At 69.4% G+C, this 53,905-nt stretch carries 64 protein-coding genes (2 of these 64 running past the window's edge); 55 read left to right on the forward strand and 9 right to left on the reverse strand.

The genetic code is table 11. The features are described 5' to 3' along the window. From rplW to AB5J55_RS25540, 33 genes are all read left to right on the forward strand, one after another. A protein-coding gene (rplW, locus tag AB5J55_RS25380) for a 50S ribosomal protein L23 (protein WP_369272858.1) crosses the window boundary here: on the forward strand, positions 1–220 show its 3' portion. The gene continues 200 nt to the left of window position 1, outside the view; only the last 220 of its 420 coding nucleotides appear in the window; its start codon lies beyond the left edge, outside the window; its stop codon occupies positions 218–220. Between the two features lie 40 nt (positions 221–260). Continuing rightward, positions 261–1,097 (forward strand): 50S ribosomal protein L2, encoded by an 837-nt coding sequence (gene rplB / locus AB5J55_RS25385; RefSeq protein WP_062706768.1) that lies wholly within the window; start codon positions 261–263, stop codon positions 1,095–1,097. Between the two features lie 12 nt (positions 1,098–1,109). After that, positions 1,110–1,391, forward strand: a complete 282-nt coding sequence (gene rpsS, locus AB5J55_RS25390; protein ID WP_147995160.1) for a 30S ribosomal protein S19 — start codon at positions 1,110–1,112, stop codon at positions 1,389–1,391. 44 nt (positions 1,392–1,435) lie between these two features. Beyond that, positions 1,436–1,783, forward strand: a complete 348-nt coding sequence (gene rplV, locus AB5J55_RS25395) for a 50S ribosomal protein L22 (protein ID WP_062706767.1) — start codon at positions 1,436–1,438, stop codon at positions 1,781–1,783. Then, positions 1,783–2,607: a 30S ribosomal protein S3 gene (rpsC, locus tag AB5J55_RS25400; RefSeq protein WP_369272859.1), complete on the forward strand. Its 825-nt coding sequence runs from the start codon at positions 1,783–1,785 to the stop codon at positions 2,605–2,607. The genes rplV and rpsC overlap by 1 nt, the downstream gene beginning before the upstream one ends. 5 nt (positions 2,608–2,612) lie before the next feature. Continuing rightward, the gene (gene rplP, locus AB5J55_RS25405) at positions 2,613–3,032 is read left to right on the forward strand and encodes a 50S ribosomal protein L16 (RefSeq protein ID WP_009190136.1); all 420 of its coding nucleotides are present in this window, start codon (positions 2,613–2,615) and stop codon (positions 3,030–3,032) included. Further along, the gene (gene rpmC / locus AB5J55_RS25410; protein ID WP_003998824.1) at positions 3,032–3,256 is read left to right on the forward strand and encodes a 50S ribosomal protein L29; all 225 of its coding nucleotides are present in this window, start codon (positions 3,032–3,034) and stop codon (positions 3,254–3,256) included. The genes rplP and rpmC overlap by 1 nt, the downstream gene beginning before the upstream one ends. Continuing rightward, positions 3,256–3,543, forward strand: coding sequence for a 30S ribosomal protein S17 (rpsQ, locus tag AB5J55_RS25415; RefSeq protein WP_003992363.1), 288 nt, complete (start codon positions 3,256–3,258; stop codon positions 3,541–3,543). Before rpmC ends, rpsQ begins: the two co-directional genes overlap by 1 nt. 105 nt (positions 3,544–3,648) lie before the next feature. Further along, a complete protein-coding gene (gene rplN / locus AB5J55_RS25420; protein ID WP_003998823.1) occupies positions 3,649–4,017 on the forward strand; it encodes a 50S ribosomal protein L14 in 369 nt (122 codons plus the stop codon). Positions 4,018–4,019: 2 nt separating this feature from the next. After that, the gene (gene rplX, locus AB5J55_RS25425) at positions 4,020–4,343 is read left to right on the forward strand and encodes a 50S ribosomal protein L24 (RefSeq protein ID WP_369272860.1); all 324 of its coding nucleotides are present in this window, start codon (positions 4,020–4,022) and stop codon (positions 4,341–4,343) included. Further along, the gene (gene rplE, locus AB5J55_RS25430; RefSeq protein WP_020135807.1) at positions 4,343–4,900 is read left to right on the forward strand and encodes a 50S ribosomal protein L5; all 558 of its coding nucleotides are present in this window, start codon (positions 4,343–4,345) and stop codon (positions 4,898–4,900) included. Before rplX ends, rplE begins: the two co-directional genes overlap by 1 nt. A 5-nt stretch (positions 4,901–4,905) precedes the next feature. After that, a complete protein-coding gene (locus AB5J55_RS25435) occupies positions 4,906–5,091 on the forward strand; it encodes a type Z 30S ribosomal protein S14 (protein ID WP_003948630.1) in 186 nt (61 codons plus the stop codon). A 213-nt stretch (positions 5,092–5,304) separates the two neighbouring features. Further along, entirely contained in the window at positions 5,305–5,703 is a 399-nt protein-coding gene (gene rpsH / locus AB5J55_RS25440; protein ID WP_007384075.1) for a 30S ribosomal protein S8, read from the forward strand. Positions 5,704–5,727: 24 nt separating this feature from the next. Further along, a complete protein-coding gene (rplF, locus tag AB5J55_RS25445) occupies positions 5,728–6,267 on the forward strand; it encodes a 50S ribosomal protein L6 (RefSeq protein WP_328879904.1) in 540 nt (179 codons plus the stop codon). A gap of 3 nt (positions 6,268–6,270) precedes the next feature. Continuing rightward, the gene (rplR, locus tag AB5J55_RS25450) at positions 6,271–6,654 is read left to right on the forward strand and encodes a 50S ribosomal protein L18 (RefSeq protein WP_055622533.1); all 384 of its coding nucleotides are present in this window, start codon (positions 6,271–6,273) and stop codon (positions 6,652–6,654) included. A 41-nt stretch (positions 6,655–6,695) separates the two neighbouring features. After that, entirely contained in the window at positions 6,696–7,301 is a 606-nt protein-coding gene (gene rpsE, locus AB5J55_RS25455; protein ID WP_015658456.1) for a 30S ribosomal protein S5, read from the forward strand. Positions 7,302–7,303: 2 nt separating this feature from the next. After that, complete coding sequence (gene rpmD, locus AB5J55_RS25460) at positions 7,304–7,486, forward strand: 50S ribosomal protein L30 (protein ID WP_003974250.1); 183 nt, start codon at positions 7,304–7,306, stop codon at positions 7,484–7,486. A 2-nt stretch (positions 7,487–7,488) separates the two neighbouring features. After that, positions 7,489–7,944 (forward strand): 50S ribosomal protein L15, encoded by a 456-nt coding sequence (gene rplO / locus AB5J55_RS25465; protein WP_031141307.1) that lies wholly within the window; start codon positions 7,489–7,491, stop codon positions 7,942–7,944. Positions 7,945–8,189: 245 nt separating this feature from the next. Then, the gene (gene secY / locus AB5J55_RS25470; protein ID WP_369272861.1) at positions 8,190–9,503 is read left to right on the forward strand and encodes a preprotein translocase subunit SecY; all 1,314 of its coding nucleotides are present in this window, start codon (positions 8,190–8,192) and stop codon (positions 9,501–9,503) included. Continuing rightward, positions 9,503–10,165, forward strand: coding sequence for an adenylate kinase (locus AB5J55_RS25475; RefSeq protein WP_369272862.1), 663 nt, complete (start codon positions 9,503–9,505; stop codon positions 10,163–10,165). Before secY ends, AB5J55_RS25475 begins: the two co-directional genes overlap by 1 nt. 143 nt (positions 10,166–10,308) lie before the next feature. Further along, positions 10,309–11,145, forward strand: a complete 837-nt coding sequence (gene map / locus AB5J55_RS25480) for a type I methionyl aminopeptidase (protein ID WP_369272863.1) — start codon at positions 10,309–10,311, stop codon at positions 11,143–11,145. Positions 11,146–11,326: 181 nt separating this feature from the next. Then, on the forward strand, positions 11,327–11,548 hold the full coding sequence (gene infA, locus AB5J55_RS25485) for a translation initiation factor IF-1 (protein ID WP_003948620.1): 222 nt from the start codon (positions 11,327–11,329) through the stop codon (positions 11,546–11,548). Between the two features lie 58 nt (positions 11,549–11,606). Continuing rightward, complete coding sequence (rpmJ, locus tag AB5J55_RS25490) at positions 11,607–11,720, forward strand: 50S ribosomal protein L36 (RefSeq protein ID WP_003998809.1); 114 nt, start codon at positions 11,607–11,609, stop codon at positions 11,718–11,720. A gap of 196 nt (positions 11,721–11,916) precedes the next feature. Beyond that, positions 11,917–12,297 (forward strand): 30S ribosomal protein S13, encoded by a 381-nt coding sequence (gene rpsM, locus AB5J55_RS25495; protein ID WP_037680379.1) that lies wholly within the window; start codon positions 11,917–11,919, stop codon positions 12,295–12,297. Between the two features lie 70 nt (positions 12,298–12,367). Continuing rightward, a complete protein-coding gene (gene rpsK, locus AB5J55_RS25500; protein WP_017949643.1) occupies positions 12,368–12,772 on the forward strand; it encodes a 30S ribosomal protein S11 in 405 nt (134 codons plus the stop codon). Positions 12,773–12,918: 146 nt separating this feature from the next. Next, positions 12,919–13,941 carry a DNA-directed RNA polymerase subunit alpha gene (locus AB5J55_RS25505; RefSeq protein ID WP_003966937.1) on the forward strand — a complete coding sequence of 341 codons (1,023 nt, stop codon included), beginning with the start codon at positions 12,919–12,921 and terminating at the stop codon, positions 13,939–13,941. Between the two features lie 180 nt (positions 13,942–14,121). Beyond that, positions 14,122–14,604: a 50S ribosomal protein L17 gene (gene rplQ, locus AB5J55_RS25510; protein WP_369272864.1), complete on the forward strand. Its 483-nt coding sequence runs from the start codon at positions 14,122–14,124 to the stop codon at positions 14,602–14,604. Between the two features lie 140 nt (positions 14,605–14,744). Next, positions 14,745–15,611 (forward strand): tRNA pseudouridine(38-40) synthase TruA, encoded by an 867-nt coding sequence (gene truA / locus AB5J55_RS25515; RefSeq protein WP_369272865.1) that lies wholly within the window; start codon positions 14,745–14,747, stop codon positions 15,609–15,611. A gap of 424 nt (positions 15,612–16,035) precedes the next feature. Further along, positions 16,036–17,451, forward strand: coding sequence for a glycosyltransferase family 2 protein (locus AB5J55_RS25520; RefSeq protein WP_369276287.1), 1,416 nt, complete (start codon positions 16,036–16,038; stop codon positions 17,449–17,451). After that, positions 17,451–18,473, forward strand: a complete 1,023-nt coding sequence (locus tag AB5J55_RS25525; RefSeq protein ID WP_369272866.1) for a glycoside hydrolase family 26 protein — start codon at positions 17,451–17,453, stop codon at positions 18,471–18,473. Before AB5J55_RS25520 ends, AB5J55_RS25525 begins: the two co-directional genes overlap by 1 nt. After that, positions 18,473–20,284: an ArnT family glycosyltransferase gene (locus tag AB5J55_RS25530; protein WP_369272867.1), complete on the forward strand. Its 1,812-nt coding sequence runs from the start codon at positions 18,473–18,475 to the stop codon at positions 20,282–20,284. Before AB5J55_RS25525 ends, AB5J55_RS25530 begins: the two co-directional genes overlap by 1 nt. 52 nt (positions 20,285–20,336) lie before the next feature. Beyond that, positions 20,337–21,644: a UDP-glucose/GDP-mannose dehydrogenase family protein gene (locus AB5J55_RS25535; protein ID WP_369272868.1), complete on the forward strand. Its 1,308-nt coding sequence runs from the start codon at positions 20,337–20,339 to the stop codon at positions 21,642–21,644. Between the two features lie 28 nt (positions 21,645–21,672). Then, entirely contained in the window at positions 21,673–22,437 is a 765-nt protein-coding gene (locus AB5J55_RS25540; protein WP_369272869.1) for a polyprenol monophosphomannose synthase, read from the forward strand. A 43-nt stretch (positions 22,438–22,480) separates the two neighbouring features. Here the strand turns inward: AB5J55_RS25540 and AB5J55_RS25545 are convergent, their stop codons facing one another. Beyond that, positions 22,481–23,365 carry a hypothetical protein gene (locus tag AB5J55_RS25545; protein WP_369272870.1) on the reverse strand — a complete coding sequence of 295 codons (885 nt, stop codon included), beginning with the start codon at positions 23,363–23,365 and terminating at the stop codon, positions 22,481–22,483. 109 nt (positions 23,366–23,474) lie between these two features. Here AB5J55_RS25545 and AB5J55_RS25550 point away from each other — a divergent pair, with 109 nt between their 5' ends. From AB5J55_RS25550 to glmM, 4 genes are all read left to right on the forward strand, one after another. Next, positions 23,475–24,731, forward strand: coding sequence for a glycosyltransferase family 87 protein (locus tag AB5J55_RS25550; protein ID WP_369276288.1), 1,257 nt, complete (start codon positions 23,475–23,477; stop codon positions 24,729–24,731). 509 nt (positions 24,732–25,240) lie between these two features. Continuing rightward, positions 25,241–25,684: a 50S ribosomal protein L13 gene (gene rplM, locus AB5J55_RS25555; RefSeq protein WP_010036634.1), complete on the forward strand. Its 444-nt coding sequence runs from the start codon at positions 25,241–25,243 to the stop codon at positions 25,682–25,684. 42 nt (positions 25,685–25,726) lie between these two features. Beyond that, a complete protein-coding gene (rpsI, locus tag AB5J55_RS25560) occupies positions 25,727–26,239 on the forward strand; it encodes a 30S ribosomal protein S9 (RefSeq protein WP_103812805.1) in 513 nt (170 codons plus the stop codon). 237 nt (positions 26,240–26,476) lie between these two features. After that, positions 26,477–27,835: a phosphoglucosamine mutase gene (glmM, locus tag AB5J55_RS25565; RefSeq protein WP_369272871.1), complete on the forward strand. Its 1,359-nt coding sequence runs from the start codon at positions 26,477–26,479 to the stop codon at positions 27,833–27,835. A gap of 94 nt (positions 27,836–27,929) precedes the next feature. Here the strand turns inward: glmM and AB5J55_RS25570 are convergent, their stop codons facing one another. Beyond that, positions 27,930–28,868, reverse strand: a complete 939-nt coding sequence (locus AB5J55_RS25570; RefSeq protein ID WP_369272872.1) for a DUF389 domain-containing protein — start codon at positions 28,866–28,868, stop codon at positions 27,930–27,932. 31 nt (positions 28,869–28,899) lie between these two features. Continuing rightward, positions 28,900–29,868: a type I pantothenate kinase gene (gene coaA / locus AB5J55_RS25575; RefSeq protein WP_369272873.1), complete on the reverse strand. Its 969-nt coding sequence runs from the start codon at positions 29,866–29,868 to the stop codon at positions 28,900–28,902. 204 nt (positions 29,869–30,072) lie between these two features. Here coaA and AB5J55_RS25580 point away from each other — a divergent pair, with 204 nt between their 5' ends. The 3 genes from AB5J55_RS25580 to glmS all read left to right on the forward strand — a co-directional run bounded on the left by AB5J55_RS25580 (position 30,073) and on the right by glmS (position 33,879). Then, positions 30,073–31,086, forward strand: coding sequence for an ATP-binding cassette domain-containing protein (locus AB5J55_RS25580; RefSeq protein WP_369272874.1), 1,014 nt, complete (start codon positions 30,073–30,075; stop codon positions 31,084–31,086). Further along, positions 31,083–31,898 (forward strand): ABC transporter permease, encoded by an 816-nt coding sequence (locus AB5J55_RS25585; RefSeq protein WP_369272875.1) that lies wholly within the window; start codon positions 31,083–31,085, stop codon positions 31,896–31,898. Before AB5J55_RS25580 ends, AB5J55_RS25585 begins: the two co-directional genes overlap by 4 nt. Positions 31,899–32,031: 133 nt before the next feature. Then, on the forward strand, positions 32,032–33,879 hold the full coding sequence (gene glmS, locus AB5J55_RS25590) for a glutamine--fructose-6-phosphate transaminase (isomerizing) (protein WP_369272876.1): 1,848 nt from the start codon (positions 32,032–32,034) through the stop codon (positions 33,877–33,879). 27 nt (positions 33,880–33,906) lie between these two features. Here glmS and AB5J55_RS25595 read toward each other — a convergent pair whose 3' ends face one another. The 3 genes from AB5J55_RS25595 to AB5J55_RS25605 all read right to left on the reverse strand — a co-directional run bounded on the left by AB5J55_RS25595 (position 33,907) and on the right by AB5J55_RS25605 (position 37,052). Beyond that, positions 33,907–35,088, reverse strand: coding sequence for an FAD-dependent monooxygenase (locus AB5J55_RS25595; protein ID WP_369272877.1), 1,182 nt, complete (start codon positions 35,086–35,088; stop codon positions 33,907–33,909). A gap of 63 nt (positions 35,089–35,151) precedes the next feature. Then, a complete protein-coding gene (locus AB5J55_RS25600; protein WP_369272878.1) occupies positions 35,152–36,588 on the reverse strand; it encodes an NAD(P)H-hydrate dehydratase in 1,437 nt (478 codons plus the stop codon). A 92-nt stretch (positions 36,589–36,680) separates the two neighbouring features. Then, positions 36,681–37,052 carry a holo-ACP synthase gene (locus AB5J55_RS25605; protein ID WP_369272879.1) on the reverse strand — a complete coding sequence of 124 codons (372 nt, stop codon included), beginning with the start codon at positions 37,050–37,052 and terminating at the stop codon, positions 36,681–36,683. Between the two features lie 115 nt (positions 37,053–37,167). On the opposite strand from AB5J55_RS25605, the gene AB5J55_RS25610 reads away from it, so the two are divergent. The 5 genes from AB5J55_RS25610 (at position 37,168) to AB5J55_RS25630 (ending at position 41,557) form a co-directional block, all read left to right on the forward strand. Continuing rightward, positions 37,168–38,052, forward strand: a complete 885-nt coding sequence (locus tag AB5J55_RS25610; protein ID WP_369272880.1) for a L,D-transpeptidase family protein — start codon at positions 37,168–37,170, stop codon at positions 38,050–38,052. Positions 38,053–38,135: 83 nt separating this feature from the next. After that, positions 38,136–39,302 (forward strand): alanine racemase, encoded by a 1,167-nt coding sequence (gene alr, locus AB5J55_RS25615; RefSeq protein WP_369272881.1) that lies wholly within the window; start codon positions 38,136–38,138, stop codon positions 39,300–39,302. A 167-nt stretch (positions 39,303–39,469) separates the two neighbouring features. Next, positions 39,470–40,711 (forward strand): alpha/beta fold hydrolase, encoded by a 1,242-nt coding sequence (locus AB5J55_RS25620; protein WP_369272882.1) that lies wholly within the window; start codon positions 39,470–39,472, stop codon positions 40,709–40,711. Further along, positions 40,677–41,189, forward strand: coding sequence for a tRNA (adenosine(37)-N6)-threonylcarbamoyltransferase complex ATPase subunit type 1 TsaE (gene tsaE / locus AB5J55_RS25625; RefSeq protein WP_328424547.1), 513 nt, complete (start codon positions 40,677–40,679; stop codon positions 41,187–41,189). The genes AB5J55_RS25620 and tsaE overlap by 35 nt, the downstream gene beginning before the upstream one ends. A gap of 179 nt (positions 41,190–41,368) precedes the next feature. Beyond that, positions 41,369–41,557 (forward strand): hypothetical protein, encoded by a 189-nt coding sequence (locus AB5J55_RS25630; RefSeq protein WP_369272883.1) that lies wholly within the window; start codon positions 41,369–41,371, stop codon positions 41,555–41,557. On the opposite strand, the gene AB5J55_RS25635 is transcribed toward AB5J55_RS25630, so the two are convergent. Next, positions 41,554–42,108, reverse strand: a complete 555-nt coding sequence (locus AB5J55_RS25635) for a hypothetical protein (RefSeq protein WP_369272884.1) — start codon at positions 42,106–42,108, stop codon at positions 41,554–41,556. The genes AB5J55_RS25630 and AB5J55_RS25635 overlap by 4 nt on opposite strands. Positions 42,109–42,219: 111 nt before the next feature. On the opposite strand from AB5J55_RS25635, the gene tsaB reads away from it, so the two are divergent. From tsaB to AB5J55_RS25655, 4 genes are read left to right on the forward strand one after another with little or no spacing between them, the layout of a single operon-like run. Next, on the forward strand, positions 42,220–42,876 hold the full coding sequence (gene tsaB / locus AB5J55_RS25640) for a tRNA (adenosine(37)-N6)-threonylcarbamoyltransferase complex dimerization subunit type 1 TsaB (protein WP_369272885.1): 657 nt from the start codon (positions 42,220–42,222) through the stop codon (positions 42,874–42,876). A 53-nt stretch (positions 42,877–42,929) separates the two neighbouring features. Beyond that, positions 42,930–43,403, forward strand: a complete 474-nt coding sequence (rimI, locus tag AB5J55_RS25645; protein WP_369276289.1) for a ribosomal protein S18-alanine N-acetyltransferase — start codon at positions 42,930–42,932, stop codon at positions 43,401–43,403. Then, entirely contained in the window at positions 43,396–44,514 is a 1,119-nt protein-coding gene (gene tsaD / locus AB5J55_RS25650) for a tRNA (adenosine(37)-N6)-threonylcarbamoyltransferase complex transferase subunit TsaD (RefSeq protein ID WP_369272886.1), read from the forward strand. The genes rimI and tsaD overlap by 8 nt, the downstream gene beginning before the upstream one ends. Further along, positions 44,511–44,792 carry a hypothetical protein gene (locus AB5J55_RS25655; RefSeq protein ID WP_369272887.1) on the forward strand — a complete coding sequence of 94 codons (282 nt, stop codon included), beginning with the start codon at positions 44,511–44,513 and terminating at the stop codon, positions 44,790–44,792. The genes tsaD and AB5J55_RS25655 overlap by 4 nt, the downstream gene beginning before the upstream one ends. A 59-nt stretch (positions 44,793–44,851) precedes the next feature. Here AB5J55_RS25655 and AB5J55_RS25660 read toward each other — a convergent pair whose 3' ends face one another. Continuing rightward, positions 44,852–47,179 (reverse strand): glycoside hydrolase family 3 N-terminal domain-containing protein, encoded by a 2,328-nt coding sequence (locus tag AB5J55_RS25660; protein WP_369272888.1) that lies wholly within the window; start codon positions 47,177–47,179, stop codon positions 44,852–44,854. 167 nt (positions 47,180–47,346) lie between these two features. Between AB5J55_RS25660 and AB5J55_RS25665 the strand changes: the two genes are divergently transcribed. From AB5J55_RS25665 to AB5J55_RS25680, 4 genes are all read left to right on the forward strand, one after another. Then, positions 47,347–48,432: a LacI family DNA-binding transcriptional regulator gene (locus tag AB5J55_RS25665; protein ID WP_369272889.1), complete on the forward strand. Its 1,086-nt coding sequence runs from the start codon at positions 47,347–47,349 to the stop codon at positions 48,430–48,432. A 145-nt stretch (positions 48,433–48,577) separates the two neighbouring features. Then, positions 48,578–49,642, forward strand: a complete 1,065-nt coding sequence (locus AB5J55_RS25670) for an LCP family protein (protein WP_369272890.1) — start codon at positions 48,578–48,580, stop codon at positions 49,640–49,642. Between the two features lie 110 nt (positions 49,643–49,752). Next, the gene (locus AB5J55_RS25675) at positions 49,753–50,109 is read left to right on the forward strand and encodes a YciI family protein (RefSeq protein WP_362384894.1); all 357 of its coding nucleotides are present in this window, start codon (positions 49,753–49,755) and stop codon (positions 50,107–50,109) included. 47 nt (positions 50,110–50,156) lie between these two features. Continuing rightward, positions 50,157–51,428, forward strand: coding sequence for an RNA polymerase sigma factor (locus tag AB5J55_RS25680; RefSeq protein WP_369272891.1), 1,272 nt, complete (start codon positions 50,157–50,159; stop codon positions 51,426–51,428). Here AB5J55_RS25680 and AB5J55_RS25685 read toward each other — a convergent pair whose 3' ends face one another. Next, entirely contained in the window at positions 51,429–52,598 is a 1,170-nt protein-coding gene (locus tag AB5J55_RS25685) for a methyltransferase domain-containing protein (RefSeq protein ID WP_369276290.1), read from the reverse strand. A gap of 223 nt (positions 52,599–52,821) precedes the next feature. Here AB5J55_RS25685 and AB5J55_RS25690 point away from each other — a divergent pair, with 223 nt between their 5' ends. Both AB5J55_RS25690 and AB5J55_RS25695 read left to right on the forward strand, forming a co-directional pair. After that, positions 52,822–53,724 (forward strand): polysaccharide deacetylase family protein, encoded by a 903-nt coding sequence (locus AB5J55_RS25690; protein ID WP_369272892.1) that lies wholly within the window; start codon positions 52,822–52,824, stop codon positions 53,722–53,724. Continuing rightward, a protein-coding gene (locus AB5J55_RS25695) for a polysaccharide deacetylase family protein (protein WP_369272893.1) crosses the window boundary here: on the forward strand, positions 53,721–53,905 show its 5' portion. It continues 658 nt past the right edge of the window; 185 of the gene's 843 nt are visible here — the first part of the coding sequence; the start codon lies at positions 53,721–53,723; the stop codon falls past the right edge of the window. The genes AB5J55_RS25690 and AB5J55_RS25695 overlap by 4 nt, the downstream gene beginning before the upstream one ends.

Genomic DNA, 53,905 nt, shown 5'->3' on the forward strand with positions numbered 1-53,905 from the left:
GTACACGTTCGTCGTCGCCCCGGGCAGCAACAAGACCCAGATCAAGCAGGCCGTCGAGACGGTCTTCGAGGTCAAGGTCACCGGAGTCAACACGATCAACCGCCAGGGCAAGCGCAAGCGGACCCGCACGGGCTTCGGCCAGCGCGCGTCCACCAAGCGCGCGATCGTGACCCTCGCTGAGGGCGACCGTATCGACATCTTCGGCGGTCCGACCGCCTGAGGGCGGTCCGGATCGTCCGATATCGGACGAGGACTGAGAAATGGGAATCCGCAAGTACAAGCCGACTACGCCGGGCCGTCGTGGCTCCAGCGTCGCCGACTTCGTCGAGGTCACGCGGTCCACGCCGGAGAAGTCGTTGGTCCGCCCCCTGCACAGCAAGGGTGGCCGTAACAACTCCGGTCGTGTGACCGTCCGCCACCAGGGTGGTGGCCACAAGCGCGCCTACCGTGTGATCGACTTCCGTCGTCACGACAAGGACGGCGTGCCGGCGAAGGTCGCGCACATCGAGTACGACCCCAACCGCACCGCGCGCATCGCGCTGCTGCACTACGCCGACGGCGAGAAGCGCTACATCCTCGCCCCGCGCAACCTGCAGCAGGGTGACCGCGTGGAGAACGGTCCCGGGGCCGACATCAAGCCGGGCAACAACCTGGCGCTCCGCAACATCCCGGTCGGTACCACGATCCACGCGATCGAGCTCCGTCCCGGTGGCGGCGCCAAGTTCGCCCGCTCCGCCGGTGCCTCCGTGCAGCTGCTCGCGAAGGAGGGCTCGATGGCCCACCTCCGCATGCCCTCCGGTGAGATCCGCCTGGTCGACGTGCGCTGCCGCGCCACCGTCGGCGAGGTCGGCAACGCCGAGCAGAGCAACATCAACTGGGGCAAGGCCGGCCGTAAGCGCTGGCTGGGCGTTCGCCCGACCGTTCGCGGTGTGGCGATGAACCCGGTTGACCACCCCCACGGTGGTGGTGAGGGCAAGACCTCCGGTGGTCGCCACCCGGTTAGCCCCTGGGGTCAGAAGGAGGGTCGTACTCGTGCTCCCAAGAAGGCGAGCAACAAGTACATCGTCCGCCGCCGCAAGACGAACAAGAAGCGCTAGGAGCGGGTTTAGATGCCGCGCAGTCTCAAGAAGGGGCCCTTCGTCGACGACCACCTGATCAAGAAGGTGGAAACGCAGAACGAAGCAGGCACCAAGAACGTCATCAAGACCTGGTCCCGTCGCTCCATGATCGTGCCGGCCATGCTCGGCCACACGCTCGCGGTGCACAACGGCAAGACCCACATCCCGGTGTTCGTCACCGAGTCGATGGTCGGCCACAAGCTCGGCGAGTTCTCGCCGACGCGCACCTTCCGGGGTCACGTCAAGGACGACCGGAAGTCGAAGCGCCGCTAGTAGCGGATCGCATTCAGACACGTAAGTAACTGAGAGGGACAACCATGGAAGCCAGGGCCCAGGCGCGGTACATCCGCGTTACGCCCATGAAGGCCCGCCGCGTGGTGGACCTTATCCGTGGCATGGATGCCACGGAGGCTCAGGCTGTTCTGCGATTCGCTCCGCAGGCAGCCTCCGTGCCGGTCGGCAAGGTGCTCGACAGCGCCATTGCCAACGCCGCGCACAACTACGACCACCCGGACGCCACCTCGCTGTTCATCAGCGAGGCGTACGTCGACGAGGGCCCGACCCTGAAGCGGTTCCGTCCGCGTGCCCAGGGCCGTGCCTACCGGATCCGCAAGCGGACCAGCCACATCACCGTGGTCGTCGCCAGCAAGGAAGGAACCCGGTAATGGGCCAGAAGGTAAACCCGCACGGGTTCCGGCTCGGTGTCACCACGGACTTCAAGTCCCGGTGGTACGCCGACAAGCTGTACAAGGACTACGTCAAGGAAGACGTCGCCATCCGTCGGATGATGACGTCCGGCATGGAGCGCGCCGGTATCTCGAAGGTTGAGATCGAGCGCACCCGTGACCGCGTGCGTGTGGACATCCACACCGCTCGTCCGGGCATCGTCATCGGCCGCCGTGGCGCCGAGGCCGACCGCATCCGCGGTGACCTCGAGAAGCTCACGGGCAAGCAGGTCCAGCTGAACATCCTCGAGGTCAAGAACCCCGAGACCGACGCTCAGCTGGTTGCCCAGGCCGTTGCCGAGCAGCTCTCCTCCCGCGTCTCCTTCCGCCGCGCCATGCGTAAGAGCATGCAGTCGGCGATGAAGGCGGGCGCCAAGGGCATCAAGATCCAGTGCGGTGGCCGCCTCGGTGGCGCCGAGATGTCCCGCTCGGAGTTCTACCGCGAGGGCCGTGTGCCCCTGCACACGCTCCGTGCGAACGTGGACTACGGCTTCTTCGAGGCCAAGACGACCTTCGGCCGCATCGGTGTGAAGGTCTGGATCTACAAGGGCGACGTCAAGAACATCGCCGAGGTCCGCGCCGAGAACGCTGCCGCCCGTGCGGGTAACCGCCCGGCTCGCGGTGGCGGCTCCGACCGCCCGGCCCGTGGTGGCCGCGGTGGCGAGCGGCGCGGTCGTAAGCCGCAGCAGGCTGCCGGCGCCGAGGCCCCCAAGGCCGAGGCCCAGGCGTCCGCTCCGGCTGAGAGCACCGGAACGGAGGCCTGACCGAAATGCTGATCCCCCGTAGGGTCAAGCACCGCAAGCAGCACCACCCGAAGCGCAACGGTATGTCCAAGGGTGGAACGCAGGTTGCGTTCGGCGAGTACGGCATCCAGGCGCTCACCCCGGCCTACGTGACGAACCGTCAGATCGAGGCCGCTCGTATCGCCATGACGCGTCACATCAAGCGTGGTGGCAAGGTCTGGATCAACATCTACCCGGACCGTCCGCTCACCAAGAAGCCTGCCGAGACCCGCATGGGTTCCGGTAAGGGTTCTCCGGAGTGGTGGATCGCCAACGTCAAGCCCGGACGCGTGATGTTCGAGCTGTCGTACCCCAACGAGAAGATCGCCCGTGAGGCCCTGACTCGCGCCGCCCACAAGCTGCCGATGAAGTGCCGGATCGTCAAGCGCGAGGCAGGTGAAGCGTGATGTCGGCCGGTACCAAGGCGTCCGAGCTGCGCGAACTGGGTGACGAGGAGCTTCTCGCGAAGCTCCGCGAAGCCAAGGAAGAGCTGTTCAACCTCCGCTTCCAGGCGGCGACGGGTCAGCTCGAGAACCACGGTCGGCTGAAGGCCGTCCGTAAGGACATCGCGCGGATCTACACCCTGATGCGTGAGCGCGAGCTGGGCATCGAGACGGTGGAGAGCGCCTGATGAGTGAGAGCAACGTGACTGAGCAGACTGCAGAGGCCCGCGGCTTCCGCAAGACCCGTGAGGGTCTCGTCGTCAGCGACAAGATGGACAAGACCGTCGTCGTCGCCGTCGAGGACCGCGTCAAGCACGCGCTGTACGGCAAGGTCATCCGCCGTACCAACAAGCTCAAGGCGCACGACGAGCAGAACGCCGCGGGTGTCGGCGACCGTGTCCTCCTCATGGAGACCCGGCCGCTGTCCGCGACGAAGCGCTGGCGCGTCGTCGAGATCCTCGAGAAGGCCAAGTAATTTCCTGCGGGCAAACCCGCAGGTCAGTTCCGCCAGGCTCGGCAGGGGCTCGCCTCGTAACGAAGCGGCCCCTGCCGGGAACCGGCAGACAAACAGGAGATAGACGTGATCCAGCAGGAGTCGCGACTGCGTGTCGCCGACAACACTGGTGCGAAGGAGATCCTTTGCATCCGTGTGCTCGGTGGCTCCGGTCGCCGCTACGCGGGCATCGGTGACGTCATCGTCGCCACCGTCAAGGACGCGATCCCCGGTGGCAACGTGAAGAAGGGTGACGTCGTCAAGGCGGTCATCGTTCGCACCGTCAAGGAGCGCCGCCGTCCGGACGGCTCGTACATCCGCTTCGACGAGAATGCCGCCGTCATTCTGAAGAACGACGGCGACCCTCGCGGCACCCGTATCTTCGGCCCCGTCGGCCGTGAGCTGCGCGAGAAGAAGTTCATGAAGATCATCTCGCTCGCGCCGGAGGTGCTGTAAGCATGAAGATCAAGAAGGGCGACCTGGTCCAGGTCATCACCGGCAAGGACAAGGGCAAGCAGGGCAAGGTCATTGCCGCTTACCCGCGCGACGAGCGTGTCCTGGTCGAGGGTGTCAACCGGGTCAAGAAGCACACCAAGGCCGGCCCGACCGCCAAGGGTTCGCAGGCCGGTGGCATCGTCACGACCGAGGCGCCGATCCACGTCTCCAACGTCCAGCTGGTCGTTGAGAAGGACGGCAACAAGGTCGTCACGCGTGTCGGTTTCCGCTTCGACGACGAAGGCAACAAGATCCGCGTTGCCAAGCGGACGGGTGAGGACATCTGATGGCTACCACCACCACTCCGCGTCTGAAGACGAAGTACCGCGAGGAGATCGCGGGCAAGCTGCGTGACGAGTTCAAGTACGAGAACGTCATGCAGATCCCCGGCCTCGTCAAGATCGTGGTCAACATGGGTGTGGGCGACGCCGCCCGCGACTCCAAGCTGATCGAGGGCGCCATCCGCGACCTCACCACGATCACCGGTCAGAAGCCGGCCGTCACCAAGGCCCGCAAGTCCATCGCGCAGTTCAAGCTGCGTGAGGGCCAGCCGATCGGTGCCCACGTCACGCTCCGTGGCGACCGCATGTGGGAGTTCCTGGACCGCACCCTGTCGCTCGCGCTGCCGCGCATCCGCGACTTCCGTGGTCTGTCCCCCAAGCAGTTCGACGGCCGTGGCAACTACACCTTCGGTCTCACCGAGCAGGTCATGTTCCACGAGATCGACCAGGACAAGATCGACCGCACCCGGGGTATGGACATCACCGTGGTGACCACGGCGACCAACGACGCTGAGGGCCGTGCGCTCCTTCGTCACCTCGGCTTCCCCTTCAAGGAGGCGTGAGCGAGATGGCGAAGAAGGCTCTGATCGCGAAGGCTGCTCGCAAGCCCAAGTTCGGCGTGCGTGGCTACACGCGCTGCCAGCGTTGTGGCCGTCCCCACTCCGTGTACCGCAAGTTCGGCCTGTGCCGCGTGTGCCTTCGTGAGATGGCTCACCGTGGCGAGCTGCCGGGCGTGACCAAGAGCTCCTGGTAGTCCCGCTTTTAGGGATTCCAGAGGCTCTCGGTAAGCACTGGGCGTGTCAGGCGCCCTCCCTTCCATGGCTTAGGCTTGGAGGGTTGGGCGCCTGACGGTCGCCCGTACGACTTACTACGCCGTAGGTCCACCGCGCCGCACCCGTCCCGTCTCGGATCGGGGAGAGGGATGGCGCACCAGGAAACCCCGGCGAGAGAGGCCGAAGGCCAATTCATGACCATGACTGATCCGATCGCAGACATGCTTACGCGTCTGCGGAACGCGAACTCGGCATACCACGACTCCGTGACGATGCCGGCATCGAAGATCAAGTCGCACATCGCGGAGATCCTCCAGCAGGAGGGCTTCATCACGGGCTGGAAGGTCGAGGACGCCGAGGTCGGCAAGAACCTCGTTCTCGAGCTGAAGTTCGGCCCGAACCGTGAGCGCTCCATCGCGGGCATCAAGCGGATCTCCAAGCCCGGTCTCCGGGTGTACGCGAAGTCCACCAACCTGCCGAAGGTGCTCGGCGGCCTGGGCGTGGCGATCATCTCCACGTCCCACGGGCTCCTCACCGACAAGCAGGCCGGCAAGAAGGGCGTGGGTGGGGAAGTCCTCGCCTACGTCTGGTAGCGGAAGGGAACGGAGGAAACAGCTATGTCGCGTATTGGCAAGCTCCCCATCACGGTTCCCGCCGGCGTGGACGTCACCATCGACGGCCGTACGGTTTCGGTCAAGGGCCCCAAGGGCGAACTGACCCACACCGTTGCCGCGCCGATCGACATCGTCAGGGATGAGGACGGCGTTCTGAACGTCACCCGCCCGAACGACGAGCGTCAGAACAAGGCCCTCCACGGCCTGTCCCGCACGCTGGTGGCGAACATGATCACCGGCGTGACCCAGGGTTACGTGAAGAAGCTCGAGATCAGCGGTGTCGGTTACCGCGTGACGGCCAAGGGTTCGAACCTGGAGTTCGCTCTGGGCTACAGCCACCCGATCACCGTCGAGGCCCCCGAGGGCATCACCTTCAAGGTGGAGGCCCCCACCCGGTTCTCGGTCGAGGGCATCGACAAGCAGAAGGTCGGCGAGGTTGCGGCCAACATCCGCAAGCTGCGCAAGCCCGACCCGTACAAGGCCAAGGGCGTCAAGTACGAGGGCGAAGTCATCCGCCGCAAGGTCGGAAAGGCGGGTAAGTAAGCCATGGCATACGGACAGAAGATCCTTAAGGGCGACGCCTACAAGCGCGCCGCGATCAAGCGCCGCCACATCCGGATCCGTAAGCACATCAACGGAACGGCGGAGCGTCCGCGTCTGGTCGTTACCCGCTCGAACCGCCACATCGTGGCCCAGGTGATCGACGACATCAAGGGTCACACCCTTGCGTCGGCGTCCACCCTGGACACCACGATTCGCGGTGGCGAGGGCGACAAGTCCGCGCAGGCCAAGCAGGTCGGCGCCCTGGTCGCCGAGCGCGCCAAGGCCGCCGGTGTCGAGGCTGTCGTATTCGACCGTGGTGGCAACCAGTACGCCGGGCGCATTGCTGCCCTGGCGGACGCCGCCCGCGAAGCCGGGCTCAAGTTCTGAGCCGCTTCCGTAGCTAGCGGAAACAGAGAGAGGTAATTCCAATGGCTGGACCCCAGCGCCGCGGTGGCGGTGCCGGTGGCGGCGAGCGGCGGGACCGGAAGGGCCGTGACGGCGGCGCAGCTGCCGCCGAGAAGACCGCTTACGTTGAGCGCGTTGTCGCGATCAACCGTGTCGCCAAGGTTGTGAAGGGTGGTCGTCGCTTCAGCTTCACCGCGCTGGTCGTGGTGGGCGACGGTGACGGCACCGTAGGTGTCGGTTACGGCAAGGCCAAGGAGGTGCCGGCCGCCATCGCCAAGGGTGTTGAGGAGGCCAAGAAGCACTTCTTCAAGGTCCCCCGTATCCAGGGCACCATCCCGCACCCGATCCAGGGTGAGAAGGCTGCCGGCGTCGTACTGCTCAAGCCCGCGTCGCCCGGTACCGGTGTTATCGCCGGTGGTCCGGTGCGTGCCGTGCTCGAGTGCGCCGGTATCCACGACATCCTGTCGAAGTCGCTCGGCTCCGACAACGCGATCAACATCGTGCACGCGACCGTGGAGGCCCTGAAGGGCCTGCAGCGTCCCGAGGAGGTCGCGGCCCGCCGCGGTCTGCCGCTCGAGGACGTCGCCCCCGCGGCTCTCCTTCGTGCGCGTGCCGGGGCGGGTGCGTAATCATGGCGCAGCTCAAGATTACGCAGGTCAAGTCCTACATCGGCAGCAAGCAGAACCACCGTGACACCCTGCGCTCCCTTGGTCTCAAGGGGATCAACACGCAGGTCGTCAAGGAGGACCGCCCCGAGTTCCGCGGCATGGTGCACACCGTCCGCCACCTCGTGACGGTCGAGGAGGTCGACTGATCATGGCGGAGAACAACCCGCTCAAGATCCACAACCTCCGTCCCGCCCCGGGCGCCAAGACCGCCAAGACCCGTGTGGGTCGTGGTGAGGCGTCGAAGGGTAAGACGGCCGGTCGTGGTACCAAGGGTACGAAGGCTCGTTACCAGGTTCCGGAGCGCTTCGAGGGTGGGCAGATGCCCCTCCACATGCGCCTTCCGAAGCTGAAGGGCTTCAAGAACCCGTTCAAGACCGAGTTCCAGGTCGTGAACCTCGACAAGCTGGCCGCGCTCTACCCCGAGGGTGGCGAGGTCACGGTCGAAGGCCTGGTGGCAAAGGGTGCCGTTCGCAAGAACAGCCTCGTCAAGGTCCTCGGCCAGGGTGAGATCTCCGTGGCGCTGCAGGTGACGGTCGACGCCGTCTCCGGCTCCGCCAAGGAGAAGATCACCGCCGCCGGCGGCAGCGTCACCGAGCTCGTCTGAATCCATCAGGCGTCTCGATGACTTGAGCGATCCCGACCGGGGATACCCCACAAATGGGGTATCCCCGGTTGGTCGTTCCAAGGGGGGCGGTCCCGCGGGTAAGGTGGCCTGCACTGCCCACTTTTACGGAGTGCTTCTTGTGGGGCACTCTGAGCGGCAGTTGACCGTTAGCTAAGTCGTTCCTATTAGTCGAACCTCAAGACCGTCACCCTTGACGCAGTAGCGCGGGGGTCGCAGGAGGCACCGTGCTCACCGCGTTCGCCCGGGCGTTCAAGACGCCCGACCTGCGCAAGAAGCTGCTCTTCACGCTCGGCATCATTGTGATCTTCCGGGTCGGTACCCACATTCCGATTCCCGGCGTCGATTACCGGGCCGTACAGGTCTGTATCGACCAGGCGGACGCCAACCAGGGCCTTTTCGGTCTGGTCAACATGTTCAGTGGCGGCGCGCTGCTTCAGATCACGATCTTCGCGCTCGGCATCATGCCGTACATCACGGCGAGCATCATCCTGCAGCTGCTGACCGTCGTGATTCCGCGCCTGGAAGCCTTGAAGAAGGAAGGCCAGGCCGGTACGGCGAAGATCACGCAGTACACCCGGTACCTGACGGTGGCGCTCGCCGTGCTGCAGGGCACCGGCCTGGTGGCCACCGCCCGCAGTGGTGCGCTCTTCCAGAACTGCCAGGTCGCCAACCAGATCGTGCCGGACCGCTCGATCTTCACCACCATCGTGATGGTCATCACCATGACCGCCGGTACGGCCATGGTCATGTGGCTCGGTGAGCTGATCACCGACCGCGGTATCGGCAACGGCATGTCGATCCTGATGTTCATCTCGATCGCCGCGACCTTCCCGTCCGCGCTGTGGGCCATCAAGAAGCAGGGCTCCCTGGCCGACGGCTGGATCGAGTTCGGCACCGTGGTTGCCGTGGGTCTCGTCATGATCGGCCTGGTGGTCTTCGTCGAGCAGGCTCAGCGCCGAATCCCCGTCCAGTACGCGAAGCGCATGATCGGCCGCCGGTCCTACGGCGGCACTTCGACGTACATTCCGCTGAAGGTCAACCAGGCGGGCATCATCCCTGTGATCTTTGCCTCGTCCCTGCTCTACATCCCGGCACTGATCGCGCAGTTCGCCGGTGGGAACGCCGGCTGGAAGACCTGGATCGAGCAGAACCTCGCGCTCACGGACGCTCCGCTGCACGTCACGCTGTACTTCTTCCTGATTATCTTCTTCGCGTTCTTCTACGTGGCCATCTCGTTCAACCCCGAGGAAGTCGCGGACAACATGAAGAAGTATGGTGGCTTCATCCCGGGCATCCGGGCTGGCCGACCGACCGCTGAGTACCTTTCGTACGTACTCAACCGGATCACTTGGCCGGGCTCGCTGTACTTGGGTCTGATCGCTCTCGTGCCGACGATGGCGTTGGCTGGTTTCGGGGCAAACCAGAACTTCCCGTTCGGCGGGACCAGCATCCTGATCATCGTGGGTGTCGGTCTCGAAACGGTGAAGCAGATCGAGAGCCAGCTCCAGCAGCGCAATTACGAAGGGTTCCTCCGCTGATGCGTATCGTCCTCGTCGGGCCGCCGGGCGCCGGTAAGGGAACGCAGGCTGCGTTCCTCGCCAAGAACCTGTCGATCCCGCACATCTCCACGGGCGACCTGTTCCGCGCCAACATCAGCCAGCAGACGGAGCTCGGGAAGCTCGCGAAGTCCTACATGGACGCGGGCAACCTGGTGCCGGACGAGGTCACCATCGGGATGGCCAAGGACCGCATGGAGAAGCCGGACGCCGAGGGTGGCTTCCTGCTGGACGGCTTCCCGCGCAATGTGTCCCAGGCCGAGGCGCTCGACGAGATGCTCCAGTCCGAGAGCATGAAGCTGGACGCCGTCCTGGACCTCGAGGTCCCCGAGGAAGAGGTCGTCAAGCGGATCGCCGGGCGGCGGATCTGCCGCAAGGACTCCAGCCACGTCTTCCACGTGACGTACAGCAAGCCGAAGAAGGAGGGCGTCTGCGACGCCTGCGGCGGCGAGCTGTACCAGCGGGACGACGACTCGGAGGAGACGGTCCGCAAGCGCCTCGAGGTCTACCACACGCAGACCGAGCCGATCATCGACTACTACAAGACGCAGGGACTGGTCGTCACCATCTCCGCTCTTGGCAAGGTCGAAGAGGTCACGGCGCGCGCCATGGAGGCGCTCCAGCGTGACGGGGACGGCAAGTAGCAGGCGTTCCTGGCTCGTGTACGTAGCTCAGGCCGCGGCTCCCTGTGAGGGGGCCGCGGCTGCTGCGTGGGGTGGGGTGCGCAGGCTCCGCCCGTATGGTTGAAGAAGTCCCCTCTATTCAGTCCAGGAAGGCCCCCGTCCCCATGGTGCAGATCAAGAGCCCCGAGCAGATCGCCAAGATGCGTGAGGCGGGGCTGGTCGTTGCCGCCATTCACGCGGCCACGCGCGAGGCCGCGGTACCGGGGGCCAGTACCAAGGATCTGGACGAGGTCGCCCGCAAGGTGCTCGCGGAGCACGGTGCCAAGTCGAACTTCCTCGGCTACGGCGGCTTCCCGGCGACCATCTGCACCTCCGTGAACGACGTCGTCGTCCACGGCATCCCGTCCGAGGACGTCGTCCTCAAGGACGGCGACATCATCTCCATCGACTGCGGCGCGATCATCGACGGCTGGCACGGCGACGCCGCCTACACCGCCTTCGTGGGCTCCGGTCACGCTCCGGAGCTGATCGAGCTTTCCCGGGTGACCGAGGAGTCGATGTGGGCCGGCATCGCGGCCATGAAGCAGGGGAACCGTCTCGTCGACGTCTCCCGTGCCATCGAGACGTACATCCGCCGGCAGCCGAAGCCGGGCGGCGGGCGCTACGGGATCATCGAGGACTACGGCGGCCACGGCATCGGCACCGAGATGCACATGGACCCGCACCTGCTGAACTACGTCGAGCGCCGGCGGGGGAAGGGTCCGAAGCTGGTCCCGGGCTTCTGCCTCGCGATCGAGCCGATGGTCTCGCTGGGCACCGCGAAGACGGAGGTCCTGTCCGACGACTGGACCGTGATCACCACCGACGGCACCTGGTCGTCCCACTGGGAGCACTCGGTTGCGCTGACCGAAGCGGGGCCGCTGGTGCTCACGTCTCCCGACGGCGGCAAGGCGAAGCTCGCCGAGTACGGCATCGTCGCTGCGCCGGATCCGTCGGCCTGAGTCTTCGCCGTAACTTCCCGGCGCTTAATGATCTGCCCGCCGGGGCAGACTTCCCCGATTCGTCTTTCCGGGTGCGCTGACGTAGACTGACTCGTCGGCTCTTGTGCACCCGCATGTCTGCATGCACCCGTAAGGGAAAGCGCAGGGGTCGATCAAGGTAGTCGATTCCGAAGGGCGAAGCGTGGCCAAGAAGCAAGGTGCCATCGAGATCGAGGGCACTGTCGTCGAGTCTCTGCCGAACGCCATGTTCAAGGTCGAGCTCCAGAACGGCCACCAGGTCCTGGCACACATCAGCGGCAAGATGCGCATGCACTACATCCGCATCCTCCCTGACGACCGGGTCGTGGTGGAGTTGTCTCCGTACGACCTGACCCGTGGCCGGATCGTCTACCGCTACAAGTAGATCTTGCCCGCGCCCCGGGCTTCCCGAGGCGATGGCACTGACCCGGAGAACCTCACCAATGAAGGTCAAGCCGAGCGTCAAGAAGATCTGCGACAAGTGCAGGGTGATCCGCCGTCACGGTCGGGTCATGGTCATCTGCGAGAACCCGCGCCACAAGCAGCGCCAGGGCTGACGCACGATCGTCCACTCCCTCTGCAACGACATCGCAGAGATTCGCGCGACGCGAGCTGAATATGTTCATACGCAGGACCCAGGCGAAACTTCGCCTGACACCCCCGGTTCGGAGGCCGGGGACCCAGTTCGTACCTGGTACGGCGGCTGGGATTCGGTTCTGTGGAAGACCTCCGAAGATCACCAGGAGCCATTGAATGGCACGCGTTTCCGGTGTTGACATCCCGCGCGAAAAGCGCGTGGAGGTCGCCCTCACCTACGTGTTCGGCATCGGCCGGACCCTTTCGCAGCTGACGCTGGCGGAGACGGGCATCGACCCGAACACCCGTGTTCGTGACCTGAGCGAAGAGCAGCTCGTCGCGATCCGCGAGTACGTCGACAACAACATCAAGACCGAGGGTGACCTCCGTCGCGAGATCCAGGCCGACATCCGCCGCAAGGTCGAGATCGGCTGCTACCAGGGTCTGCGTCACCGCCGTGGCCTGCCCGTCCGCGGTCAGCGCACCAGCACCAACGCCCGCACCCGCAAGGGCCCGCGTCGCGCCATCGCCGGCAAGAAGAAGCCGGGCAAGAAGTAGTCCTCAGCGGACAACGCTTCATCAGCGGTCTTCGCTGTAGGACCGACCACCTCCCCGTAGGAGTTAACAGATGCCCCCCAAGGGACGTCAGGGCGCCGTCAAGAAGGTGCGCCGCAAGGAAAAGAAGAACGTCGCTCACGGCCACGCGCACATCAAGAGCACGTTCAACAACACCATCGTTTCGATCACGGACCCGTCCGGCAACGTGATCTCCTGGGCCTCCGCCGGCCACGTCGGCTTCAAGGGCTCCCGGAAGTCCACGCCGTTCGCCGCGCAGATGGCCGCCGAGTCGGCTGCCCGCCGCGCCCAGGAGCACGGCATGCGCAAGGTCGACGTGTTCGTCAAGGGCCCGGGCTCCGGTCGTGAGACCGCGATCCGCTCCCTGCAGGCCACGGGTCTCGAGGTCGGCTCCATCCAGGACGTCACCCCGACCCCGCACAACGGCTGCCGCCCGCCGAAGCGCCGCCGCGTCTGAGGCACGGTTCGCTTGAGGTTTCGGGCGGTACGACTCCGTAAGGGGTTGTATCGCCCGTACCCTTGCACTACCCGCACTCTTCACGGGTGCGGTTTCCGTCGGACGTCAAATAGCGGGCGTCCACGAAAGAAGGATCTGATCCACACATGCTGATTGCTCAGCGTCCCTCGTTGACCGAAGAGGTCGTCGACGAATTCCGCTCCCGGTTCGTGATCGAGCCGCTGGAGCCGGGCTTCGGTTACACCCTCGGCAACTCCCTGCGCCGGACCCTCCTGTCCTCGATCCCGGGTGCGGCGGTCACGTCCATCCGCATCGACGGCGTGCTGCACGAGTTCACCACCGTGCCGGGCGTCAAGGAGGACGTCACCGACCTGATCCTCAACATCAAGCAGCTGGTCGTCTCCTCGGAGCACGACGAGCCGGTCGTGATGTACCTGCGCAAGCAGGGTCCGGGTCTGGTCACCGCCGCCGACATCGCGCCCCCGGCCGGTGTCGAGGTGCACAACCCCGATCTCGTCCTCGCCACGCTCAACGGCAAGGGCAAGCTGGAGATGGAGCTCACGGTCGAGCGTGGCCGCGGTTACGTCTCCGCCGTGCAGAACAAGCAGGTGGGCCAGGAGATCGGCCGTATCCCGGTCGACTCCATCTACTCGCCGGTTCTGAAGGTCACGTACAAGGTCGAGGCCACGCGTGTCGAGCAGCGCACCGACTTCGACAAGCTGATCGTCGACGTCGAGACCAAGCAGGCGATGCGTCCGCGTGACGCCATGGCCTCCGCCGGTAAGACCCTGGTCGAGCTGTTCGGTCTCGCCCGCGAGCTGAACATCGACGCCGAGGGCATCGACATGGGTCCGTCCCCGACGGACGCCGCGCTCGCCGCTGATCTGGCGCTGCCGATCGAGGAGCTGGAGCTCACCGTTCGGTCGTACAACTGCCTCAAGCGCGAGGGCATCCACTCGGTGGGTGAGCTCGTGGCTCGTTCCGAGGCCGACCTGCTCGACATCCGCAACTTCGGTGCGAAGTCGATCGACGAGGTCAAGGCGAAGCTGGCCGGCATGGGCCTGGCGCTCAAGGACAGCCCGCCCGGATTCGACCCGACCGCTGCCGCGGACGCCTTCGGCGCGGACGACGACGCAGACGCCGGGTTCGTCGAGACCGAGCAGTACTAAGAGCTCGGGCCCGACGGTCCGTTTTCGGGTGCGGGTGCGCTGTGCTTGATCGCGCAGTTCCCCGCGCCCCTTCCGGAAGCGTCCCTTCGGGGCTGCTTCCGGATCTCCGACAGGCGACCGCCTGCTCGGATACTGACCTCGGTACCTGACACGGCCGGGGCAGACACACAGGAGAGACAAATGCCGAAGCCCACCAAGGGTGCCCGTCTGGGCGGCAGTGCCGCGCACGAGAAGCTGCTCCTCGCGAACCTCGCGAAGGCGCTCTTCGAGCACGGCCGTATCACCACCACCGAGGCGAAGGCCCGCCGTCTGCGGCCGTACGCCGAGCGTCTGGTCACCAAGGCCAAGAAGGGCGACCTTCACAACCGCCGCCAGGTGCTGCAGGTCATCACGGACAAGAGCATCGTGCACACGCTCTTCACCGAGATCGGCCCGCGCTACGAGAACCGTCCGGGTGGCTACACCCGTATCACCAAGATCGGTAACCGCCGTGGCGACAACGCGCCCATGGCCGTCATCGAGCTGGTCGAGGCGCTGACGGTTGCTCAGGAGGCCACGGGCGAGGCCGAGGCGGCGACGAAGCGCGCTGCCAAGGACGCCGAGGTCAAGGTCGACACGACCAAGGCCGACGAGGCTGCCGCCGAGGAGTCGAAGGACGCCTAAGCGTCTGCCGGGGGCTGTTCGGTTTGCGGCCGCGGCGCCGTCGTGGCCGGTCGCGCAGTTCCCCGCGCCCCTTTAGGCGATTGCGGGCCCGTTCCTTTCGAGGAGCGGGCCCGCTCTTGTGTTCCTGAGAGGATCTCCGTGTGAGTGATGAAGTAGCGCCCGGGTACGTCCGTGTACGCCTCGACCTGTCCTATGACGGCACCGAGTTCTCCGGCTGGGCCAAGCAGGCCGGTGGGCGGCGGACCGTGCAGGGGGAGATCGAGGATGCCCTGCGGACCGTCACGCGGTCGGGCGGGACGACGTACGAACTGACCGTGGCGGGGCGTACCGACGCCGGGGTGCACGCTCGGGGGCAGGTGGCGCATGTCGATCTGCCGGAGGCGGTCTGGCGGGAGCACCACGAGAAGCTGCTCAAGCGGCTTGCCGGGCGGCTGTCCAAGGACGTGCGGGTGTGGGCGCTGCGGGAGGCGCCCAGTGGGTTCAACGCGCGGTTCTCGGCGGTCTGGCGGCGCTATGCGTATCGCGTCACCGACAATCCCGGGGGTGTCGACCCGCTGCTGCGCAGCCACGTCCTCTGGCACGACTGGCCTCTCGACGTCGACGCCATGAACGAGGCCGCCGGGCGGCTCCTCGGCGAGCACGACTTCGCCGCCTACTGCAAGAAGCGGGAGGGGGCGACCACCATTCGGACGCTCCAGGAACTGAGCCTCGTGCGGGGGAACGACGGGATCGTCACCGCGACCGTTCGGGCCGACGCCTTCTGCCACAACATGGTGCGGTCGCTGATCGGGGCGCTGCTGTTCGTGGGGGACGGGCACCGGCCCGCCGACTGGCCCGGCAAGGTGCTTGCCGCCGGTGTCAGGGACTCCGCCGTGCATGTCGTACGGCCGCACGGGCTCACCCTCGAAGAGGTGGGGTATCCGGCGGACGAGTTGCTGGCGGCGCGGAGCAAGGAGGCGCGGAACCGGCGATTCCTGCCCGGGACGTCCGGATGCGAAACCTGTTAGTTACCTGACATTTGAGGTCAGATAGCGCTCATGTCAGGACTTACCGGGCGTAAGCCCTCTTGGTGCCCCTTACAACCCCCTTACCTCTCGTATATCTTTTCATCGCTCAACTAGTTGTTCGAGCTGCTCGGCCGTTGTTCGAGAAATCGACATGGGGAAGGCCGAGTAGGGGTGGGGGTCATACGGGCCGTATCCGGGCCCGGGGGTGGGTTTCTTCATGAGTTCAGTTGGTCCTGCGCGGACCGGGGGGCGGCGCAGCACGCGCCAGAACGGCAACGGTGGCGGACGGCGGAAGGCCGGGCGGGGTGACGGTGCCCCGCTGGGGCTGCTGCCGCTGCCGCCGACGGACAAGGAGAAGTACTCCTACACACGCCGGCGCCTGTGGATCCTGACGATCAGCTCGCTGATCAGCTTCTGCTGCCTGGTGGTGAGCCAGTTCAAGCTGGCCGCCTCCACGCCGCTGCTGTGGATCTACACGCCGCTGCTGGTCTTCACGGTCCTGTACTACCTGGTGTCGTTGCGGGTGAACGGTTTCACCCGGGACTTCGACATCGCGTACCACAAGCGGCTGGTGCACAACTGGCGGCCCGAGGTGTACCCGAGCGTCGACGTGTTCCTGCCGGTGTGCGGTGAGCCCATCGAGGTGCTGCACAACACCTGGCGGCATGTGCGGGACATGGCCGACCGGTATCCCGGCGTCTGCGTCCCGTTCGTGCTCGACGACGGTGCCAGTCCTGAGCTGGCCGCCATGGCCCGGGATTTCGGGTTCCGCTACGGCACCCGGGAGAACCGGGGCTGGTTCAAGAAGGCCGGCAACCTGCACTTCGGGTTCGGGCAGTCCGACGGCCAGTACATCCTGATCCTGGACGCCGACTTCACGCCACGCGCCGACCTGCTCCAGGAGCTGCTGCCGTACATGGAGGCGGACCCGCGCATCGGGATCGTCCAGTCGCCGCAGTACTTCCGGGTGTTGGACTCGCAGAACTGGATCGAGCGCGGCGCGGGCGCGGTGCAGGAGCTGTTCTACCGGTCCGTGCAGGTCTCCCGGCAGGGCAGCGACGGCGCCATCTGCGTGGGCAGCTGTGCGGTGTACCGGCGGGCCGCGCTGGAGACCAACGGCGGTACGACGCTGATCGAGCACTCCGAGGACGTGCACACCGGCTTCGACCTGCGGGGCCTGGGCTGGGATCTGCGCTATGTGCCGATCGCCGTGTCCACGGGCGTGTGCCCGGACACCGCGGGCGCCTTCTTCAACCAGCAGTACCGCTGGTGCTCGGGTTCGATGAGCCTGCTCGGCAGCCGGAAGTTCTGGCAGGCGAAGATCAGGTTCTCCAGCCGCCTGTGTTACATGTCCGGCTTCTTCTACTACATCCACACGGCGCTGTTCACCTTTGCCGCCCCCGTCATCCCGATCGTGCTGCTGATCGTGATGCCGGAGAAACTCATGGTCGAGCACCTGGTTCTGGTGCTGCCCAGCATCATCTACACCACGGTCATCTTCCCGATGTGGCACACGGCCCCCTACCGCCTGGAGGCCTGGGCGGCCCGCCTGATGTACGGCTGGGCCCACGTGTTCGCCATCTGGGACATCCTCCGCAAGAACCGCATGGGCTGGCAGCCCACCGGCTCCTCCGGCGCCAAGAAGAACAAGACGCGGCGCTTCTGGATCGGCATGTGGGTCTGGAGCGGCGGCACCGCGCTGATCTGGGTCGTGGGGGCGGTCTACCGGTCGTTCACCATGGACGCCCCGGACTTCGCCCTGATCCTGTCCTCCGGCCTCTTCTACGCCCTCGTCGTGGGCCGTGTCCTGGTCCAGCCCCGCGAGAAGGCGGTGGCCTGATGCAGCTGTTCACCCGCACGCGTACGACCCTGGCGGCCGCGCTGCTCAGCGGTGTGCTCGCCCTCAGCGGCTGCTCGGTGCTCGGCGAGGAGTCGGGCGGTTCCTCGCAGAGCAGCGAGCAGGGCAAGGCCGGTGCCGACTCGGCGGCGAGCCCCGAGACCGACGTGCCCTACGACGTCGTACCGCTGCTGAAGCCGGACAAGAAGTATTTCGGCGCCGCTGTGGACGGCGCGCCGACCTCCATGAAGGGCGTCGACACGTACACGGAGATGGTCGGCAAGCAGCCGAACCTCATCGAGTACTACGCCGCCTGGGGCGACGGCTTCGACGCCACCGGTGTGCGCAACGCCTGGCGTGAGGGCGCCATGACGCTGATGTCGTGGGAACCCTTCGACACGCCGATCGCCGACATCGCGGCCGGCGAGTCGGACGCGTACATCAAGGAGTACGCGACCGCCGTCCGCAAGCTGAACCTGCCCGTCGTGATCTCCTTCGCCGACGAGTTCAACGGCCACTGGGAGAAGTGGGGCACGAAGGACGTGACCCCGAAGGACTACGTGGCCGCCTGGCGGCAGATCCACGAGACCTTCATCGACGTCGGCGCCTCGAACGTCATCTGGGCCTGGTCGCCCAACATCGTCAACCCGGTCAAGAGCGTGAAGCTCAAGCCGTACTACCCGGGCGACGCCTACGTCGACTGGGTCGGCCTCATCGGCTACTGGACGATCGAGGAGGACAACGCCTTCGACAGCGTCTTCGGGGCGACCCGGGACCAGGTCCGCACCTTCACCAAGAAGCCGATGATCCTGCTGGAGACCGCCGCGATGGCGGGTGAGCGGCGGCGTGCCGACATCCGCAACCTGTTCGCGGGCGTGACGGCGGACGACGACATGATCGGTTTCATCTGGTTCAACCACAAAAAGCGTGCCGACTGGCGACTGGAGGCGAGCCCGCTGGCGCTGACGGAGTTCAAGCGCCTGGCCGCCGACGACAGCTTCGGCTTCGACGTACGGAAGCCGTGATGACCTCCCGAAACGATCATTACACGCCTCAGCCCTACGATCCGTACGCCGAGGACGAGTCGGCCTCCAACTGGTTCAACTCGAACGGGCAGCACTCCGCTCAGCAGGGCTACGGGTTCGCCGCCGACCAGTACGGGCACCAGCAGTACCAGGAGCCGTACCAGGAGCCGTACCCGGCACAGATCCCGCAGCAGCCGCACGGACAGCACGAGGACCAGCCGACGTACGCGCTGCGCACGGTCCAGTACCAGCAGGTGCCGGACGACGAGCCGGGGTACCACATCCCCGCGACGCCGGAGGCCGGCTGGGACATGGCGGGCAGCCGTCGGCGGGCTTGGGTGAGCCGGACCGTGCTGCTGTGCATCCTCCTCATCCAGGCGGCGCTGTCGCTGCGGCTGTCCAACACGGCGTTCCAGGACGAGGCCCTGTACATAGCGGCCGGGCACGCCGAGCTCGACCATCTGCTGAACGGCGCGCCGCTGCCCATCAACTACGCCGCCTACTTCTCCGGTTCGCCGCAGCTGTACCCGGTGCTCGTCGCGCTGGTCGACGGGCAGTTCGGGCTCACGGGGGCACGGTGTCTCAGCCTGCTGTTCATGCTGGCCACCACCGGGCTGCTGTACTCCTTCACCCGGCGGCTGTTCAACGAGCGTGCGGCGCTGGCCGCGGCGGCGCTGTTCGCGGTGCTCCAGTCGACCGTCGTCATGGGGTACTTCGCGACGTACGACGCGATGGCGGTGTTCCTGCTCGCGCTGGCGACCTGGATCGTGGTGCGCACCGACCGCGCGCCGATGATCGCCGTCCTGCTCGCCGCGCCCGTGGCGGTGCTCGCGGTCGGCGTGAAGTACGCGTCCGCGCTGTACCTGCCCACCATCTGTGTGCTCGCACTGCTCACCGCTTGGCCGCACAAGGGAGCAAAATCGTTCCTGCGGATGGTGCTGCTCGGCCTCGGCATCGGCGGTCTGCTGCTCGCGGGGATGTACACCACGGACCTGCTCGCCGGTGTCCAGCAGACCACCACCGACCGTGACCACGGCTCCGACAGCGCCGAGTTCCTGCTCCAGCGCTCGGCGGAGTGGGGCGGCCTGATGTTCCTGACCGCGGTCGGCGGCGCCGTCTCCTACGTACGGCGCAGCCGTATGAACGAGTCGCCCATCGCGCTGCGGCTGGGCAACCCGGGCTGGCGCTGGCGTGCCCTGCTCGGCCTGACGTTGTGCGGCACAGCCCTGCTCGCGCCCGCGTACCAGATCCAACTGGCCACCGTGGTCTCGCTGTTCAAGCACGTCGGCTTCGGTCTGCTGTTCGCCGCGCCGATGGCGGGCGTGGGCGTGACCCGTCTGGTGGGCGCTCACTTCCGCTACCCCCAGCTCGGGATCATGCTCTGGACGGCGGTGCTGTGCCTCGGCATCTCGCAGGCGGACTGGCGCTTCGGCGTCTGGCCCGACTCCTCGAAGATGATCAGGACCATCGACTCCCATGTGAACTCCAAGGGCCACTACCTCGCCTCGACGCCCGAAGTGCCCGTCTACTACCTGCGGGAGAAGACGACCCATCGCCAGTGGCAGGGCGTGTTCGCGCTGGAGTACACGGACGAGAAGGGCAAGTACCACACGGGCGACGACGCCTACCGCGCGGCGCTGCGCGAGGGCGAGTTCGACCTGATCGTCCTGGACGGGCTCACCAACCCGCGGGTCGACGACGTCGTCGCGGCCGCGGTCAAGGGGAACTCGCACTACCGGCTCCTCGGCAAGGTGCCCTTCAGCAACTCCAGCGGCACGGGCACGTACCGCATCTGGATCAAGACCTCCTGAGCTGTCGCCGCTCCACGGCAGAACGCTCCATGCCAAGAAAGGGGCCGTACCCATGCGGCTCACCGTCATCGGCACCGGCTACCTCGGTGCCACCCACGCCGCCTGCATGGCGGAGCTCGGACACGACGTGCTCGGGGTCGACGTCGACCCCGACAAGGTCGCCGCGCTGCAGGCGGGCCGGGTGCCGTTCCACGAGCCCGGGCTGCCGGAGCTGATCGCCAGGCACACGGCGAGCGGGCGGCTGCGGTTCACGACCGACTACGCGCAGGCCGCGGCCTTCGGCGACGTGCACTTCGTGTGCGTCGGTACGCCGCAGCGCGGCTCCGGGGGCGCCGACCTGACATACGTCGACTCCGCCTTCGCGGCGATCGCCGCGCACGCCGGCCCCGACGCGCTGCTGGTCGGCAAGTCGACCGTGCCGGTGGGGACAGCGGGGCGGCTCGCGGACACGCATGCCGGCGTCGAGGTCGCCTGGAACCCGGAGTTCCTGCGGGAGGGCTTCGCCGTCGAGGACACACTGCGGCCGGACCGGCTGGTGTTCGGGGTGCGCTCGGAGCGTGCCGAAACGATTCTGCGGAAGGTGTACGCGCCCGTCCTCGCCGCCGGGACCCCGCTCGTCACCGCCGACTTTCCGACCGCCGAACTGGTCAAGACGGCCGCCAACGCCTTCCTGGCCACCAAGATCTCCTTCATCAACGCGATGGCGGAGGTCTGCGAGGCCGCGGGCGGCGACGTCGGAGTGCTCGCCGAGGCGATCGGGTACGACGACCGGATCGGCAAGAAGTTCCTGCGGGCCGGTGTCGGCTTCGGCGGGGGCTGTCTGCCCAAGGACATCCGCGCCTTCGCGCACCGCGCCGACGAGCTGGGCGTCTCGCTGGCGTTCCTGCGCGAGGTGGACGCGATCAACATGCGGCGCCGCGACAAGGTTGTCGAGCTGGCCCGCCGGCTGTGCGGGGGAGCGGTCCTGGGCGCCCGTATCGCCGTACTCGGGGCGGCATTCAAGCCCGACTCCGACGACATCCGTGACTCGCCGGCGCTCAACGTCGCCGCGCGGCTGCGGCTCGACGGCGCCGACGTCACCGTCTACGACCCCGAGGCGATGGACAACGCCCGCAAGGCGTTCCCGCTCCTCGGATACGCGCTGTCGGCCGAGGAGGCGCTGCGTGGCGCCGATCTCGTGCTGCATCTGACCGAGTGGCCGCAGTTCCGGGAGATCGACCCGGAGCGGGCCCGGTCGCTGGTTTCCCGTCCGCGGATCGTGGACGGGCGGGGGGTGCTCGACGCGGACCGCTGGACCGCGGCGGGCTGGCGGTTCCGGGCGCTGGGAAGGCCCGCGCCCGTTGGGGAGGGGCCCCGGTAGGGCTCCTAGGGGAGGGAAAGAGAAAGCCATGACGGGACGTGACAACCACGACAGATACCCGGGCGTACCGGTCACCGTGGTCATGCCGACGTACAACGAGGCCGCGAACGTGGCGCGGATGGCCGAGCTGGTGCTCGGGCTGCCGATCGACGGGCTGCACCTGAAGATCGTCGACGACTCCAGCCCGGACGGCACCGGGCGGATCGCCGAGGAACTCGCCGAGAAGTACAACTGGGACGGCCGGCACCGGATGAGCGTGCTGCACCGCACCGAGAAGGACGGTCTGGGGCGGGCGTACGTCGCGGGTATGAGCGCCGCGCTCCAGGAGGGTGCCGCGTACGTGGTCCAGATGGACGCCGACGGCAGTCACCCGGCGGAGGCGGTGCCGCGGATGCTGGGCACGGCGGTGGCCTCCGGGGTGGGCCTGGTCGTCGGCAGCCGGTACGTCGAGGGCGGTTCGCTGGACGAGGACTGGGGCGTGCACCGGGTGCTGCTGTCCCGGTTCGCCAACCGCTACGCCCGCGCCGTGCTCGGCACGAAGATCCGGGACATCACGGCCGGCTTCAACCTGTGGTCGGCCGCGACCCTGCGGGACATCGACCTGGCCACCCTGGACAGCGCGGGCTACAGCTTCCAGGTCGAGCTGAAGTACAAGGCCGTAAGGGCCGGGCACAGCGCTGTCGAGATCCCGATCCGCTTCGAGGAGCGGACGGAGGGTGTGTCGAAGATGACGCTTCGGACGCAGCTGGAGTCGGCGGTCGTACCGATCCGGCTGCGCCTGAAGCACAGGTGAGCCCGTGGGCGGCGGTCGACCGTGCGTCGGCCGCCGCTCGCCGCTACTCGCCCGCCGCCGCCGAAGCCTGGGCCTCGCCGCGCCGGCGGATCTGGCGGAACGTGAACTCCTCCAGGTTGTCGCCGGTCTGGAAGCCCGCCGTGTCCTTGTCCGTCATGTCCTTGCCGTTGGTGAAGCCCGTGATGGTGAAGTAGGCGTAACGGCCGTAGGAGTTGGACTTGGAGTAGCAGACGGCGGAGGCGCAGAAGTCCTTGATGCCCTTGCCGGAGAGCGGCCGGACGATGTCCTTCTTGGTGTTCACCTGCCCCTTGACCTTCGCGGCCTTCGCCTCGGTGTCGAAGACGGCCACGCCCACCGTCACCGCGATGCCGTCCTTGACGTAGGAGACGCGCATGAAGCGGGTACAGCCGTTGGCGGTGAGGATCTTGGGGAGCCCGCCCTCGGTGACCGCGGAGCAGTTCTTCGTGTCGTCCGTCGCGCCCTTCTTGTAGACCGTCTCACCCATGGTCAGCTGTGTGCCGGGGAAGAGGATCTGCGCGCCGAGCGGAGCGGTGTCCTTGGCCTTGCTGGAGATGAAGTCCTTCGGATCCAGCGGCGGCGGGGCGCTCGTCGGCTCGAACGACGGGGCGGTGGACTGGTTCGGCAGGTCCGCGGTCGCCGGGAGCTCGGAAGACGGCTTGTTCGAAGCCGAGTTGCCGTCGTTCGACGACACCACGGCCACGGCGACGGCGGCACCGATCGCGACGGTGGCCAGCGCGCCGCCGCCGATGAACAGCAGCCGGCGCCGTTTGTTACGGGTCTCGGAGGCCTCGGCGAGTGCGGCCCAGTCCGGGGTCTGGTCGTCGGCGCCGCTGTTCCACGGCTGCTGGGATTGCGGTGTCCAGGGATCCCACTGGGACTGGGGTCCCCCCTGCTGCCCGTAGCTCATGGGGCGCATCTTAGACGGACCGAGGGTGTGCCGGTCCGCCCCAAGCGGCGCACAGGCCCCTAGCGTTCAGCCGGTGAGCGAGCATAAAAGCGACATCTCCGGGTGGTTGGTGCGACGGGCGACGTGGCATCTGTGGGCGGTGCTCGGGGTCTTGCTGGGGGCCCTCGTGGTGCGTACGGCGCGGGTGACCTCGGACGGAGGGATGGACAACGCGATCGTCGTGCGGGCGGCGCGGGTCTGGCTGGGTGGGGGTTCGCCGTATGACGACCCCCACTTTCTCTATTTGCCGAGTGCGGTGCTGGCGGCGGCTCCGCAGGCGCTGATTCCGCCGGGTGCGCTGGGTGTGCTCGTGCCGGTGGTCGTGACCGGGTGCCTGGTGGGGGGCTGGGTCTGTGCGCTGCGGGTGCACGGGGTGCCGCTGCGCAGCCGGTTCGCCGCCCTCGGGCTGATCGGGCTCGCGGTCGGGTTCGCGCCGTTCGCGCACCTCGTCCTGCTGGGGAACTGGACCGCTACGGCCGTGCTCGCGCTGCCGCTGGGGTTGTTGCTGGCGGCGCGGGGGCGGTGGGTGGCGGCGGGGGCGGTGATCGGGGCGGCGATCGCGCTGAAGCCGTTGCTGGCGCCGGTGGGGCTGCTGTTCGTCTTCGCGGGGCGGTGGCGGGGGCTGGGGGTGATGGTCGGGGTGCCGGTGATCGCGTCCGTGGGGGCGGCGTTGCTGCTGCCGGACCCTGCGGGGTTCTTCACTCGGACTCTGCCGTTCCTTCTGGGCGGGGACGACGGCTTTGTACGGCTGTACGAGGCGTCGCTGGTTGCCGTGCTGCCGAGGGTGGGGGTGCCGGAGGTGTGGGCCGGGGGGATCGGGGTGGTCGCGGCGGGGCTGGGGGTGGGGTGTGCGTATTGGCGCTGGCGGGGTGCGGATGAGGGGGCGCGGCGGCTTGTCGAGACCGCGGTGGGGCTGATGCTCTCGGCGTTCCTCGTGTCCCGGCCGTCGTACGACCACTATCTGCTGGTCGTTGTGCCGCTGCTGGTGGCGGGGGTGCTGGGGGAGGGGGCGGTTGCTCGGGGAGTGTGGTTCTGGGTGGCGCTCGTGCCGCAGCTTCCCGGGGTGACCTGGCCTTATCTGGAGGCGGTGCAGCGGCGGGCTTTTCGGGACGCGGTGACGTTGTGTGGTTTGGCGGTGACTGTGGCTGTCCGCGGCATTCGGTGCGGGCGGGAGGTCTCGCCCCAGCCGCCCCTACCCGTCCCGTCCTCCAGGGGCTCCGCCCCTTCGACCCCGCCGGGGGCTCCGCCCCTGGACCCCATGGAGGACTCCGCCTCCGGGGCTGCGGCTTCGCCCGTTGAGGAGCGGACTCGGTGGGGGGAGGGATGAGCCCTTCCTTGAGCGCCTCGGTGGGGGAGTCCCTAAGGTGCCCGGGGCGCGGGAAGCGGGTGTCCGGCGTGGGTGGGTGTGGGGCGGGGGCCGGGGATGCCGTGGCCGGGAGGGTGCTCGGGTGGCGCTGTGGGCTTGTCTCGGCGTGTTGATGGTCACGTCCTGGGGGGCGTGGGCCGCGGTGGGCCCCGTGTTCGGGGCGAAGGCCGGGCAGGGGCGGCGTTGGGGATGGGGCGGCGGATCCTGGTGGGCGCTTACTCTGGTTAATGGACAGCAGGAGCCAGGCGTCGGCCACCCGTTTTGACCCGGCCGTGGCGCCGCAGGTATCCTGCATGTTCGTTGTGTATTGGCTTGCTCATTCTCACGGGACGGGCCCTTACACCGGTCCACCGGGCCGATGACCAGCGACCCCACGTACGCGGTATGCGTCGCCGCCGTGCGGTCCAGGCTGTCGTGATCGTTTCGGTGACCTGTTCAGGACCATTCACTCGAAGCGAAGGCTACGAACCGTGCGTACGTACAGCCCCAAGCCCGGCGATGTGACGCGCCAGTGGCACGTCATCGACGCTCAGGACGTTGTCCTGGGTCGTCTCGCCACTACTGCCGCGACGCTCCTCCGGGGCAAGCACAAGCCGATCTACGCGCCGCACGTCGACGCTGGTGACTTCGTCATCATCATCAACGCCGACAAGGTGCACCTGTCCGGTAACAAGCGGACCCAGAAGATGGCGTACCGCCACTCCGGCTACCCGGGTGGTCTGCGCTCCGTCCGTTACGACGAGCTCCTCGACAAGAACCCCGAGAAGGCCATCGAGAAGGCCGTCAAGGGCATGCTCCCCAAGAACACTCTGGGCCGTCAGATGCTCTCGAAGCTGAAGGTCTACAAGGGTGACCAGCACCCGCACGGCGCGCAGCAGCCGCAGCCGTACGAGATCACCCAGGTCGCGCAGTAAGTCCGGCCACCCCCTAAGACTGAAGAGAATCTGAGGAGAATCGTGGCCGAGACCACTGCCGAGCAGCCGCTCGAAGAGCTTGACATCGACAGCTACACCACCGAGTCCGAGGTTCCGGTGGAGGGTGAGTACACCTCCGAGTCCCTCGCCTCGCGCTTCGGTGAGCCCCAGCCGGCCGCCGGCCTGGGTCGTCGTAAGAACGCCATCGCTCGCGTCCGGATCGTTCCGGGCACCGGCAAGTGGAAGATCAACGGGCGGACGCTCGAGGACTACTTCCCGAACAAGGTGCACCAGCAGGAAGTCAACGAGCCCTTCAAGGTGCTCGAGCTCGAGGGTCGCTACGACGTCATCGCCCGCATCGCCGGTGGCGGTGTCTCCGGCCAGGCCGGTGCGCTGCGTCTGGGTGTCGCCCGCGCGCTGAACGAGGCCGACGTCGACAACAACCGCGGCCCGCTGAAGAAGGCCGGCTTCCTCAAGCGCGACGACCGTGCGGTCGAGCGCAAGAAGGCCGGTCTGAAGAAGGCCCGCAAGGCCCCGCAGTACAGCAAGCGCTAAGCGCAAGCTGCCTCTGCTCGTACTCCGGTACTCCGAACGCCCCGGCGGCACGCCACAGTGCCGCCGGGGCGTTCGTCTTATCACCGGGCGCGGGCGTATAACGGCACAAGACGTTCAAAGGCTTGTGTGATCCGATGCCCCGGGCATGGAATGCCTGGAAGCGGGAGCCCCCGGTGGCCCGGTGGCGTATCGAGCGCCGGCTCCGCTTTCGGAACTGATGTTTCCTCAGGAGGACAAGTGGGACGACTCTTCGGCACGGACGGCGTGCGTGGTGTCGCCAACGCGGATCTGACGGCCGAGATGGCCCTCGGTCTGTCCGTGGCGGCAGCGCACGTACTCGCCGAGGCGGGCACCTTCGAGGGCCACCGGCCGACAGCGGTGGTCGGGCGGGACCCGCGCGCGTCCGGGGAGTTCCTGGAGGCCGCCGTCGTCGCGGGCCTCGCGAGTGCGGGTGTCGACGTGATGCGGGTCGGCGTGCTGCCCACGCCCGCGGTCGCGCACCTCACCGGCTCGCTCGGCGCGGACCTCGGTGTCATGCTCTCGGCCAGCCACAACGCCATGCCGGACAACGGCATCAAGTTCTTCGCCCGCGGCGGCCACAAGCTCGCCGACGAGCTGGAGGACCGTATCGAGTCCGTCTACGACGAGCACCGGCACGGTGAGCCGTGGCAGCGTCCGACGGGTGCGGCAGTCGGGCGGGTGCGGTCGTACGGCCAGGGGTTCGACGAGTACGTCGCTCACCTCCTCGGCGTGCTGCCCAACCGGCTGGACGGGCTGAAGATCGTCCTCGACGAGGCGCACGGCGCCGCGGCGGGCGTCTCTCCGGAGGCGTTCCGGCAGGCCGGGGCCGACGTCGTCACCATCGGTGCCGAGCCGGACGGGCTCAACATCAACGACGGCTGCGGGTCCACGCATCTGGACAAGCTGAAGGCCGCCGTCCTCGACCACGGGGCCGCGCTGGGGATCGCGCACGACGGGGACGCCGACCGGTGCCTCGCCGTGGACCACACCGGCGAGGAGGTGGACGGCGACCAGATCCTCGCCGTGCTCGCGCTGGCGATGAGGGAGCGGTCCGAGCTGCGGTCCGAGACCGTCGTTGCGACCGTGATGTCCAACCTCGGGTTCAAGCTCGCCATGGAGCGGGAGGGCATTGCGCTGGTGCAGACCGCGGTCGGCGACCGGTATGTGCTGGAGGAGATGAAGGAGCGCGGATTCGCCCTGGGCGGCGAGCAGTCCGGGCACGTCATCATCCTCGATCACGCCACCACCGGCGACGGCACGCTGACCGGGCTTCTGCTGGCGGCGCGGGTCGCGCAGACCGGTCGTACGCTCAAGGACCTCGCGTCCGTCATGGAGCGGCTGCCGCAGGTGCTGATCAATGTGCCGGACGTGGACAAGTCGCGGGTGAAGACCTCGGCGGAGCTGGCGTCGGCGGTCACGGAGGCCGAGCGGGAACTCGGGTCCACCGGGCGGGTGTTGCTCCGGCCTTCGGGGACCGAGCCGCTGGTGCGGGTGATGGTCGAGGCCGCGGACATCGATCAGGCTCGGTCTGTGGCGGGGCGGCTGGCTGATGCGGTGAAATCCGCGCTGGGGTAGTCGCTCGTGCCGGGGCGGGGGGTTTCTGTTCGTCGCGGGCTGACCGTTGTGTGGTTGCTCGCGCGGTTCCCCGCGCCCCTTACGGGGCGCTGCCCTACGCGGCGATTTTGCGTCGGCGTTGTTTCGACCACAGCCACTTCTGGGTCAGCAAGGTGATCGTGCCGGCCACGACGATGCCCAGCAGGTTCAGCAGGAGTTGCTGCGTGGAGCCCCAGGTCTGCTCCGTGTCGCCGTAGCTGAGGGCGACGGCCGCGTTGGCGGCGGCCGGGACCGTGGTGACCGAGATGGCCACGCCGACCAGGGCGCCGGACTTGGCGGAGGTCAGGGAGAGGGTGCCCGCGATACCGGCCAGCACCGCCACGATGAACGAGAAGGCGTCGGGGGCGTAGACGAAGGCGGTGTTGGGGCGCTCGCCCTCCAGTTGGTCCTTGGAGAACAGGTCCAGGGCGTCCATGAACCAGCTGAAGCCGACCGTCACGGCCATGGCGATGGCGAAGCCGGCCACGAGCGCGATCAGCGAGCGCAGGGCAAGACGCGGATGCTGCTGGACGATGGCCGTGCTGAGGCCGGCCAGGGGGCCGAACTCCGGGCCCACCGCCATCGCGCCCACGATCAGCACGGCGTTGTCGAGCACGACACCGCAGGCCGCGATCATCGTCGCCAGCGTGATGAAGGCGACGTAGGTGACGGAGAGCGTCGACTCCTCGTGCGTGGCGTCCGCGAGGTGCTCCCACAGCACCGCGTCCGCGCCCTCGCCCGGCGCCTCCTCCTCGGCCTCGTCGGCACGCTTGGACAGCGACAGGTCGATGTTCTCGACGGCGATGGACCCCGACTCCTCGATGCCCAACTGCTGCAGATCGGTGAGGAGTCCGTCGCCCGCCTCGCGCGCCACGTCACACATGACCAGGTCCCCGGAGGGGTTGCGGGCGGCGCCCGGCAGGACGGCGAGGTGGGTCGTCCCCACCGTCCTCTCGATCAGACGGACCACGTCGTCGGTCCGGTCGGCCGGCGTGATCAGGCGCAGATGCAGCATGACGCCTTTCTAACAGGCCCGTGTGACAGCCTCACAGCTTGCGCAGGCTCAGCCGCTGCACCTTGTGGTCCGGGCCCTTGCGGACGACCAGAGTGGCCCGGCCGCGCGTGGGGGCGATGTTCTCGACGAGGTTGGGCTTGTTGATGGTGCGCCACATCGTGCCGGCGTAGTCGAGGGCCTCCTCCTCGGACACCTGGGTGTACTTGCGGAAGTACGAGGAGGGGTTCTGGAAGGCGGTCTCGCGCAGCCGCTTGAAGCGGTTGAGGTACCAGCGCTCGATGTCCTCGGTGCGGGCGTCGACGTACACGCTGAAGTCGAAGTAGTCGGCGAGACCGACCCGGGTGCGGCCGTCCTTGCCGGGGAGGGCGGGCTGGAGGACGTTCAGGCCCTCGACGATCAGGATGTCGGGGCGGCGGACCGTGAGCTTCTGGTCCGGGACGATGTCGTAGATCAGGTGGGAGTAGACGGGGGCCGTGACCTCGTCCTTGCCCGCCTTGATGTCGGCGACGAAGCGGGTCAGGGCGCGGCGGTCGAAGGACTCGGGGAAGCCCTTGCGCGACATCAGGCCGCGGGCCTGGAGCTCCTTGGTGGGCAGCAGGAAGCCGTCCGTGGTGACCAGCTCCACGCGCGGGTGCTCGGGCCAGCGGGAGAGCAGGGCCTGCAGGAGGCGGGCCACAGTGGACTTTCCCACGGCGACCGAGCCGGCGACCCCTATGACGAACGGGGTGCCGGACTGGGAGCCCTGTTCGCCCAGGAAGGTGTTCAGCGCTCCTCTGAGGCCGTCCGTGGCGCCGACGTAGAGGTTGAGGAGGCGGGAGAGCGGGAGGTAGATGTCGCGGACCTCGTCGAGGTCGATGACATCGCCCAGACCGCGCAGCTTCTCGACCTCCTCCGCCGTGAGCGGCAGCGGGGTCTTGTCGCGCAGCGCGCTCCACTCCGAGCGGGTGAGGTCGACGTAGGGAGTCGCCTCCGGCCTGGGCCGGTGGGCGCTCCGGGGCATCGAGGAGACCGGAGAGATCACAGTCCATTGTTACGGGAGTACGAACGGACGGTGAGGTGGGATCCGTCACGCCGCCGCGTTCTCCGGAGAAAACGGCTGCCTCCGGCCGGTACCCGGGCAAAGTGGGGAATGTCAGTGGCGTGCGTCACAGTTGTGGGAGAGGTGGGCCCAGCCCGGGGTCCACCGACCCCGAGGGGGTGACCCATGACGTATGCGATCGAGGCGGAAGGCCTGGTCAAGCGGTTCAAGGACACCGAGGCGCTGGCCGGGGTCGACCTGGGGGCCCGCCGAGGCACGGTGCTCGGACTGCTGGGTCCCAACGGCGCGGGGAAGACCACTGCGGTGCGGATCTTCGCGACGCTGCTCCGGCCGGACGGTGGCCGGGCGCAGGTGGCCGGGCACGACGTGGTCCGGGAGGCCGGGGTCGTACGCGCCATGGTCGGGCTGACCGGGCAGTACGCGGCGGTGGACGAGAATCTGACCGGTACGGAGAACCTGCTGATGATCGGCAGACTGCTCGGTCTGCCACGCCGGGAGGCGAAGGCGCGGGCGGCCGAGCTGCTGGAGCGCTTTCAGCTGTCGGACGCGGCCGGGCGGGCCACGAAGACCTACTCCGGCGGCATGCGCAGGCGTCTGGACCTCGCGGCCAGTCTCGTCGGGCGGCCCAGCATCCTGTTTCTCGACGAGCCGACGACCGGTCTTGACCCGCACAGCCGCGGTGAGCTGTGGGATCTGCTGCGGGGCCTGGTCGCGGACGGGGCGACGGCCCTGCTGACCACGCAGTATCTGAACGAGGCCGATGTGCTCGCCGACGACATCGTGGTGATCGACAAGGGCCGGGTGATCGCCGAGGGCACGCCCGACCAGCTGAAGTCGCAGGTCGGGGGGCAGGTGCTGCAGCTGCGGCCGGTGGCGGCCGAGCATCTCGTACGGGCGCACCTGCTGGTCGCCGAGGCGGCCGGCCCGCAGACGCAGATCGAGGGCGAGACGATCACCGCGCCGGTGAAGGATCCCGAGCTGATGCCCGCTGTCGTGCGCACGCTGGACCGGGAGGGGATCGCGGTGGGCGAGCTGGCGCTGCGGCGCTCGTCGCTGGACGAGGTGTTCCTGGCACTGACCGGACACCGTGCCGAGCCGGGGGAGCCGGAGGGGAACGGCGGGGCGGCCGTACGGGACGACGACGAGAGCGAGCTGGAGAAGGCGGTGAGCCGGTCATGACCGCCGCCACCACGACCATCACGGCCCCGATCACCAAGTCGGGCCGGGTGCGACCGCTCGACGGGATGCGGCAGACCTTCACGATGGCCTGGCGGAGCCTGGTCGCGGTGAAGCACAACCCCCTCGAACTGGTCGACTACAGCATCACGCCGATCATGTTCGTGTTCCTCTTCACGTATGTGCTGGGCGGGCAGATGGCCGGGTCGCCCGAGGCCTATCTGAAGTACGCGCTGCCGGGGATCATCGTCCAGAACACCCTGTTCATGACCATGTACACGGCCATGGCGCTCAACACCGACCTCACCAAGGGCGTCTTCGACCGGCTGCGCAGCCTGCCGATCGCCCGCTCGGCCCCGCTCATCGGGCGCATCACCGCCGACCTCGCCAAGCATGTCTGGGCGCTGCTGCTGATGATCGGCCTCGGCCTGCTGCTCGGCTTCCGGATCACCGGGGGAGTGGACGGGTTCCTGCTCGGGACACTGCTGGTGGTCGTGTTCGCGGCGGCGGTGTCGTGGAGCGCGGTGCTGATCGGGATGCTGGCGGGGGACGCCGAGAAGGTGCAGGCCTTCGCGTTCACGATCATTTTCCCGATCACGTTCACGAGCAGCGCGTTCGTCATGGTGGACACCATGCCGGGGTGGCTGCAGGCGTGGAGCGACGTGAATCCGGTGACGCATCTGTCGGACGCGTTCCGGGGGCTGCTGCTGGGTGGGCCGGTGGCGGAGCCGGTGCTGTGGTCGCTGGTGTGGGCGGCCGGGATCGCGCTGGTGTTCTATCCGTTGGCCATGCGGTCCTATCGGGCGAAGGCCTGACGGAGGTCTGCGATACGTGGCGGAGGCCGCCCGCGGTTCCGGCTTCGTACCCCCGTGGGAATTTCCGAATTCGGGCAGGCGGCGCGGAGTTCGGGGGCGATTTTCCTGACGATCGGACCGTAGGCTGCCGCGCATGTGCGGAATCGTGGGATACGTGGGGTCGCAGTCGGCGCTCGAGATCGTGATGGCCGGACTGAAGCGGCTGGAGTACCGGGGGTACGACTCGGCCGGGGTCGCGGTGTTGGCGGACGGGGGGCTGGCCGGGGCCAAGAAGGCCGGGAAGCTGGGGAATCTGGAGAAGGAGCTGGCCGAGCGGCCGTTGCCGACCGGGAGCACGGGGCTCGGGCACACGCGGTGGGCCACGCACGGTGGGCCCACGGACGCGAATGCGCATCCGCATCTCGACAACGCGGGGCGCGTCGCGGTCGTGCACAACGGGATCATCGAGAACTTCGCCGGGCTGCGGGCCGAGTTGGAGGAGCGGGGGCACGAGCTGGCCTCCGAGACCGACACCGAGGTGGTCGCGCATCTGCTCGCCGAGGAGTTCTCGGTCTGCGCCGACCTCGCCGAGGCCATGCGGCTGGTGTGCCGGCGGTTGGAGGGGGCGTTCACGCTGGTCGCCGTGCATGCCGATGAGCCCGATGTGGTGGTCGGTGCGCGGCGGAACTCGCCGCTGGTGGTGGGCGTTGGGGAGGGTGAGGCCTTTCTCGCCTCGGATGTCGCCGCGTTCATCGCCCACACGCGGTCGGCGATCGAGCTGGGTCAGGACCAGGTGGTGGAGCTGCGGCGGGACGGGGTGACCGTCACCGGGTTCGACGGGCGGCCGGCCGAGGTGCGGTCGTACCACGTCGACTGGGACGCCTCGGCCGCCGAAAAGGGGGGCTATGACTACTTCATGCTCAAGGAGATCGCCGAGCAGCCCAAGGCGGTCGCCGACACGTTGCTGGGGCGCATCGACGCGTCCGGTTCGCTGACGCTGGACGAGGTGCGCATCAGCGCCTCCGAGCTGCGGGAAGTCGACAAGGTGGTCATCGTCGCCTGCGGAACGGCCTTTCACGCCGGGATGATCGCCAAGTACGCCATCGAGCACTGGACGCGGGTGCCGTGCGAGGTCGAACTGGCCAGTGAGTTCCGGTACCGGGATCCGATCCTCGACCAGCAGACCCTCGTCATCGCCATCTCGCAGTCCGGCGAGACCATGGACACCCTCATGGCGCTGCGCCATGCCCGCGAGCAGGGGGCCAGGGTGCTGGCGATCTGCAACACCAACGGGTCGACGATTCCGCGTGAGTCGGATGCGGTGCTGTACACGCATGCCGGGCCGGAGGTCGCGGTCGCGTCGACGAAGGCGTTCCTGACGCAGCTGGTGGCGTGTTACCTCGTCGCGCTGTATCTGGGGCAGGTGCGGGGCACCAAGTGGGGCGACGAGATCGGGGCGGTCATCCGGGACCTCTCCCACATCTCCGGTGAGGTCGAGCGGGTGCTGGAGACCATGGAGCCGGTGCGGGAGCTGGCGCGGTCGCTGGCCGCGAAGAGGACGGTGCTGTTCCTGGGACGGCATGTCGGATATCCCGTGGCCCTTGAGGGGGCGCTGAAGCTGAAGGAACTCGCCTATATGCACGCCGAAGGCTTTGCGGCGGGGGAGTTGAAGCACGGGCCGATCGCTCTGATCGAGGACGACCTGCCGGTGGTCGTGGTCGTTCCTTCGCCCCGGGGCCGTTCGGTTCTGCACGACAAGATCGTGTCCAACATCCAGGAGATCCGGGCCCGGGGTGCGCGCACGATCGTCATCGCGGAGGAAGGGGACGAGGCGGTGGTGCCGTACGCGGACCACTTGATCTGGATCCCGGCCACGCCGACCTTGCTTCAGCCGCTGGTGGCGACGGTTCCCTTGCAGGTGTTCGCCTGTGAGCTGGCGACGGCTCGGGGCAACGAGGTGGATCAGCCTCGGAATCTGGCGAAGTCGGTGACGGTGGAGTGAGAGGGAGGGGGCTTCGGGCCGGGCCGTTCAGCTGTCCGGCTCGTCGTCCCATCCGTCCGCCCGCCACGCCGCCGCCTGCGGCATGAACCTGTTCTCGGCCGCGTGTGCCGCCATGCGGGCGCTTCTCGCCTCGGCCTCCGGTCCGTCCGGCAAGTGGAAGTCCCTGCCCGCCCGGGTCGAGCCGGCCTGTGTGGTGGTGGCGGTCGGGAGGCGGCGGGCGGCGTAGCGGTCGAGCGCGGAGGGGACTTCGGCGGGCGTCGTGTCCGCGAGGGCGTCGCCCAGTGCGGCCGCGTCCAGGAGCGCCTGGGCCGCGCCCTGCGCCTGGAACGGGGCCATCGCGTGGGCGCTGTCGCCGAGGAGGGTCACCCGGCCGACGTTCCAGCGGGTGAGCGGGGTGCGGGTGTAGATGCCGTAGCGCAGCACTTGGCCTGCGCGTTCGAGGATGCTCAGCACCCGGGAGTCCCAGCCCGCGAACTCGCGTGACGGCTCTCCCGGTTCCGCCTGAGCGGTCCAGGACTCCTGCGCCGCCGCGTGCGTGGCGAACACGGCCACGACGTTCAGAAGTTCCCCGCGGCGCACCCAGTAGTGGACGAAGTGGCGGTCCGGGCCGAGCCAGACGGCGAGTGGAGGGAGGCCCAGGTCGGCCACCTCGGCGGCGGGAAGCAGCGCCCGGTAGGCGGCGGTTCCCGAGAACACCGCCTCGTCCTTGCCGAAGAGCCACTGGCGGGCGGCGGAGCGGATGCCGTCCGCGGCCACCACCAGGTCCGCGCCCAGACGTTCGCCGGCCGCCGTCGTGACGCAGGCGGAGTCGTCGTCCTGGGTGATGTCCACGACGGTCGTGTTCAGGCGCACCGACTCCGGTGGCACCGCGGCCACCAGCGCCTGGTGCAGATCGGCGCGGTGCAGCAGCAGGTACGGCGCCCCGAACTCGTCCTCGGCGTCACGGCCCGTCGCGTAGCGGCAGATCTCCGACCCGTCGGACCAGGTGCGGAAGCTCAGGTGGGAGGGGCGGGCGGCCGGTGCGGCGACCGCGCCGAGGACGTCCAGCCGGCGCAGCACCCGCGTGGCGTTGGGCGCGAGCTGGATTCCGGCCCCGACCTCCGTGAAGCGGGCTGCCTGCTCGACGAGCGTGACGTCCCAACCCGCCCGGCGCAGGCTCAGTGTCGCGGCCAGTCCTCCGATGCCCGCCCCGACGACGATCGCCCTCATGCGACGGCCCCACCGGGACGGCGGCACCCCGACACCGGTCGCCGCCGTCCTGAAGCGTTCCCCTCAACTCCGCACGTCCCGCCAGGCATCCGGAATCCCCTCAGCCACGTCGTGCGCCCCGACCGGCGCCCCGTCCGCCGCGAATCTCGCCGACAGGCCGTGGAGATACGCCGCCGCGCTCGCAGCGTCCAACGCCGGGAGCCCCGTCGCCAGCAGTGATCCCGCCAACCCGGACAGCACGTCCCCGCTGCCGGCCGTGGCCAGCCATGGCGTACCCGTCGGGTTCACCCGGACCGGGCCGGTGCCCCCGGCGTCCGCCACCAGCGTCGTAGACCCCTTCAACAGCACCGTCGCCGCATACCGCCGCGCCAACTCCCGTACCGAAGCCAGCCGAGCCCCCTCGACCTCCTCCCGGGAGACGCCCAGCAGCGCCGCCGCCTCCCCGGCGTGCGGGGTCATCAGGGTCGGTGCCCTACGTCCCCGTACCGCATCCGCGTCCGCCAGCCGCAGCCCGTCCGCGTCGATGAGCACCGGCACGTCCGTCGCCAGGACCTCCGCGACCGTCGCCGCGTCGTCCCCGGCGCCGGGGCCGACGACCCAGGACTGCACACGCCCGGCCTTCTTCGGTCCCCGGTCCGACACCAGCGTCTCGGGGAACCGGGCGATCACCGCGTCCCCGGCCGGACCGACGTACCGTACGGCCCCCGCCCCGCCCCGCAACGCCCCCGCCACCGCCAGGACGGCCGCACCCGGATAGTGCGCCGAGCCGGCCGCGATGCCCACGACACCTCGCCGGTACTTGTCCGTCTCCGCCGTGGGCGCCGGCAACAGCAGGTCCACGTCCGCGTGTTGCAGCGCCTCCAGCTCCACCGCGTCGTTCGGCAGTGCCAGGCCGATGTCGACCAGGCGCACCACACCGGCGTAGTCCCGCGCCGGATCGATCAGCAGGCCCGGCTTGTGCGTGCCGAAGGTGACGGTGAGGTCGGCCCGCAGTGCCGTGCCGCGTACCTCGCCCGTGTCCACGTCCACGCCGCTCGGCAGGTCCACGGCGACCACCGCGGCCCGGGAGCGCTGGGCCGCGGCGGCCAGCGGGGCCGCCTCCGGACGCAGCCCGCCCTTGCCGCCGATCCCGACGATGCCGTCCACGACGAGATCCGCGCGCTCGATCAACTCCTCGGCGCCATCGACCCCGGTCGCCCGGCCGCCGGCCCGCCGCAGCGCCGCGAGGCCCCCGGCGTGCACCCGCTCGGGACTCAGCAGCACCGCCGCAACTCCCGCCCCGCGCCTGGCCAGTCGGGCCCCGGCATACAGGGCGTCGCCGCCGTTGTCGCCGCTGCCGACCAGCAGCACGACCCGGCTGCCGTACACCCGGCCCAGCAGATCCGCGCAGGCCACGGCGAGTCCGGCCGCCGCCCGCTGCATCAGCGCACCGTCCGGAAGCCGTGCCATCAGCTCCCGTTCGGCCGCCCTTACCGTCTCCACGCTGTACGCAGTCCGCATGCGACCGAGTCTTCCGTACGCGGCGCGGCTCGTCGCATCCATGGACGCATTGGCGTGCCTTTGGTCGGCCCGGGGGCGTGAGGGCCGGGGGCTCAGCCCTCCGCCACCACCACCGCCGACGCCACCCCGGCGTCATGGCTCAGCGACACGTGCCAGGACCGTACGCCCAGTTCGGCCGCCCGTGCCGCGACCGTCCCCGTCACCCGCAGCCGGGGCCGGCCGCTGTCCTCGACATAGACCTCGGCATCCGTCCAGAGCAGCCCCGCCGGTGCGCCCAGCGCCTTCGCGAGGGCCTCTTTCGCCGCGAAACGGGCCGCGAGCGAGGCGATGCCCCGGCGTTCGCCGCTCGGCAGCAGCAACTCGCTCTCCTGGAAAAGTCGTTCGGCCAGCCCGGGTGTGCGTTCCAGTGCCGCGCCGAACCTGTCGATCTCGGCCACGTCGATGCCGACCCCGATGATGCTCATGCCGAGCACCCTACGGTCGGTCGTCCGTTCCCCGGTCCGGTCTCCCGCGCCTCGTTAGGGTGACCCCGCCGCGCGGCGCCTCCCGCCGGGCAGGCCCTCACGCTTCCCTGTGCGCATGATCAGCGGACGTATCGCAAGCCGGAGCATCGCTGTGTTGCTCGCCGGCGCCACCCTGCTGCCCGTCGGCAGCGCCTCGGCCGACCCCGTACCCCCGGCTTCCGGGCCGGAGGCCGAACTCGTGCCCGGCGTACCCGACCTGCTCCAGCTCCGGCCGACCGACACGCCCGACCAGACGCTGCCCCCGGAGGTGTACACGCCGAGTCCGGAGGAGGACGCCGTCGAGCCGAAGGACGCGCCGGACGAGACGAACGACCTCGTGGAGTACATCCCTCCGATGGACGCCCTCGAGGGCGTGAAGTGCAGCCACGAGACGGGACCGCATCAGCGGCAGGTCGAGCGGTGGCTGAAGCGGCGCGTGGACGGGGAGCAGTCGCCCGCCGACTGCCGGGCCATCCGCGCCTTCCAGATCAAGCACAAGATCAAGCCCGCCATCGGCTTCGCCGGACCTGTGACTTGGGCCACCATGCAGCTGGTCTCCGCCCGCAAGAACCCCAATGCCGCCAAGAAGTGCCCGGTACGGACGTACCGGATCGCCTGTGTCGACCTCGACCGGCAGCTGGCCTGGGTGCAGAAGGGCAAGAAGGTGGTGTTCGGGCCCGTGCCCGTCAGGAGCGGGCGCAAGGGGTACGAGACGCGGGTCGGGTCGCACCGCATCTACTGGCGCCACAAGAATCACGTGTCGAGCCTCTACAACAGCCCCATGCCCTACTCCCAGTTCTTCAGCGGCGGCCAGGCCTTCCACGGTGTCTACGGCAACATCTTCACCGCTGTCGGCTCCATGGGCTGCGTCAATCTGCGCCTGGACGAGGCCAAGAAGCTGTGGGGCGTGCTGAGGAACAACGACCAGGTGTACGTGTGGGGGCACCGGCCGGAGGCGTAGCCCGCGGGCGCGGGACAAGTGGCCAGGGGCGCGGGTCCCGGCTCGGCGGCGTTGTCGTACCCCTCTGAGACACTGGGGGCGCCATGACAGAAACAGCAGCCCTGCGGACCGCCCCCCTGCGCGCCCGCGCCGAAATCGATCTGGCCGCCCTGCGGGCCAATGTGCGGACCCTGCGCGCCCACGCGCCGGGCGCGGCCCTGATGGCCGTCGTGAAGTCGGACGCGTACGGCCACGGGGCCGTCCGGTGCGCCCGCGAGGCCATAGCGGCGGGCGCCGGCTGGCTGGGCACGGCCACGCCCGAGGAGGCCCTCGTGCTGCGGGCCGCCGGGGTGGACGGCGTACGGATCATGTGCTGGCTGTGGACACCGGGCGGGCCCTGGCGCGAGGCCATCGAGGCCGACCTGGACGTCTCCGTCAGCGGGATGTGGGCCCTGCGCGAGGTCACCGAGGCCGCCCGCCAGGCCGGCGCTCCCGCGCGTGTGCAGCTCAAGGCCGACACCGGACTCGGCCGGGGCGGCTGCCAGCCCGGTGACGACTGGACCGAGCTGGTGCGGGAGGCCCTGCGGGCCGAGGCCGACGGGCTGATCCGGATCACCGGGCTCTGGTCGCACTTCGCCTGCGCCGATGAGCCCGGGCATCCGTCCATCGCCGCCCAGCTCTCCCTGTTCCGCGAGATGGTGGCGTACGCCGAGGCGCAGGGCGCGCGGCCCGAGGTGCGGCACATCGCCAACTCGCCCGCCACGCTCACCCTCCCCGACAGCCACTTCGACCTGGTGCGCACCGGGATCGCCACCTACGGCATCGCGCCCAGCCCCGAGCTGGGCAGCCCCGCCGACTTCGGGCTGCGGCCCGTGATGACGCTCTCGGCGTCCCTCGCACTGGTGAAACACGTCCCGGGCGGTCACGGCGTCAGCTACGGCCATCACTACGTCACCCCGGGCGAGACCACCCTCGGCCTCGTCCCCCTCGGCTACGCCGACGGCATCCCTCGGCACGCCTCCGGCGCCGGGCCCGTCCTGGTCGGCGGCAAGTGGCGGACGGTCGCGGGGCGGATCGCGATGGACCAGTTCGTCGTCGACCTGGGCGGGGACGAGCCGGCGGCGGGCGCGGAAGCCGTGCTGTTCGGGCCCGGTGACCGCGGTGAGCCCACCGCCGAGGACTGGGCGCAGGCCGCGGGGACCATCGCGTACGAAATCGTCACGCGGATCGGAACGCGCGTTCCACGCGTCTATAGGAATGCGTCCATGTGATGCGTCTTCGTGATGCGGCTATGTGACGCGGGCAATGTGATGCGTCCATCCGAATGCGGTTATGTGAATGAGGAACGAGGCGGGTAACCCGTAGCGGGACGCCCGCACCACTCGGCACCCACCTCACACCGAGACACCGGGCACGACCCAGCGAAGAGGAGCGGTACGTGAGCGAGAGCAGCGCGGAGGTCGTCGCGGCCGTCGCCTCCGCCACGGGGGCGGCCGCGAACTGGCGCCGGGCGACCGGGTTCGCCGGCGCCGCGATAGGCGTGATCGCGGCCGGCGCGGCCGCCGGTGTCGCCATAGAGCGGATGACCGTGGGCCGCGGCATGCGGCAGAAGGCCCGGCTCGCCCTCGACTCGGCGGGACCGTACGGCTCGCTGCGCGGCATGCCCGGCAAGGCGTACGCCGACGACGGCACCGAGCTGTACTACGAGGTCGACGACGTCGACCCCGAGGCCGCACCCGCCCTCACCCCGCGCCGGCGACGGCTCTTCGGCCGCAAGGCACCCGCCCCCGTCACCGTCGTCTTCAGCCACGGCTACTGCCTCAGCCAGGACTCCTGGCACTTCCAGCGCGCCGCGCTCAGGGGCGTCGTGCGCACCGTGCACTGGGACCAGCGCAGCCACGGCCGGTCAGCACGCGGCGTCGCCCAGATGGAGGAGGGCAAGCACGTCGACATCGAGCAGCTGGGGCGCGACCTGAAGGCCGTCATCGACGCGGCCGCGCCCGAGGGGCCGCTCGTGCTGGTCGGACACTCCATGGGCGGGATGACGGTCATGGCGCTGGCCGACCAGTTCCCGGAGCTGATCCGGGACCGGGTCGTGGCCACCGCCTTCGTCGGTACCTCGTCCGGGCGGCTCGGCGAGGTCAACTTCGGGCTGCCCGTGGCGGGAGTGAACGCGGTACGGCGCATCCTGCCGGGCGTGCTCAAGGCGCTGGGGCAGCGCGCCGAGCTGGTGGAGAAGGGGCGCCGGGCCACCGCCGACCTGTTCGCCGGGATCATCAAGCGGTACTCGTTCTCGTCCCGGGACGTCGACCCGGCCGTCGCCCGGTTCGCCGAACGGATGATCGAGGGGACGCCGATCGACGTGGTCGCGGAGTTCTACCCGGCCTTCGCCGACCACGACAAGACCGAGGCGCTCGGGCTCTTCACGGAGATGCCGGTGCTCGTCCTGGCCGGTGTGGGCGACCTCGTCACGCCCAGCGAGCACAGCGAGGCGATCGCCGACCTGCTGCCGGACGCCGAGCTGGTCCTGGTGCCGGACGCCGGGCACCTGGTGATGCTGGAGCACCCGGAAGTGGTCACCGACCGTATGGCCGACCTGCTCACCCGCGCGGGTGCCGTGCCCGCAGGGGCTACCGTAAGTGGCTATGGAAGCACCAGCAGCACCGCACAACGCGGGTGACCTCGACCTGACCGTCACTTCTCCCGAGCAGATGCGGGAGCTGGGCCGGCGGCTCGCCAAACTGCTGCGCGCCGGTGATCTCGTGATGCTCAGCGGAGAGCTCGGCGCGGGCAAGACGACGCTGACCCGGGGGCTCGGCGAAGGGCTGGGGGTCAGGGGCGCGGTCACGTCGCCGACCTTCGTGATCGCCCGTGTGCACCCCTCCCTCGGCGAGGGTCCGCCGCTCGTCCACGTCGACGCCTACCGGCTGTCCGGCGGCCTGGACGACATGGAGGACCTGGACCTCGACGTCTCGCTGCCCGAGTCGGTGATCGTCGTGGAGTGGGGCGAGGGCAAGGTCGAGGAGCTGACGGAGGAACGGCTGCAGCTCGTGATCCACCGGGCCGTCGGCGACACGACGGACGAGGTACGGCACGTCACGGTGACGGGGCTGGGCGAGCGCTGGGCCGCGGTGGATCTGAGCGTGCTGTCGGCCTGAGCGTGCCCTGCCTGAGCGTGCTGTCGGCCTGAGCGGGGCCCGGGCCGGTCGGGCCTGATGAACATTCCGACAAGACGTCGGCAAGATATTGCGTTTGCGGTCTTGTGCGTGGTCACATGGTATCCAGTCCGTGGTTAGGTCTACCTAACTACGTCCGCCCCCGGCCCCAGGAGGCGTCCATGTCGGCATCCGAGAGCAAGGCGCAGAGCGAGGCGCGGCCGTGGCCGTACGCGCCGGTCGCCGGGGTGTCCATGCGCGATCTGCTGGCGGCCGGTGCCGCTGCGAACGTGATCTCCACCCCGCCGCGTCTCCCCGACCCGGAGGCGACCCGCGAACCCGCCGACCACGGGCACCGCAACGCCGCTTAGCGGATCACGACAACCGTGCGGCCGATCGTCGCGAAGTCCCACATCGCGTTGCCGTCGGCCCGCGATTCGCGGATGCCGCCCGTCTTCACGGTCGGGGCGGGCTGGGGTGCCGGGCCGTCGACGGCCGTGCTGAAGCCGATCGTGACGTTGTCCACGCTGGCGAAGCGGACGACGTGCTCCACGGGGAGGCCGTCGGTGCCGGTGACCGCGTTGGAGCGGGAGCTGACGGTGTAGGCGCCCGGAGCCGGGTCGACCGATCCGGGGGTCACGCGGAACGTGCGCTTGACCTTCTCGCCCGCCTCGACCAGCCACACCCGGTCGTCGTCCAATGAGTAGACGACCCGCTTCCCCGCACCGGACCCGGCGGGCAGCGCGCTTGGGTCCTTCCCGTCGCGGGGCGCCTTGGAGGTGCTCACCCTGGGAACGCTGTCGGCGACCGGCCTGCCCAGGTCGGCCGGGATGTTCGAGTAGGCCTGGAAGGCGAGGAAGCCGACGGTCGCAAGGGCAGCCGCGGTCAGCCCCGCCACGAGTCCGGAGCTGCTGCCTGCCACTCGACACCTCAGCGTTCGCGTCGTACCTGGTGATCGATCCCGACCGTAGCAGTCGTCAAGCGGCCGACCGGGACGGCGCTTCCCGGGGCGCGGGCGCCGTAGGCTGTTTGCGTGCTCTTGCTCGCTCTGGATACCGCCACCCCCGCCGTCACCGTCGCGCTGCACGACGGTACGGACGTCATCGCCTCGTCGAGCCAGGTGGACGCGCGCCGGCACGGCGAGCTGCTGCTGCCGGCCGTCGACCGGGTCCTCGCCGAGGCCGGTCTGAAGCTCGACGCCGTCACCGGCGTCGTCGTGGGCATCGGACCCGGCCCGTACACCGGGCTGCGCGTCGGCCTGATGACCGCCGACACCTTCGGGCTCGTCCTCGGCGTCCCCGTGCACGGTGTGTGCACGCTGGACGGCCTCGCGTACGCCGCCGACATCGAGAAGGGCCCGTTCGTCGTCGCGACGGACGCCCGGCGCAAGGAGGTCTACTGGGCGCGGTACGCCGACTCCCGCACGCGGCTGACCGACCCCGCCGTGGACCGGCCCGCCGACATCACCGACCAGGTCGCCGGGCTGCCGGCCGTCGGTGCGGGCGCGCTGCTGTACCCCGACACCTTCCCCAGCGCACACGAGCCCGAGCACGTGTCGGCGGCGGCCCTCGCGGCGCTGGCCGCCGAGAGGCTGGCGGCGGGCGAGGAACTGCCCGCGCCCCGGCCGCTGTACCTGCGCCGACCCGACGCCCAGGTCCCCAAGAACTACAAGGTGGTCACCCCCAAGTGACCGAACCCGTGACGCCGACTCCCGCCGCTGGCGCCGGTTCCGTGCTGCGCGAGATGCGCTGGTGGGACATCGACGCGGTGCTGGGCCTGGAGAAGGAGCTGTTCCCCGAGGACGCCTGGTCCCGGGGCATGTTCTGGTCCGAGCTGGCCCACTCGCGCGGGCCCGGGGCGACACGGCGCTACGTCGTCGCCGAGAACGGCGAACGGCTCGTCGGATACGCCGGCCTCGCGTCCGCCGGAGAACTGGCCGACGTCCAGACCATCGCCGTCGCCCGTGACCACTGGGGGACGGGGCTCGGCGGCCGTCTCCTCACCGAACTGCTGCGGGCCGCGACCGACTTCGAGTGCGCCGAAGTGATGCTGGAGTGCCGCGTGGACAACGTCCGTGCGCAGAAGCTCTACGAGCGCTACGGCTTCGAGGCCATCGGCTTCCGGCGCGGCTACTACCAGCCGGGGAACGTGGACGCCCTGGTGATGAGACTGACCGACCCTGCAAACTCCGTACAAGGAACCGAGATCAATGGCTGACTCGCGGGACGAACCCCTAGTCCTCGGCATCGAGACCTCCTGCGACGAGACCGGCGTCGGCATCGTCCGCGGTACCACCCTGCTCGCCGACGCCGTCGCCTCCAGCGTCGACGAGCACGCCCGCTTCGGCGGCGTCGTGCCGGAGGTCGCCTCCCGGGCGCACCTGGAGGCGATGGTCCCGACCATCGACCGCGCGCTGAAGGAGGCGGGCGTGAGCGCCCGCGACCTGGACGGCATCGCGGTGACGGCCGGCCCGGGTCTGGCGGGCGCGCTGCTGGTCGGCGTATCGGCGGCGAAGGCGTACGCCTACGCGCTGGGCAAGCCGCTCTACGGCGTCAACCACCTCGCCTCGCACATCTGCGTGGACCAGCTGGAGCACGGGGCGCTGCCGGAGCCGACGATGGCACTGCTGGTGAGCGGCGGCCACTCGTCGCTCCTGCTGTCGTCGGACATCACCTCCGACGTCCGCCCGATGGGCGCCACGATCGACGACGCGGCGGGCGAGGCCTTCGACAAGATCGCCCGGGTGCTGAACCTGGGCTTCCCGGGCGGTCCGGTCATCGACCGGTACGCGCGCGAGGGCGACCCGCAGGCGATCGCGTTCCCGCGCGGACTGACCGGGCCGCGCGATCCGGCGTACGACTTCTCCTTCTCCGGCCTCAAGACGGCGGTGGCCCGCTGGATCGAGGCCAAGCGGGCGGCGGGCGAGGAGGTGCCGGTGCGCGATGTCGCGGCCTCTTTCCAGGAGGCGGTCGTCGACGTGCTGACCCGCAAGGCCGTCCGCGCCTGCAAGGACGAGGGCGTCGACCACCTGATGATCGGCGGCGGCGTCGCGGCCAACTCCCGCCTGCGGGCCCTCGCCCAGGAACGCTGCGAGCGGGCCGGCCTCCGGCTGCGGGTACCCCGGCCGAAGCTGTGCACGGACAACGGGGCGATGGTGGCGGCCCTCGGCGCGGAGATGGTGGCCCGGAACCGGCCGGCGTCCAGCTGGGACCTGTCGGCGGACTCCTCGCTGCCGGTGACGGACCCTCATGTGCCGGGTACGCCTCCTGCGCACGACCACAGCCATGACCATGTGCACGAGGTCAGCAAGGAGAACCTCTACTCGTGACGGTCGCGCTGATGTGGGAGGCGCGGGCGGTTCCCGGCCGGGGCGAGGCCCTGCTCGACTGGGCCCGGGCGCAGGAGTTGGCCGCACGGCCCCTGCGCCAAGAGACCTTCCGCGCACCGCAGGACCGGGTGCTCGTCATCACGTGGTGGGATGCGGAGTACGACGCAGAGCTACCCGAACTCCCCGAGCCGGACGGGGAGTTGGTGATTCGGGCCGTGCACCGGTGGCGGTTCGAGTCGGTGGACACCTGGCCGGGGCGGGACTCCGAGGGGGCGTGAAGCAGTGGAGGACCGGGATGAGGACGACCTGTCGGAGATCGCCCGCATCCTGACACAAGTCACCCAGGCCCCGACACCTCCGCCTCGCACCGGAGCCGCCGACCCGCCCCCACCTCCCGTACAGCGCCGGTGAGGTGGAGCCGTGCCGTATGCCGTACGTCCGAGCTCGACGCCGCCAGCCGCAGTTCCAGAACCCCCGGTTCGACGATCCGGCGCCCCGAACGGTCCGTGAAGGACGACAGGTCCGCGTGGAAGCGGAAGGTCACCCGGCTCGCTTCACCCACCCCCAGTTCGACCCGCTGGTAACCGATCAGCCGCACATCCGGCCGCGTCACCGACGCCACTGGATCGTGCAGGTACAGCTGGACCACCTCCGCGCCCGCCCGGTCGCCGGCGTTGCGGACCGTCACCGACACCTCGTGGGAACCGTCCGTGCCGATCTCCGCCGGGTCGTCCCCGCCCGTGAAGTCCCCCCATGTGAACGACGTGTACGACCCTCCGTGCCCGAACGCGTACAGCGGCGTCGGGTCGAGATTGCTCACCTCTCCCGCCAGCCCCAACGGCGGCTGGAGGTACGTCCACGGCTGCCCGCCCGGCTCCCGCGGCACGCTCACCGGTAGCCGTCCCGACGGGTTGACCCGGCCCGACAGCACTCCGGCCACCGCCGACCCGCCCTCCTCCCCGGGGAAGAACGCCTGGACGACCGCCGCGAGCCGCCCCTGCCAGCGGCCCAGGGCGTACGGCCGACCGGTCAGCAGCACCAGCACCACCGGGACGCCGGTGGCGATCAGCGCGTCCAGCAAGTCACCCTGAGCACCCGGCAGCCGCAGGTCCGTCACATCGCAGCCCTCGCCCGACGTGCCCCGCCCGAACAGGCCGGCCCTGTCGCCCAGCACCGCCAGGCACACGTCCGCCTCCGACGCCCGTGCCACCGCCTCCTCGAAGCCTGCCGTGTCCGGGTCGGAGACCGCGCAGCCCTCGGCGAACGTCACCTTGGCGTCAGGGAGTTCGGTGCGCAACGCCTCCAGGAGCGTCGGGATCTCGATGCCCATCGGCACCTCGGGGTGGTGCGTGAGGACGTGGGACGGGAATGAGTAGCAGCCCAGCATCGCCAACGCGTCCGCGGCACGCGGGCCCACGACCGCGATACGGGCGTCGGGGGAGAGGGGCAGGGCGCCGTCCGGGTTGTCCAGGAGCACCACCGACTCCTCGGCCACGCGCCGAGCCAAAGCGCGGTTCGCAGCCGAGTCCAGGTCGAGGTCAGCCGTCCTCGGCTCCGGCGTCCAGTCCTCGTCCAGGAGACCCAACTCGCACTTCTGGAGCAGGACTCGGCGGGCCGCCCGGTCCACCAGTTCCTCCGCGACCTCGCCCGACCGGACGGCCTCCAGAAGGGGTTTCCCGTAGCACTTCAGGGTGGGGAGTTCCACGTCGATGCCCGCCGCCAGCGCCGCGTGCGCCGCCTCCCCCGCACTGCCCGCCACTCGGTGCAGCGTCTCCAGGAAGCCGATGCCGAAATAGTCGGCTACCACCGTGCCCGTGAAACCCCATTCCGCGCGGAGGAGTTCGGTCAGCAGTGCCGGGTCCGCCGACGCTGGCACCCCGTCCGTCTCGTTGTACGCCGCCATCACCGACCGGGCCCCGCCCTCGCGCAGTGCCATCTCGAAGGGAGGCAGTGTCACGTCCGCGAACTCGCGGATGCCCGCCCGCACGGGTGCGAGGTTGCGGGCGCCCGCGGAGGACGCGTACCCGGCGAAGTGCTTGAGCGTGGCGATCACGCCGGCCGACTCCAGCCCCCGGACATAGGCCGTGCCGATCGTGCCGGTCAGGTACGGGTCCTCGCCGATGGTCTCTTCGACGCGGCCCCAGCGCGGATCGCGTACGACGTCCAGGACGGGGGCGAGACCCTGGTGGACGCCGGCCGAGCGCAGGTCCTGGCCGATGCGGGCGGCCATCTCCTCGATGAGCGGGGGGTCGAAGGTGGCTCCCCAGGCGAGCGGTACCGGGTAGGCCGTGGCCTGCCATGCCGTGAAGCCCGCCAGGCACTCCTCGTGGGCCACCGCCGGGATGCCGAAGCGGCCCGCCCCGGCGATCCGGCGCTGGGCACGGGCCAGTGCCTGCGCGGCCGGCGCCGGGTCGACGGGAGCGGTGCCGAAGGAGCGGGTGAGCTGGCCGAGGCCGTGGGCGATCAGCTCGGCCCAGTCGTAGTCGGCGGTCATGTCGTGCTGGTGCGGGGCGACTCCCTCGGCCCGAGCCGCGCCGTCCGTGGCGGCGCCCACCCATACGCCGTACAGCTGGGCGGTCTTCTCCCGCAGGGTCATCCGGGAGAGGAGGTCGTCGACGCGGGCGGCGGCGGGCAGGGCGGGGTCGCGCCAGGGGGCGGTGGTCATGAAACTCCTGTCCGGGCGGTGGTCATGAAACTCCTGGCCGGGCGGCGGCTGGGAGGCCCTCTCATGAGCCTCGCGCGAATGTTTCGTTGTTCACCTCGAATGTTCCGGGAACCTAGGTGCGGTGAGAAGGGTTCGTCAAGAGGTCGCGCAGGGATACGATCGCCGCCATGACACCCTCGGAGCCCGCCGAAACCCGGACCACAACGCGTGAAACCCGGACGACACCACCGTCGACCGGCCGGTCCACCCAGACCGCGACGCTCGCCGAGATCGCCCGCGAGGCCGGCGTGTCCGCGCCGACAGTTTCGAAGGTCCTCAACGGACGCGCCGACGTCGCCCCGGCCACCCGCACCCGCGTCGAGGAACTGCTGCGCGCCCACGGCTACCGCCGACGGCGGGCCGAGGCGAGCCGCTCACCCCTGATCGACCTGGTCTTCCACGAGTTGGAGAGCGCGTGGGCGATGGAGGTCATCCGGGGCGTGGAGAACGTCGCCCGCGACGCGGGGCTGAGTGTCGTGCTGAGCGAGAGCGCCGGGCGGCTGACGCCGGGCAGGACATGGGCCGACCAGGTCGCCGCACGGCGCCCGCACGGCGTGATCCTGGTGCTGTCCGGGCTCGACGAGTCCCAGCGTGCCCTGCTGACCAGCCGTTCGATCCCGTTCGTGGTGATGGACCCGGCGGGCGACCCGGGCGCCGACGTACCGTCCATCGGGGCGACCAACTGGCAGGGAGGGCTTGCCGCCACCCGGCATCTGGTGGAGCTCGGGCACCGCAGGATCGGCGCGATCACCGGGCCGTCCCGCATGATGTGCAGCCGCGCGCGCGTCGACGGCTACCGCGCCGCTCTGGAGACGGCCGGGCTCCCGGTCGAGGCGGACCTGATCCGGCCCGGCGACTTCCACCACGAGACCGGCTACCGGCAGGGCCTGGAGCTGCTGCGCCGCCCGGACCGGCCGACCGCCGTCTTCGCCGGCAACGACCTTCAGGCGCTCGGGCTGTACGAGGCCGCGCGCGAGCTGGGGCTGCGCATTCCGGAGGACCTGAGCGTGGTCGGCTTCGACGATCTGCCGATCGCGCGCTGGGTGGGACCGCCGCTGACGACCGTACGGCAGCCGCTGACGGAGATGGCGGAGGCGGCGGCGAAGCTGGTCCTCGACCTTGCGCGGGAGGAGGGGGTGCCGGTGGCGACGCGGGTGGAGCTGGCGACGAGCCTGGTGGTGCGGAGCAGTACGGGGGAGCCGCCGGCGGCTTAGCCCCACGCTGCGTCGAAGCAAGTCGGTTGGTCGGCCGAAACTTTCGGGTGTGCCGTGACCGGGGTCTCCTGGAAGTCTGAGAATTTCCGAAGAAAAGGCGTCCTGCCGCTCCTGCCCGTAATAATTCGGACGTACGTTCCTGCCTGTGACGGGACTTGGGGCGAACGGGCGGGAAGCGGACGGGGTCTTCGGTGGGCGGGCGAGTCGGCGGTCGACGGCGCTGAAGGCGGCCGGACTTGTCCTCGGGGGCGCCCTGGTGCTGGGCGCGGCTGCCGTGAGCTGGGCCTACTGGCACCTGAACCACAACATCAAGAGCGTCGACATCGACAGCGCCCTCGGCGACGACCGCCCCCTGAGCGGCCGGACGACACCGGTCCCGTCGGCTTCGGCCTCCGCGCTGCCCACCGGCTCCCTGAACATCCTCGTCCTGGGCTCTGACTCGCGCACCGGCGAGGAGAACCGGAAGCTGGGCGGGGGCAGCAGCACCGGCGCCCGCTCGGACACGGCGATGGTGGTGCACATCGACGCCGGCCGTACCGGGGCGACCGTCGTCAGCATCCCGCGCGACACCCTGGTCACCCGCCCGTCCTGCCCGCTGCCGTCGGGCGGTTCGACGGAGGTGGCGTACAGCACGATGTTCAACAGCGCGTACGCGCTCGGTGGCCCCGTCTGTGCGGTCAAGACGGTCGAGTCGCTCACGGACGTCCGCATGGACCACTACATCGAGATCGACTTCTCGGGCTTCGCGAAGCTGGTGGACGCGCTGGGCGGCGTCACCGTCACGACGGACGAGGACATCGACGACGAGGACAGCCACCTGACCCTCGAAGCGGGCACGCATCACCTGGACGGCACCCAGGCGTTGGCCCTCGCCCGCACCCGGCACGGCGTAGGCGACGGCAGCGACCTCGGCCGTATAGGCCTGCAACAGCAGCTGGTGACGGCACTGCTGGACCAGATCTCCGCCACCGACCTCCTCACCGACCCGGCCCGCCTCTACCGTGTCGCCGACGCGGTGACGGGCAGCCTGACGACCGACACGGGTCTGGACTCACTGGGCGAGCTGACGGAGCTGGGGCGGAGCCTGCAGGGGCTGTCGTCGGACACCGTTCGAACGGTGACGATGCCGGTGGTGCCGGCGCCGTCGGACCGCAACCGGGTGGTGGCTCAGGAGCCGGAGGCGGGGGAGTTGTGGGAGTCGTTGCGGTGACGGCAAAAGATCTTCGAAAGAATCCGGGGAGCGTGTCGATCCGGCGGCCGCCCGTTCGACGCAGGGGTGAGAGCCGGGAAGGACCCGGTCACCGCCCCTGAGGAGTCACCATGCCGCGCTACCTGTCGCTCGTCCGGATCGACGAGTCCACCGCCCCCGCCGAGGGCCCGAGCCCCGAGATGATGCAGCGCATGGGGGAGCTGCTGGAGGAGATCACCAAGGCCGGCGTCATGCTCGACACCGCCGGTCTCACCCCGTCGGCGCAGGGCACCCGCGTGCACTGGGACGGCGCGAACGTCTCCGTCACCGACGGGCCCTTCACCGAGTCCAAGGAGGTCATCGGCGGCTACGCGATCACGCAGTGCAAGGACAAGGCCGAGGCGCTGGAGTGGGCCTCGCGGTTCGTGAAGGTCCACGGGGAGGGCTGGCAGGTCACCTGCGAGGTGCGGGAGATCGCCGAGGGCTGATCCGGCTTCCTTGGATACCCGGCCGTACGGGTGTTGCATGGTGGGCTGTGACCCCGCAGCCCACCGCAGACCCGCACGGCACCATCGAGACCGTCTTCCGCATCGAGTCTCCTCGTGTGATCGCCGCCGTCGCCCGGATGGTCCGCGACGTCGGGATCGCCGAGGAACTCGCGCAGGACGCGCTGGTCGCCGCGCTGGAGCAGTGGCCCCGCGACGGCGTCCCCGACAACCCCGGCGCCTGGCTCATGGCCGCCGCCCGGCACCGCGCCGTGGACCTGATCCGCCGCCGCGAGAACTACGCCCGCAAGCTCGCGCAGATCGGCCGCGACCTGGAGACGACGGCACCGCCCGAGGAGCCGTCCGCCCTCCATGACCCCGACGACATCGACGACGACCTGCTGCGGCTGGTGTTCACCACGTGCCATCCGGTGCTGGCGCCGCAGGCCCGCATCGCCCTCACCCTGCGACTCCTCGGCGGCCTGACGACGCCGGAGATCGCCCGGGCGTTCCTGGTGCCGGAGGCCACGGTCGCCCAGCGGATCGTCCGCGCCAAGCGCACCCTGGCGACCAGGAACGTCGCCTTCGAGGTGCCGTACGGCCCCGACCGCGCGGCACGCCTCGGCTCGGTCCTGGACGTCATCTACCTGATCTTCAATGAGGGGTACGCCGCCACGGCCGGCGACGACTGGCTGCGCCCGTCGCTGTGCGAGGACGCGCTGCGGCTGGCCCGCGTGCTGTCGGGACTGATGCCCAAGGAGCCCGAGGTCCACGGCCTGACCTCCCTTCTCGAGTTCCAGGCGTCCCGCGCGGCGGCCCGCACCGGCCCGTCCGGCGAGCCGATCCTCCTCAAGGACCAGAACCGCAGCCGCTGGAACCGCATGCTCATCGCCCGCGGCATCGCGGCGCTGGACCGCGCGGGCGCCACCGCCACGGGAGCGCCCGGGCCGTACGCCCTCCAGGCCGCGATCGCCGCCTGCCACGCGCACGCGTACACCTACGAGGAGACCGACTGGACGACCATCGCCACCCTGTACGCGCTGCTGTCCGCCCGCTCCCCGTCCCCCGTGGTCGAGTTGAACCGCGCGGTGGCCGTCTCGATGGCGCAGGGGCCGGAGCCCGCGCTGGAGATCGTCGACGCGATCGCTTCCGAACCGGCGCTGCGGGACTACCACTTGCTGCCGAGCGTGCGCGGCGATCTGCTGCTGCGTCTCGGCCGTACGGCGCAGGCGCGGGCGGAGTTCGAGCGGGCGGCGCGGCTGACGCGCAACGAGCGGGAGCGGGAGATGCTGCAGAAGCGAGCGGCCGGCGAGGAGGCCTGACTACGCGGGCCGCCCGACCAGCATCGTCGGCGCCCCCGCCACCCGGGTCAGGAACACGGTCGCCGCGTTGGGCCCCTGAGGCTTGACCTTCTTGCGCAGTTCCTCCGGCTCGACCGCCGATCCGCGCTTCTTCACGGTCAGGATGCCGACCTCGCGCTCCCGCAGCAGTGCCTTCAACTTCTTCACGTTGAAGGGGAGTCGATCGGTGATCTCGTAGGCGGCGGCGTACGGCGTCGGCCGCAGCTCGTCCGCCGTGACGTACGCGATGGTCGCGTCGATCAGGCCGCCGTCCAGCTGCTGGGCGACCTCGGCGACCAGATGGGCGCGGATGGCGGCGCCGTCCGGCTCGTACAAGTACCGTCCGACCGAGCGGACTTCGGGGTCGGGGAGGCCTCGGGAGAGCAGTGAGCGCGGTCCCGGCAGCAGGGTGGCGCGAACGGCCCCGGGATCGGTCCCGAACCACAGCACGGCTTCCTTCACGTCCCCGCCGTCCGAGATCCACTCGGCCTCGGCGTCCGCCGGGATCGCCTCGTGCGGGATCCCGGGCGCGATCTTCAGCGCGGCTCGGGGTGCCTTGCGGGCCGTCTCGACGGCCCAGGACAGCGGCGGCGAGTACGCCTCCGGATCGAAGATCCTCCCGCGGCCGCCCCGTCGGGCGGGATCGACGAACACGGCGCCGTAGCCCGAGACGTCCACCTCGGTGACGTCCGCCTCCCGCACCTCGACCAGGCGGGTGAGCCCGAGGACCTCCGCATTCGCCCGCGCCACGGCCGCCGTCACCGGATCGCGGTCCACCGCCAGCACCCGTATCCCGGCCCGCGCCAACGCGATCGCGTCGCCCCCGATCCCGCAGCACAGGTCGGCGACCGAGCTCACCCCCAGCTCCTTCATCCGGTCGGCCCGGTACGCCGCGACACTCGCCCGCGTCGACTGCTCGACGCCGTTCGGGGTGAAGAACATCCGCCCCGCGTCCGCGGCCCCGAACTTCGCCACCGCCCGCTGCCGCAGCCGCGCCTGCCCGAGCGCCGCCGACACCAGTCCGGCGGGGTGCTCGCGGCGCAGCCGGGTGGCGACGGCGAGTTCGTCGGCTGGGTCGGTGTCGCGTACGGCGTCGAGGAGGGCGCGGCCCTCGGGGGTGAGGAGGGAGAAGAAGGCGGCGAGGTCGTTCACCGGGTCATTGTCCGCCAGCCGGCGGACCGGCCGCTCACTGTGGGCCAGTCGGTGGATGGTGCGTCCCTCGACGGCGGTGTCGGCCCGGCTTCGGGTCGGGCGCCTGCGAAGATCCCGCACCATGCGACTAGTAGTACAAAATGACAAAAGTAGCTCCAATGGGGCATCCGCAGGGCGGTGTGGCCGGGCGGCGGCAGGTTCACGGGCCCGCGGAGCCGTCGCCGTGCTCGCCGTCGCCGCCATCGCCGCGGGCTGCGCGCCGGCGGGCACAGGCGCATCCGGGCCCGCACACCCCACCCCGAGCCGGCAGCCCCTCAAGGCGCCGCCCCCGGCCACCAGCCCGGGCCCGCACGCCGTGAACACCCCCGGCGCGCACTCGAAGAAGTTCAACTCGGCGCAGTCCGTCGCCGCCCGGGCCGCCGCCGCGAAACGCTGGGGCCTGTCGAGAATCCCGCTCACGCCCCCGCCCCCACCCGCCACCAAGCCGAAGATCACCACCCGCGAGGGCTTCGAGGTCGACGGGCACGAGGAGCTCGGTCTCCCGCCGGTCTTCACGACCATCCCCACCAAGCAGCGGGTCGTCTTCCTCACCATCGACGACGGCGCCGAGAAGGATCCTGTCTTCCTGCGGATGATGGACGACCTGAAGGTGCCGTACACCGCCTTCCTCAGCGACTACGTGATCAAGGACGACTACGGCTACTTCAAGCGGATGCAGCGCAGCGGCGTGGCCCTGAACAACCACACCCTCCACCACCCCTACCTCCCCGCCCTCTCCTACCGCCGTCAGCAGTACGAGATCTGCGGCATGCAGGAGGTCATCGAGGAGCGCTACGGCAAGGCGCCGCTGCTCTTCCGCCCGCCCTTCGGGAACTACGACAAGGACAGCCTGCGCGCCGCGAAGTCCTGCGGCATCGAGTACGTCCCGCTGTGGAACGAGGAGGTCTTCGTCGACCACTGGGAGTACCGCGAGTGGGACCGGAAGATCCGATCGGGTGACATCGTCCTCACTCACTTCCGGGGCCGGGAGGACTGGAAGGGCACAATGCCCGACATGATCCGCCGGTTCCTGAACAAGGTGACGGCCGAGGGGTACGCGGTGGCCCGGCTCGAGGACTACCTGTGAGGCGAACGCCCGGCCTGTGGGCCGTGGCGCTCGTGGTGCTGGGTTCACTGCTGCTCGCCGGGTGCGCGCAGCCGGCCGGTCCGATCGCCCCCGGCGGTGCGAAGCCGGGCGACAGGGCGGCCCACAGCACACGGCCGGCGGACAGCCCGACGCACACGACACAGCCGTACCGCCGCTGGGG

The sequence above is a fragment of the Streptomyces sp. R11 genome (assembly GCF_041051905.1).
GTDB lineage: Bacteria > Actinomycetota > Actinomycetes > Streptomycetales > Streptomycetaceae > Streptomyces.

Excerpts from the sequence above, each read along its gene's own strand:
- rplB (WP_062706768.1), top strand. The coding sequence starts at position 261 with ATGGGAATCCGCAAGTACAAGCCGACTACGCCGGGCCGTCGTGGCTCC.
- rpsS (WP_147995160.1), top strand. The coding sequence starts at position 1,110 with ATGCCGCGCAGTCTCAAGAAGGGGCCCTTCGTCGACGACCACCTGATC.
- rplV (WP_062706767.1), top strand. The coding sequence starts at position 1,436 with ATGGAAGCCAGGGCCCAGGCGCGGTACATCCGCGTTACGCCCATGAAG.
- rpsC (WP_369272859.1), top strand. The coding sequence starts at position 1,783 with ATGGGCCAGAAGGTAAACCCGCACGGGTTCCGGCTCGGTGTCACCACG.
- rplP (WP_009190136.1), top strand. The coding sequence starts at position 2,613 with ATGCTGATCCCCCGTAGGGTCAAGCACCGCAAGCAGCACCACCCGAAG.
- rpmC (WP_003998824.1), top strand. The coding sequence starts at position 3,032 with ATGTCGGCCGGTACCAAGGCGTCCGAGCTGCGCGAACTGGGTGACGAG.
- rpsQ (WP_003992363.1), top strand. The coding sequence starts at position 3,256 with ATGAGTGAGAGCAACGTGACTGAGCAGACTGCAGAGGCCCGCGGCTTC.
- rplX (WP_369272860.1), top strand. The coding sequence starts at position 4,020 with ATGAAGATCAAGAAGGGCGACCTGGTCCAGGTCATCACCGGCAAGGAC.
- rplE (WP_020135807.1), top strand. The coding sequence starts at position 4,343 with ATGGCTACCACCACCACTCCGCGTCTGAAGACGAAGTACCGCGAGGAG.
- AB5J55_RS25435 (WP_003948630.1), top strand. The coding sequence starts at position 4,906 with ATGGCGAAGAAGGCTCTGATCGCGAAGGCTGCTCGCAAGCCCAAGTTC.
- rpsH (WP_007384075.1), top strand. The coding sequence starts at position 5,305 with ATGACCATGACTGATCCGATCGCAGACATGCTTACGCGTCTGCGGAAC.
- rplF (WP_328879904.1), top strand. The coding sequence starts at position 5,728 with ATGTCGCGTATTGGCAAGCTCCCCATCACGGTTCCCGCCGGCGTGGAC.
- rplR (WP_055622533.1), top strand. The coding sequence starts at position 6,271 with ATGGCATACGGACAGAAGATCCTTAAGGGCGACGCCTACAAGCGCGCC.
- rpsE (WP_015658456.1), top strand. The coding sequence starts at position 6,696 with ATGGCTGGACCCCAGCGCCGCGGTGGCGGTGCCGGTGGCGGCGAGCGG.
- rpmD (WP_003974250.1), top strand. The coding sequence starts at position 7,304 with ATGGCGCAGCTCAAGATTACGCAGGTCAAGTCCTACATCGGCAGCAAG.
- rplO (WP_031141307.1), top strand. The coding sequence starts at position 7,489 with ATGGCGGAGAACAACCCGCTCAAGATCCACAACCTCCGTCCCGCCCCG.
- AB5J55_RS25475 (WP_369272862.1), top strand. The coding sequence starts at position 9,503 with ATGCGTATCGTCCTCGTCGGGCCGCCGGGCGCCGGTAAGGGAACGCAG.
- map (WP_369272863.1), top strand. The coding sequence starts at position 10,309 with ATGGTGCAGATCAAGAGCCCCGAGCAGATCGCCAAGATGCGTGAGGCG.
- rpmJ (WP_003998809.1), top strand. The coding sequence starts at position 11,607 with ATGAAGGTCAAGCCGAGCGTCAAGAAGATCTGCGACAAGTGCAGGGTG.
- rpsM (WP_037680379.1), top strand. The coding sequence starts at position 11,917 with ATGGCACGCGTTTCCGGTGTTGACATCCCGCGCGAAAAGCGCGTGGAG.
- rpsK (WP_017949643.1), top strand. The coding sequence starts at position 12,368 with ATGCCCCCCAAGGGACGTCAGGGCGCCGTCAAGAAGGTGCGCCGCAAG.
- AB5J55_RS25505 (WP_003966937.1), top strand. The coding sequence starts at position 12,919 with ATGCTGATTGCTCAGCGTCCCTCGTTGACCGAAGAGGTCGTCGACGAA.
- rplQ (WP_369272864.1), top strand. The coding sequence starts at position 14,122 with ATGCCGAAGCCCACCAAGGGTGCCCGTCTGGGCGGCAGTGCCGCGCAC.
- AB5J55_RS25525 (WP_369272866.1), top strand. The coding sequence starts at position 17,451 with ATGCAGCTGTTCACCCGCACGCGTACGACCCTGGCGGCCGCGCTGCTC.
- AB5J55_RS25530 (WP_369272867.1), top strand. The coding sequence starts at position 18,473 with ATGACCTCCCGAAACGATCATTACACGCCTCAGCCCTACGATCCGTAC.
- AB5J55_RS25535 (WP_369272868.1), top strand. The coding sequence starts at position 20,337 with ATGCGGCTCACCGTCATCGGCACCGGCTACCTCGGTGCCACCCACGCC.
- AB5J55_RS25540 (WP_369272869.1), top strand. The coding sequence starts at position 21,673 with ATGACGGGACGTGACAACCACGACAGATACCCGGGCGTACCGGTCACC.
- AB5J55_RS25545 (WP_369272870.1), bottom strand. The coding sequence starts at position 23,365 with ATGAGCTACGGGCAGCAGGGGGGACCCCAGTCCCAGTGGGATCCCTGG.
- AB5J55_RS25570 (WP_369272872.1), bottom strand. The coding sequence starts at position 28,868 with ATGCTGCATCTGCGCCTGATCACGCCGGCCGACCGGACCGACGACGTG.
- coaA (WP_369272873.1), bottom strand. The coding sequence starts at position 29,868 with ATGCCCCGGAGCGCCCACCGGCCCAGGCCGGAGGCGACTCCCTACGTC.
- AB5J55_RS25580 (WP_369272874.1), top strand. The coding sequence starts at position 30,073 with ATGACGTATGCGATCGAGGCGGAAGGCCTGGTCAAGCGGTTCAAGGAC.
- AB5J55_RS25585 (WP_369272875.1), top strand. The coding sequence starts at position 31,083 with ATGACCGCCGCCACCACGACCATCACGGCCCCGATCACCAAGTCGGGC.
- glmS (WP_369272876.1), top strand. The coding sequence starts at position 32,032 with ATGTGCGGAATCGTGGGATACGTGGGGTCGCAGTCGGCGCTCGAGATC.
- AB5J55_RS25595 (WP_369272877.1), bottom strand. The coding sequence starts at position 35,088 with ATGAGGGCGATCGTCGTCGGGGCGGGCATCGGAGGACTGGCCGCGACA.
- AB5J55_RS25600 (WP_369272878.1), bottom strand. The coding sequence starts at position 36,588 with ATGCGGACTGCGTACAGCGTGGAGACGGTAAGGGCGGCCGAACGGGAG.
- AB5J55_RS25605 (WP_369272879.1), bottom strand. The coding sequence starts at position 37,052 with ATGAGCATCATCGGGGTCGGCATCGACGTGGCCGAGATCGACAGGTTC.
- AB5J55_RS25610 (WP_369272880.1), top strand. The coding sequence starts at position 37,168 with ATGATCAGCGGACGTATCGCAAGCCGGAGCATCGCTGTGTTGCTCGCC.
- alr (WP_369272881.1), top strand. The coding sequence starts at position 38,136 with ATGACAGAAACAGCAGCCCTGCGGACCGCCCCCCTGCGCGCCCGCGCC.
- tsaE (WP_328424547.1), top strand. The coding sequence starts at position 40,677 with ATGGAAGCACCAGCAGCACCGCACAACGCGGGTGACCTCGACCTGACC.
- AB5J55_RS25630 (WP_369272883.1), top strand. The coding sequence starts at position 41,369 with ATGTCGGCATCCGAGAGCAAGGCGCAGAGCGAGGCGCGGCCGTGGCCG.
- rimI (WP_369276289.1), top strand. The coding sequence starts at position 42,930 with ATGCGCTGGTGGGACATCGACGCGGTGCTGGGCCTGGAGAAGGAGCTG.
- tsaD (WP_369272886.1), top strand. The coding sequence starts at position 43,396 with ATGGCTGACTCGCGGGACGAACCCCTAGTCCTCGGCATCGAGACCTCC.
- AB5J55_RS25660 (WP_369272888.1), bottom strand. The coding sequence starts at position 47,179 with ATGACCACCGCCCCCTGGCGCGACCCCGCCCTGCCCGCCGCCGCCCGC.
- AB5J55_RS25665 (WP_369272889.1), top strand. The coding sequence starts at position 47,347 with ATGACACCCTCGGAGCCCGCCGAAACCCGGACCACAACGCGTGAAACC.
- AB5J55_RS25675 (WP_362384894.1), top strand. The coding sequence starts at position 49,753 with ATGCCGCGCTACCTGTCGCTCGTCCGGATCGACGAGTCCACCGCCCCC.